71 protein-coding genes, 1 pseudogene and 1 other annotated feature (2 of these 73 cut by a window edge) are annotated in these 55,562 nt (G+C 43.7%); of the genes and pseudogenes, 69 read left to right on the top strand and 3 right to left on the bottom strand.

Translation table 11 applies throughout. From position 1 onward, the window contains the following. From clpC to pssA, 4 genes are all read left to right on the top strand, one after another. Positions 1–2,400 carry the 3' portion of an ATP-dependent protease ATP-binding subunit ClpC gene (gene clpC, locus ACSQ8P_RS33615; RefSeq protein WP_436239107.1) on the top strand. 45 nt of this gene lie to the left of the window's left edge, so 2,400 of the gene's 2,445 nt are visible here — the last part of the coding sequence; the start codon falls outside the window, past its left edge; it ends in the stop codon at positions 2,398–2,400. A gap of 240 nt (positions 2,401–2,640) precedes the next feature. Continuing rightward, the gene (radA, locus tag ACSQ8P_RS33610) at positions 2,641–4,008 is read left to right on the top strand and encodes a DNA repair protein RadA (protein WP_436239106.1); all 1,368 of its coding nucleotides are present in this window, start codon (positions 2,641–2,643) and stop codon (positions 4,006–4,008) included. Between the two features lie 39 nt (positions 4,009–4,047). Continuing rightward, a complete protein-coding gene (gene disA, locus ACSQ8P_RS33605) occupies positions 4,048–5,127 on the top strand; it encodes a DNA integrity scanning diadenylate cyclase DisA (RefSeq protein ID WP_082595602.1) in 1,080 nt (359 codons plus the stop codon). 85 nt (positions 5,128–5,212) lie between these two features. Continuing rightward, positions 5,213–5,971, top strand: coding sequence for a CDP-diacylglycerol--serine O-phosphatidyltransferase (pssA, locus tag ACSQ8P_RS33600; protein ID WP_436239105.1), 759 nt, complete (start codon positions 5,213–5,215; stop codon positions 5,969–5,971). A gap of 79 nt (positions 5,972–6,050) precedes the next feature. Here pssA and ACSQ8P_RS33595 read toward each other — a convergent pair whose 3' ends face one another. Next, positions 6,051–6,446, bottom strand: coding sequence for a DUF1573 domain-containing protein (locus tag ACSQ8P_RS33595; protein ID WP_065858819.1), 396 nt, complete (start codon positions 6,444–6,446; stop codon positions 6,051–6,053). A 153-nt stretch (positions 6,447–6,599) separates the two neighbouring features. On the opposite strand from ACSQ8P_RS33595, the gene ACSQ8P_RS33590 reads away from it, so the two are divergent. The 63 genes and pseudogenes from ACSQ8P_RS33590 to ACSQ8P_RS33280 all read left to right on the top strand — a co-directional run bounded on the left by ACSQ8P_RS33590 (position 6,600) and on the right by ACSQ8P_RS33280 (position 52,966). Beyond that, entirely contained in the window at positions 6,600–7,667 is a 1,068-nt protein-coding gene (locus ACSQ8P_RS33590) for a PIN/TRAM domain-containing protein (protein WP_436239104.1), read from the top strand. A gap of 52 nt (positions 7,668–7,719) precedes the next feature. Then, positions 7,720–8,475, top strand: a complete 756-nt coding sequence (gene ispD, locus ACSQ8P_RS33585) for a 2-C-methyl-D-erythritol 4-phosphate cytidylyltransferase (protein ID WP_436239103.1) — start codon at positions 7,720–7,722, stop codon at positions 8,473–8,475. After that, the gene (gene ispF, locus ACSQ8P_RS33580; protein ID WP_436239102.1) at positions 8,472–8,957 is read left to right on the top strand and encodes a 2-C-methyl-D-erythritol 2,4-cyclodiphosphate synthase; all 486 of its coding nucleotides are present in this window, start codon (positions 8,472–8,474) and stop codon (positions 8,955–8,957) included. Before ispD ends, ispF begins: the two co-directional genes overlap by 4 nt. Positions 8,958–8,993: 36 nt before the next feature. Further along, positions 8,994–10,448 (top strand): glutamate--tRNA ligase, encoded by a 1,455-nt coding sequence (gene gltX, locus ACSQ8P_RS33575; protein ID WP_436239101.1) that lies wholly within the window; start codon positions 8,994–8,996, stop codon positions 10,446–10,448. 344 nt (positions 10,449–10,792) lie between these two features. Beyond that, a complete protein-coding gene (gene cysE, locus ACSQ8P_RS33570) occupies positions 10,793–11,449 on the top strand; it encodes a serine O-acetyltransferase (RefSeq protein WP_436239100.1) in 657 nt (218 codons plus the stop codon). Further along, positions 11,446–12,846 (top strand): cysteine--tRNA ligase, encoded by a 1,401-nt coding sequence (gene cysS, locus ACSQ8P_RS33565; RefSeq protein WP_436239099.1) that lies wholly within the window; start codon positions 11,446–11,448, stop codon positions 12,844–12,846. Before cysE ends, cysS begins: the two co-directional genes overlap by 4 nt. After that, positions 12,843–13,277, top strand: coding sequence for a Mini-ribonuclease 3 (locus ACSQ8P_RS33560; protein WP_436239098.1), 435 nt, complete (start codon positions 12,843–12,845; stop codon positions 13,275–13,277). Before cysS ends, ACSQ8P_RS33560 begins: the two co-directional genes overlap by 4 nt. Before the next feature lie 35 nt (positions 13,278–13,312). Further along, positions 13,313–14,053 (top strand): 23S rRNA (guanosine(2251)-2'-O)-methyltransferase RlmB, encoded by a 741-nt coding sequence (gene rlmB, locus ACSQ8P_RS33555; RefSeq protein WP_056618335.1) that lies wholly within the window; start codon positions 13,313–13,315, stop codon positions 14,051–14,053. A gap of 5 nt (positions 14,054–14,058) precedes the next feature. Further along, positions 14,059–14,571, top strand: a complete 513-nt coding sequence (locus ACSQ8P_RS33550; RefSeq protein WP_436239097.1) for an NYN domain-containing protein — start codon at positions 14,059–14,061, stop codon at positions 14,569–14,571. Between the two features lie 119 nt (positions 14,572–14,690). Then, positions 14,691–15,335 carry an RNA polymerase sporulation sigma factor SigH gene (gene sigH, locus ACSQ8P_RS33545; RefSeq protein WP_028557511.1) on the top strand — a complete coding sequence of 215 codons (645 nt, stop codon included), beginning with the start codon at positions 14,691–14,693 and terminating at the stop codon, positions 15,333–15,335. Positions 15,336–15,558: 223 nt separating this feature from the next. Further along, a complete protein-coding gene (rpmG, locus tag ACSQ8P_RS33540) occupies positions 15,559–15,708 on the top strand; it encodes a 50S ribosomal protein L33 (protein WP_079418041.1) in 150 nt (49 codons plus the stop codon). Positions 15,709–15,727: 19 nt separating this feature from the next. Then, positions 15,728–15,940 carry a preprotein translocase subunit SecE gene (gene secE, locus ACSQ8P_RS33535; RefSeq protein ID WP_047683213.1) on the top strand — a complete coding sequence of 71 codons (213 nt, stop codon included), beginning with the start codon at positions 15,728–15,730 and terminating at the stop codon, positions 15,938–15,940. A 24-nt stretch (positions 15,941–15,964) separates the two neighbouring features. Further along, positions 15,965–16,498 carry a transcription termination/antitermination protein NusG gene (gene nusG, locus ACSQ8P_RS33530; protein WP_028557509.1) on the top strand — a complete coding sequence of 178 codons (534 nt, stop codon included), beginning with the start codon at positions 15,965–15,967 and terminating at the stop codon, positions 16,496–16,498. A 135-nt stretch (positions 16,499–16,633) separates the two neighbouring features. Further along, positions 16,634–17,059, top strand: a complete 426-nt coding sequence (gene rplK / locus ACSQ8P_RS33525; protein ID WP_028557508.1) for a 50S ribosomal protein L11 — start codon at positions 16,634–16,636, stop codon at positions 17,057–17,059. A 116-nt stretch (positions 17,060–17,175) separates the two neighbouring features. After that, positions 17,176–17,868, top strand: a complete 693-nt coding sequence (gene rplA, locus ACSQ8P_RS33520) for a 50S ribosomal protein L1 (protein ID WP_028557507.1) — start codon at positions 17,176–17,178, stop codon at positions 17,866–17,868. 54 nt (positions 17,869–17,922) lie between these two features. Next, positions 17,923–18,076 (top strand) — a sequence feature (ribosomal protein L10 leader region). A gap of 68 nt (positions 18,077–18,144) precedes the next feature. Next, positions 18,145–18,654, top strand: coding sequence for a 50S ribosomal protein L10 (rplJ, locus tag ACSQ8P_RS33515; RefSeq protein ID WP_436239096.1), 510 nt, complete (start codon positions 18,145–18,147; stop codon positions 18,652–18,654). 65 nt (positions 18,655–18,719) lie between these two features. Further along, on the top strand, positions 18,720–19,085 hold the full coding sequence (rplL, locus tag ACSQ8P_RS33510; protein ID WP_057313458.1) for a 50S ribosomal protein L7/L12: 366 nt from the start codon (positions 18,720–18,722) through the stop codon (positions 19,083–19,085). A 192-nt stretch (positions 19,086–19,277) separates the two neighbouring features. After that, complete coding sequence (locus ACSQ8P_RS33505; RefSeq protein ID WP_436239095.1) at positions 19,278–19,874, top strand: class I SAM-dependent methyltransferase; 597 nt, start codon at positions 19,278–19,280, stop codon at positions 19,872–19,874. Between the two features lie 356 nt (positions 19,875–20,230). Next, the gene (rpoB, locus tag ACSQ8P_RS33500) at positions 20,231–23,770 is read left to right on the top strand and encodes a DNA-directed RNA polymerase subunit beta (RefSeq protein WP_436239094.1); all 3,540 of its coding nucleotides are present in this window, start codon (positions 20,231–20,233) and stop codon (positions 23,768–23,770) included. Between the two features lie 69 nt (positions 23,771–23,839). Then, positions 23,840–27,460, top strand: a complete 3,621-nt coding sequence (rpoC, locus tag ACSQ8P_RS33495; protein WP_436239093.1) for a DNA-directed RNA polymerase subunit beta' — start codon at positions 23,840–23,842, stop codon at positions 27,458–27,460. A gap of 182 nt (positions 27,461–27,642) precedes the next feature. Then, on the top strand, positions 27,643–27,894 hold the full coding sequence (locus ACSQ8P_RS33490; protein WP_056618306.1) for a ribosomal L7Ae/L30e/S12e/Gadd45 family protein: 252 nt from the start codon (positions 27,643–27,645) through the stop codon (positions 27,892–27,894). A 162-nt stretch (positions 27,895–28,056) separates the two neighbouring features. Then, entirely contained in the window at positions 28,057–28,476 is a 420-nt protein-coding gene (gene rpsL, locus ACSQ8P_RS33485; protein ID WP_028557500.1) for a 30S ribosomal protein S12, read from the top strand. Positions 28,477–28,520: 44 nt separating this feature from the next. Then, the gene (gene rpsG / locus ACSQ8P_RS33480; protein ID WP_028557499.1) at positions 28,521–28,991 is read left to right on the top strand and encodes a 30S ribosomal protein S7; all 471 of its coding nucleotides are present in this window, start codon (positions 28,521–28,523) and stop codon (positions 28,989–28,991) included. Between the two features lie 39 nt (positions 28,992–29,030). Further along, entirely contained in the window at positions 29,031–31,106 is a 2,076-nt protein-coding gene (gene fusA / locus ACSQ8P_RS33475) for an elongation factor G (RefSeq protein ID WP_056618302.1), read from the top strand. Between the two features lie 39 nt (positions 31,107–31,145). Beyond that, the gene (gene tuf / locus ACSQ8P_RS33470) at positions 31,146–32,336 is read left to right on the top strand and encodes an elongation factor Tu (protein WP_028557497.1); all 1,191 of its coding nucleotides are present in this window, start codon (positions 31,146–31,148) and stop codon (positions 32,334–32,336) included. Positions 32,337–32,748: 412 nt separating this feature from the next. Beyond that, positions 32,749–33,057: a 30S ribosomal protein S10 gene (rpsJ, locus tag ACSQ8P_RS33465; RefSeq protein WP_028557496.1), complete on the top strand. Its 309-nt coding sequence runs from the start codon at positions 32,749–32,751 to the stop codon at positions 33,055–33,057. A 43-nt stretch (positions 33,058–33,100) separates the two neighbouring features. Continuing rightward, positions 33,101–33,724, top strand: coding sequence for a 50S ribosomal protein L3 (gene rplC / locus ACSQ8P_RS33460; RefSeq protein ID WP_056618299.1), 624 nt, complete (start codon positions 33,101–33,103; stop codon positions 33,722–33,724). A 16-nt stretch (positions 33,725–33,740) separates the two neighbouring features. Next, positions 33,741–34,367: a 50S ribosomal protein L4 gene (gene rplD, locus ACSQ8P_RS33455; RefSeq protein ID WP_056618294.1), complete on the top strand. Its 627-nt coding sequence runs from the start codon at positions 33,741–33,743 to the stop codon at positions 34,365–34,367. Then, complete coding sequence (gene rplW, locus ACSQ8P_RS33450; protein WP_056618288.1) at positions 34,364–34,654, top strand: 50S ribosomal protein L23; 291 nt, start codon at positions 34,364–34,366, stop codon at positions 34,652–34,654. Before rplD ends, rplW begins: the two co-directional genes overlap by 4 nt. A gap of 29 nt (positions 34,655–34,683) precedes the next feature. After that, the gene (gene rplB, locus ACSQ8P_RS33445) at positions 34,684–35,514 is read left to right on the top strand and encodes a 50S ribosomal protein L2 (RefSeq protein ID WP_056618285.1); all 831 of its coding nucleotides are present in this window, start codon (positions 34,684–34,686) and stop codon (positions 35,512–35,514) included. 48 nt (positions 35,515–35,562) lie between these two features. After that, a complete protein-coding gene (gene rpsS / locus ACSQ8P_RS33440; RefSeq protein WP_028557491.1) occupies positions 35,563–35,841 on the top strand; it encodes a 30S ribosomal protein S19 in 279 nt (92 codons plus the stop codon). Positions 35,842–35,870: 29 nt separating this feature from the next. Then, the gene (gene rplV / locus ACSQ8P_RS33435; protein ID WP_028557490.1) at positions 35,871–36,203 is read left to right on the top strand and encodes a 50S ribosomal protein L22; all 333 of its coding nucleotides are present in this window, start codon (positions 35,871–35,873) and stop codon (positions 36,201–36,203) included. A 13-nt stretch (positions 36,204–36,216) separates the two neighbouring features. After that, positions 36,217–36,879, top strand: coding sequence for a 30S ribosomal protein S3 (rpsC, locus tag ACSQ8P_RS33430; RefSeq protein WP_028557489.1), 663 nt, complete (start codon positions 36,217–36,219; stop codon positions 36,877–36,879). Positions 36,880–36,882: 3 nt separating this feature from the next. Next, positions 36,883–37,317, top strand: coding sequence for a 50S ribosomal protein L16 (gene rplP / locus ACSQ8P_RS33425; RefSeq protein WP_028557488.1), 435 nt, complete (start codon positions 36,883–36,885; stop codon positions 37,315–37,317). After that, a complete protein-coding gene (gene rpmC / locus ACSQ8P_RS33420; RefSeq protein ID WP_028557487.1) occupies positions 37,307–37,504 on the top strand; it encodes a 50S ribosomal protein L29 in 198 nt (65 codons plus the stop codon). Before rplP ends, rpmC begins: the two co-directional genes overlap by 11 nt. 27 nt (positions 37,505–37,531) lie before the next feature. Then, positions 37,532–37,795, top strand: coding sequence for a 30S ribosomal protein S17 (gene rpsQ, locus ACSQ8P_RS33415; RefSeq protein WP_436239092.1), 264 nt, complete (start codon positions 37,532–37,534; stop codon positions 37,793–37,795). A gap of 35 nt (positions 37,796–37,830) precedes the next feature. Then, entirely contained in the window at positions 37,831–38,199 is a 369-nt protein-coding gene (gene rplN / locus ACSQ8P_RS33410; protein WP_028557485.1) for a 50S ribosomal protein L14, read from the top strand. A 55-nt stretch (positions 38,200–38,254) separates the two neighbouring features. Further along, positions 38,255–38,608, top strand: coding sequence for a 50S ribosomal protein L24 (gene rplX / locus ACSQ8P_RS33405; RefSeq protein WP_081787661.1), 354 nt, complete (start codon positions 38,255–38,257; stop codon positions 38,606–38,608). 33 nt (positions 38,609–38,641) lie between these two features. Then, positions 38,642–39,184: a 50S ribosomal protein L5 gene (rplE, locus tag ACSQ8P_RS33400; protein WP_057313451.1), complete on the top strand. Its 543-nt coding sequence runs from the start codon at positions 38,642–38,644 to the stop codon at positions 39,182–39,184. 36 nt (positions 39,185–39,220) lie between these two features. Then, entirely contained in the window at positions 39,221–39,406 is a 186-nt protein-coding gene (locus tag ACSQ8P_RS33395; protein ID WP_029196455.1) for a type Z 30S ribosomal protein S14, read from the top strand. 33 nt (positions 39,407–39,439) lie between these two features. Continuing rightward, on the top strand, positions 39,440–39,838 hold the full coding sequence (gene rpsH, locus ACSQ8P_RS33390; protein WP_028557481.1) for a 30S ribosomal protein S8: 399 nt from the start codon (positions 39,440–39,442) through the stop codon (positions 39,836–39,838). Between the two features lie 29 nt (positions 39,839–39,867). Then, positions 39,868–40,410, top strand: a complete 543-nt coding sequence (rplF, locus tag ACSQ8P_RS33385; RefSeq protein WP_436239091.1) for a 50S ribosomal protein L6 — start codon at positions 39,868–39,870, stop codon at positions 40,408–40,410. 101 nt (positions 40,411–40,511) lie between these two features. Then, entirely contained in the window at positions 40,512–40,880 is a 369-nt protein-coding gene (gene rplR, locus ACSQ8P_RS33380; RefSeq protein ID WP_056618280.1) for a 50S ribosomal protein L18, read from the top strand. A 27-nt stretch (positions 40,881–40,907) separates the two neighbouring features. Further along, positions 40,908–41,405 carry a 30S ribosomal protein S5 gene (gene rpsE / locus ACSQ8P_RS33375; protein ID WP_056618277.1) on the top strand — a complete coding sequence of 166 codons (498 nt, stop codon included), beginning with the start codon at positions 40,908–40,910 and terminating at the stop codon, positions 41,403–41,405. 11 nt (positions 41,406–41,416) lie between these two features. Then, positions 41,417–41,605 carry a 50S ribosomal protein L30 gene (rpmD, locus tag ACSQ8P_RS33370; RefSeq protein WP_056618272.1) on the top strand — a complete coding sequence of 63 codons (189 nt, stop codon included), beginning with the start codon at positions 41,417–41,419 and terminating at the stop codon, positions 41,603–41,605. Between the two features lie 36 nt (positions 41,606–41,641). Next, a complete protein-coding gene (rplO, locus tag ACSQ8P_RS33365; RefSeq protein WP_056618269.1) occupies positions 41,642–42,082 on the top strand; it encodes a 50S ribosomal protein L15 in 441 nt (146 codons plus the stop codon). Beyond that, positions 42,082–43,386 carry a preprotein translocase subunit SecY gene (secY, locus tag ACSQ8P_RS33360; RefSeq protein WP_436239090.1) on the top strand — a complete coding sequence of 435 codons (1,305 nt, stop codon included), beginning with the start codon at positions 42,082–42,084 and terminating at the stop codon, positions 43,384–43,386. Before rplO ends, secY begins: the two co-directional genes overlap by 1 nt. A gap of 86 nt (positions 43,387–43,472) precedes the next feature. Beyond that, a complete protein-coding gene (locus ACSQ8P_RS33355; RefSeq protein ID WP_436239089.1) occupies positions 43,473–44,123 on the top strand; it encodes an adenylate kinase in 651 nt (216 codons plus the stop codon). Then, positions 44,123–44,875 carry a type I methionyl aminopeptidase gene (gene map, locus ACSQ8P_RS33350; protein ID WP_436239088.1) on the top strand — a complete coding sequence of 251 codons (753 nt, stop codon included), beginning with the start codon at positions 44,123–44,125 and terminating at the stop codon, positions 44,873–44,875. The genes ACSQ8P_RS33355 and map overlap by 1 nt, the downstream gene beginning before the upstream one ends. 9 nt (positions 44,876–44,884) lie before the next feature. Continuing rightward, a complete protein-coding gene (locus ACSQ8P_RS33345) occupies positions 44,885–45,190 on the top strand; it encodes a KOW domain-containing RNA-binding protein (protein ID WP_274318823.1) in 306 nt (101 codons plus the stop codon). Between the two features lie 2 nt (positions 45,191–45,192). Next, positions 45,193–45,411, top strand: a complete 219-nt coding sequence (gene infA / locus ACSQ8P_RS33340; protein WP_009676800.1) for a translation initiation factor IF-1 — start codon at positions 45,193–45,195, stop codon at positions 45,409–45,411. Positions 45,412–45,514: 103 nt separating this feature from the next. Further along, positions 45,515–45,628 carry a 50S ribosomal protein L36 gene (gene rpmJ, locus ACSQ8P_RS33335; protein WP_003333770.1) on the top strand — a complete coding sequence of 38 codons (114 nt, stop codon included), beginning with the start codon at positions 45,515–45,517 and terminating at the stop codon, positions 45,626–45,628. A 19-nt stretch (positions 45,629–45,647) separates the two neighbouring features. Next, positions 45,648–46,016, top strand: coding sequence for a 30S ribosomal protein S13 (gene rpsM, locus ACSQ8P_RS33330; RefSeq protein WP_028557471.1), 369 nt, complete (start codon positions 45,648–45,650; stop codon positions 46,014–46,016). 18 nt (positions 46,017–46,034) lie between these two features. Then, positions 46,035–46,430 carry a 30S ribosomal protein S11 gene (gene rpsK / locus ACSQ8P_RS33325; protein WP_028557470.1) on the top strand — a complete coding sequence of 132 codons (396 nt, stop codon included), beginning with the start codon at positions 46,035–46,037 and terminating at the stop codon, positions 46,428–46,430. Between the two features lie 125 nt (positions 46,431–46,555). Then, a complete protein-coding gene (locus tag ACSQ8P_RS33320) occupies positions 46,556–47,500 on the top strand; it encodes a DNA-directed RNA polymerase subunit alpha (protein WP_056618255.1) in 945 nt (314 codons plus the stop codon). Between the two features lie 24 nt (positions 47,501–47,524). Next, positions 47,525–47,890, top strand: coding sequence for a 50S ribosomal protein L17 (gene rplQ / locus ACSQ8P_RS33315; RefSeq protein ID WP_057304263.1), 366 nt, complete (start codon positions 47,525–47,527; stop codon positions 47,888–47,890). Positions 47,891–48,030: 140 nt separating this feature from the next. Continuing rightward, entirely contained in the window at positions 48,031–48,792 is a 762-nt protein-coding gene (gene truA / locus ACSQ8P_RS33310) for a tRNA pseudouridine(38-40) synthase TruA (protein ID WP_436239087.1), read from the top strand. A gap of 174 nt (positions 48,793–48,966) precedes the next feature. Next, positions 48,967–49,404 (top strand): 50S ribosomal protein L13, encoded by a 438-nt coding sequence (rplM, locus tag ACSQ8P_RS33305; RefSeq protein ID WP_029196440.1) that lies wholly within the window; start codon positions 48,967–48,969, stop codon positions 49,402–49,404. An 18-nt stretch (positions 49,405–49,422) separates the two neighbouring features. Further along, positions 49,423–49,815, top strand: a complete 393-nt coding sequence (gene rpsI / locus ACSQ8P_RS33300) for a 30S ribosomal protein S9 (RefSeq protein ID WP_028557465.1) — start codon at positions 49,423–49,425, stop codon at positions 49,813–49,815. 216 nt (positions 49,816–50,031) lie between these two features. Further along, a complete protein-coding gene (locus ACSQ8P_RS33295) occupies positions 50,032–50,724 on the top strand; it encodes a phosphoadenylyl-sulfate reductase (RefSeq protein WP_436239086.1) in 693 nt (230 codons plus the stop codon). Between the two features lie 97 nt (positions 50,725–50,821). Continuing rightward, positions 50,822–50,953, top strand: a pseudogene (sat, locus tag ACSQ8P_RS33290) (sulfate adenylyltransferase); the annotation flags it as partial. Between the two features lie 108 nt (positions 50,954–51,061). Further along, positions 51,062–51,823, top strand: coding sequence for an N-acetylmuramoyl-L-alanine amidase CwlD (cwlD, locus tag ACSQ8P_RS33285; protein ID WP_436239085.1), 762 nt, complete (start codon positions 51,062–51,064; stop codon positions 51,821–51,823). A 54-nt stretch (positions 51,824–51,877) separates the two neighbouring features. After that, the gene (locus ACSQ8P_RS33280) at positions 51,878–52,966 is read left to right on the top strand and encodes a P-loop NTPase (protein WP_436239084.1); all 1,089 of its coding nucleotides are present in this window, start codon (positions 51,878–51,880) and stop codon (positions 52,964–52,966) included. Positions 52,967–53,016: 50 nt separating this feature from the next. Here ACSQ8P_RS33280 and gerD read toward each other — a convergent pair whose 3' ends face one another. Then, complete coding sequence (gene gerD, locus ACSQ8P_RS33275) at positions 53,017–53,790, bottom strand: spore germination lipoprotein GerD (protein ID WP_436239083.1); 774 nt, start codon at positions 53,788–53,790, stop codon at positions 53,017–53,019. 139 nt (positions 53,791–53,929) lie between these two features. Here gerD and ACSQ8P_RS33270 point away from each other — a divergent pair, with 139 nt between their 5' ends. Next, a complete protein-coding gene (locus tag ACSQ8P_RS33270) occupies positions 53,930–54,526 on the top strand; it encodes a KinB-signaling pathway activation protein (protein WP_436239082.1) in 597 nt (198 codons plus the stop codon). Between the two features lie 38 nt (positions 54,527–54,564). Here ACSQ8P_RS33270 and pdaB read toward each other — a convergent pair whose 3' ends face one another. Beyond that, on the bottom strand, positions 54,565–55,347 hold the full coding sequence (gene pdaB, locus ACSQ8P_RS33265) for a polysaccharide deacetylase family sporulation protein PdaB (protein WP_436239081.1): 783 nt from the start codon (positions 55,345–55,347) through the stop codon (positions 54,565–54,567). Between the two features lie 114 nt (positions 55,348–55,461). On the opposite strand from pdaB, the gene ACSQ8P_RS33260 reads away from it, so the two are divergent. Continuing rightward, positions 55,462–55,562 carry the start of a stage II sporulation protein M gene (locus tag ACSQ8P_RS33260; protein WP_436239080.1) on the top strand. Its footprint extends 511 nt past the window's final position, so the window shows 101 of its 612 coding nt (coding positions 1–101); it begins with the start codon at positions 55,462–55,464; its stop codon lies beyond the right edge, outside the window.

Below are 55,562 nucleotides of genomic sequence, written 5' to 3'. Positions count from 1 at the left end.
CTTGCTCAAGAGGAGGCTGTTCGATTAGGACATAACAATATTGGAACAGAGCACATTTTACTAGGACTTATTCGTGAAGGTGAAGGCATTGCTGCTAAAGCACTCGTTGCGCTCGGCTTAGGTCTTGAGAAAATTCAAGATGAAGTTGAATCTCTAATTGGCAGAGGGCAAGAACAGCCGACCAACATCGCGTATACACCTAGAGCTAAGAAAGTGATCGAACTTTCAATGGATGAAGCAAGAAAATTAGGTCACACGTATGTGGGGACTGAACATATTTTGCTCGGACTTATCCGTGAGGGTGAGGGTGTAGCTGCAAGAGTTCTTAATAATCTTGGGGTTTCCTTGAATAAGGCACGCCAGCAAGTTCTTCAACTGCTAGGCAGCAGCGAAACGGTGTCACCTAGTCATGGTACCAATCCAAATGTGAACACGCCTACATTGGATGGTCTGGCAAGAGATCTGACTGCGTATGCCAAAGAAGGGCATTTGGACCCAGTTATCGGCCGTAGCAAAGAGATTGAGCGTGTGATTCAAGTATTGAGTCGCAGAACCAAAAACAATCCTGTACTAATCGGCGAACCAGGGGTTGGTAAAACAGCCATTGCAGAAGGCCTTGCACAGAAAATCATTAACAATGAAATTCCGGAAACGTTGAAAGATAAACGCGTTATGACGCTTGATATGGGTTCTGTTGTTGCAGGAACGAAGTATCGCGGTGAATTCGAAGATCGTCTCAAAAAAATCATGGATGAAATTCGTCAAGCTGGCAATATCGTATTGTTCATTGATGAGCTTCACACCTTGATTGGTGCTGGCGGAGCAGAAGGTGCTATTGATGCTTCTAACATCCTGAAGCCGGCACTTGCTAGGGGAGAGCTTCAATGTATTGGTGCTACAACGCTAGATGAGTACCGCAAATACATCGAGAAAGATGCTGCACTTGAGCGTCGTTTCCAGCCGATTACGGTAGACCAACCATCACCTGAAGAAGCCGTGCAAATCCTTTATGGTTTGCGTGATCGCTATGAAGCGCATCACCGTGTGAAAATCACAGATGCCGCGATTCAAGAGGCTGTAAAGCTGTCGGATCGTTACATCACAGATCGTTTCTTACCGGATAAAGCGATCGACTTGATCGATGAAGCGAGCTCCAAGGTTAGATTGCGTTCGTACACAACACCGCCTTCCTTGAAGCAGCTTGAAAGTAAGCTCGAGAACATCCGTAAAGAGAAAGATGCTGCGGTTCAAAGCCAAGAGTTTGAGAAAGCAGCAGGACTTCGTGATACGGAGCAAAAGCTTCGCGAAGAACTAGACTCCACGAAGAATGAGTGGAAGGAAAAGCAAGGTCGTTTGGATACGGAAGTTACACCAGATGATATTGCACAAATCGTAGCGAGCTGGACGGGAATCCCGGTTAGCAAGCTTGCTGAAGAAGAAACAGATCGCTTGCTCAAGATGGAAGATATCCTTCATGAGCGCGTCATTGGACAAGAAGAAGCAGTGAAAGCTGTGAGTCGTGCGATCCGCCGCGCAAGAGCAGGTCTGAAAGATCCGAAGCGTCCGATGGGCTCCTTCATTTTCTTAGGACCAACAGGTGTTGGTAAAACCGAGCTTGCACGCGCACTAGCAGAATCCCTCTTCGGTGATGATAATGCGGTTGTTCGTATCGATATGTCCGAGTACATGGAGAAGCATTCGACTTCCCGTTTGGTAGGGGCGCCTCCAGGGTATGTGGGTTATGAAGAAGGTGGTCAGCTGACGGAGAAAGTTCGCCGTAAACCTTATTCTGTCGTCCTCCTCGATGAAATTGAGAAGGCACATCCAGAAGTATTCAACATTCTGTTGCAAGTTTTAGAGGATGGTCGTTTAACGGATTCCAAAGGTCGTACCGTTGATTTCCGTAATACACTAATCATTATGACTTCCAACGTCGGCGCGGACATGATTAAGAAAAACTCCTCGCTTGGCTTCACAGCTGCACTTGATGCTGGAAGAGACTATACGAATATGAAAGATAAAGTCATGGGCGAGTTGAAGAAAAGCTTCCGTCCTGAGTTCCTTAACCGGATCGATGAAATCATCGTATTCCACTCTTTGGATGAAGCACACATTGCACAAATCGTTAGCTTAATGGCTGATGATCTGCGCAAGCGTCTGAAAGAGCAAGAGGTTGATTTCTTGTTAACGGATAAAGCGAAGATGTTCCTGGCCAAGGAAGGATTTGATCCAACCTATGGTGCGCGTCCATTACGCAGAGCGATCCAGAAGCATATCGAAGATCGCTTATCGGAAGAATTGCTGAGAGGCAATATTTCCAAAGGTGATTCACTCACGATTGATGAGAATGAAGGCGAACTGGTTGTCCTTAAGGGCGAAGGCGTCACATTAGCGAAATAAGAGAAAGTGAAGAAGCATTTCACTTCATCCGATGAGGGTGGAGTGAAATGCTTTTTAATTTCAAATAATATGTTTCACATTATACAACGGCAATATTTCTGAATAATCGCTTCCTGTCCTATGAGGACGGTGTAGTCGTTTATTTTGTTTCAGCACTTTCATGAGAAACATAAAAATGGTAAACTTTATTGGTAAGGATAACCAAAAAGGGTATCCCCATGTTAAGGAGTAATTTCTTCTATGAGTAAACAAAAAACCAAATTTAGCTGTCAAGAATGCGGCTATGATTCACCGAAATGGATGGGCAAATGCCCAGGTTGTCAGTCATGGAATACGATGGTGGAAGAAATTGAAACAGTCGTTCGTACGCAGGGTATGACATCTTCTATCCCCAAAACGAAAGAAAAAGCGATCCCCATCATACATATAGAAAGCAGCTCTGAACCCAGAGTTGTCACGAGCAACAAAGAATTAAATAGGGTCCTAGGTGGAGGTATTGTCCCTGGGTCACTCATCCTCGTTGGTGGAGATCCGGGTATCGGGAAATCAACCTTGCTTTTGCAAACGTCCTTCGAGCTCACACAAGCCCAGCAAAAAGTCCTTTATATATCTGGAGAAGAGTCCATTAAGCAGACCAAGCTTCGTGCCGATCGCTTAAACGCGTCATCTCCGCTGCTATACGTTTTATGTGAGACGAACCTCGAACTTATCGAGGAAGCTATACAAGAGACGAATCCTGACTTTCTCGTCATTGACTCGATCCAAACGGTATTTCACCCGGCGATTACTTCGGCACCCGGAACCGTATCGCAGGTTCGAGAATGCACAGGCCATTTTATGAGAATAGCTAAGGGTAAGGGAATTGCAACGGTCCTAGTCGGGCATGTGACGAAGGAAGGGGCAATAGCGGGGCCTAGAATGCTGGAGCATATGGTCGATTGTGTGCTCTACTTTGAAGGGGAGCGACATCATTCCTATCGTGTGTTAAGAGCGGTGAAGAATCGTTTTGGTTCAACAAATGAAATCGGTATTTTTGAAATGCAAGAGGTTGGTCTCGTAGAAGTTAACAATCCATCAGAGTTGTTTCTATCGGAAAGGCCGCTAGGCGTGGCTGGATCAGCCGTTGTTGCTAGTATGGAGGGGACGCGTCCTGTCTTGGTGGAGATTCAAGCACTCGTCTCCTCGACGAATTTCCCTTCGCCGAGAAGGATGGCAACGGGTGTTGATCATAATCGCCTTTCTTTAATTATTGCGGTATTAGAGAAACGGATGGGTATGTTTTTACAAAATCAAGATGCTTATCTCAACGTAGCTGGTGGGATCAAGCTTGATGAGCCTGCCGTGGATCTGGCAATTGCGATTAGTATTGCATCCAGTTTCCGGGATCAACCGACGCAACCATTTGATGCTGTGTTCGGTGAAATCGGTTTAACAGGTGAAGTCCGCGGCGTATCTCGGATTGATCAACGTGTGAAGGAAGCAGAGAAGCTTGGTTTCCGTAGAATTATTATGCCTGAGAAAAGTTTAAAGGGGTGGACACATCCGAAAGGGATGGAGATTATTGGGGTAAACACGGTGGCAGAGGCATTGAAAGCCGCGCTTGGTTAGCGTGAGTTCTGCAAGCTATAAGCCTTCAGGAGGAAAATGATGAGTAAAGAAGAGATGAAACGAGATGTGATGAGCCAATTGCTCCAACTGGTAGCACCTGGTACGCCATTTCGTGATGGTTTGGAGAATGTCTTACGCGCCAAAACAGGTGGACTGATCGTTGTAGGTTTCAGTTCCGAGGTAACTGAAATCGTGGATGGCGGATTCTCCATAAATTGCGACTTTTCGCCTAACTATTTATATGAGCTTGCCAAAATGGATGGTGCTATTATCCTCAGCGAAGACATCAAGCGTATCCTTTATGCGAACACGCAATTGATTCCGGATTCCTCCATTTCCTCGTCTGAAACGGGGATTAGACACCGAACAGCGGAGCGTGTGGCGAAGCAAACAAATAAATTAGTTGTTTCCATTTCACAGCGGCGGAATGTCATTACGCTTTATCAAGGTAATTTAAGGTATGCGCTGAAGGATATCGGCGTCATCCTGACCAAAGCGAATCAAGCGATCCAAACGTTGGAGCGATACAAGGTTGTTTTGGATCAGTCATTAACGAATCTGAGTGCATCGGAGTTTGAGGAACTAGTCACTCTGCATGATATTACCAATGTCATTGCAAGATTTGAAATGGTCTTACGCATCAAAGCAGAAATTAATCGTTATATTAACGAACTTGGCAATGAGGGACGCTTAATTAGCATGCAATTAGAAGAACTTGTAGGGAATGCGGAACTTGAGGCGCGTTTGCTCGTAAAAGATTATGTAAGAGAATTATCTGAGGAAAGAGTCAAAGAGATGCAGGCTGGTTTGAAGCGTCTGTCATCGGATGAGCTGCTAGAGCCCCAGCAAATTATTCGCTTGCTAGGGTATTCTCATACCAATTCGATTGCTGAAGAGCCGGTTTCCCCACGTGGCTTCCGTATTTTAGGCAAAATTCCGCGGTTACCATCCATCATTATTGGTAATCTAGTTGAGAAGTTTGGCTACTTGCCGCACATGATGATGGCGACGATCGAGGAATTGGATGAAGTTGACGGAATCGGAGAAGTGAGAGCCCGCGCCATTAAGGAAGGTCTCAAAAGAATTCAGGAACAAGTGTTCATTGACAGACATATTTAAAGTGGATACAATCATAAAGTATCATTGTTAAGGTTTCATGTAGTCAAGTTTAGGGTATAGTAAATCCAGAGGTGGACAAAAACATATGTTAACAAAATCAATTCCCAGTCTCTTTACAGTAGGGAACTTATTCCTAGGCGTACTATCGATTATCCTAGCCTTTAGTGGAGAACATGGCATCGCTGCCGTGCTTGTCATTGTCGCTATGCTATTGGATGGACTCGATGGACGTGTTGCGAGAGCGTTGAACGCTCAAAGTGAGTTCGGTAAAGAATTAGACTCCTTATCCGATGTGATCTCTTTCGGTGTCGCTCCTGCTTTCATCATGTATGTAGTTGCATTTAACGATCCTACCGTCATTAGCCCAGCTTTTGCTTGGATTGTAACGGCGATCTTCCCGATCTGTGGAGCGCTGCGGTTAGCTAGATTCAATGTTGTTGCCGGTACGCCTGGCTATTTCATCGGTTTACCGATTCCAGCAGCAGGCGGTGTTCTTTGTACGTTAGCTCTTTTCGTGAACGATATTAACGTCTATGTACTTCTTGTAAGTACAGTTCTATTGTCATACTTAATGGTCAGCACAGTGAAATATCCGAATTTCAAAAAGGCGGGTATTCCAAAAGCTGCGATTTGGATTACACCAATTATCGTTGCAGCAGCTATCTTGATTGCAATCAAATGGCCAGAATCCATTTCCAAAATGATTTTCGTACCACTTCTGATGTATGCTCTTTATGGCTTAAAAAAAAACGTTGATGGATACTTCATCCGTCTCCGTAATCTTCGCAGAAAGAACAAAAGACGTGGCGTGGACGACACAAATTCAGTGAACTCTGACGTGTAAGCACATTGTTCGAAAATAAAAAGCATTTATTTTCTCCTGATCTTCAGGAAGAAAATAAATGCTTTTTTTGTTTTCATCATCATGACATGTTGAATAGGCCCAGTGTTGTACATTTCTTTGATTCATTCTCAACGACTTGCTCCAAATTAATATCAAGAATGTTGCTTAGCGCAGACATGTAGAAGAGATTCCTTCCTAGTTCGCTACTAACGACCTCAATGCATTGTTCACATAAGTGGCCAGATACATGGGTGCGAAGAACATCCTTAGCCTCATCCAAGGTCATCTCTGGATGATACTCTTGCTTGGCTGCATGGACCTGGATACATCCACATTCAGTAATGGATTTCACCACGGAGCGGTTGGCAGCTGCGCCTGACTGTTGAAATTTGGATAAGACATCAAGCAGACTGCGGTGACGGAGTAACAATTCAGACACTTGATCTTGAAACTGCTTTAAAGTCAAGGAGCTCATTCCATCCACCTCTGGTAGGTTGGTAACTTCCATTTCATTATAATGGATGCCCTCTAATATTTCAATTTTCCGACTAAAGAAGTGATTAACGTTGCATAAATTGGAACATAATTGTAATAAGGCTCAAAAAAAGTTGATGCAGGAGGTGAATCTGTGATGAAGAAATGGGTACAAATCATTTTAGCCATCATGGGTGGCAGTTTAGGTTATAGGTGGAGCGATTCGTTCCTACAAGCGACGGATGTGACAAGTCATGCAGGACAAGTATTTTGGATTAATAGCTTATGTGCAGTAGGGATGTTTTTGATTTCAGCGTGGGTAGCTAACATTGGCATGAACTTGCTGATGAGAGGTGAGCGCAATGTCACGGATATTCCCGTGTCGGACTTGCTTTCAGGTACACTAGGACTCGTGATTGGGCTATTGGTTTCAGTCATGTTATTTCCCGTGCTTGAGCAAGCCAAATGGGCAGGGCCATTCTTACCTTTCCTCGTTTCGGCTGTATTGGGCGTTATGGGCTTCCGTATCGGTTACAGCAAGCGGGAAGAACTTGTGCAGGTCATTGCGAAGAGCCGATCTGGCGGTCCTGAGAAGCAGACACATCGTCCGTACGAGGAACATAAGATTTTGGACACGAGTGTCATCATCGATGGTCGGATCGCAGATATTTGCAAGACGGGATTTATCGAGGGGACCCTGGTTATTCCGGAGTTCGTACTAGAGGAATTGCAGCATATTGCAGACTCATCAGATCTACTGAAGCGAAACCGTGGACGTCGCGGACTGGACATTTTGAACAAAATCCAAAAAGAACTTGAAGTGAAGGTCCTCATTTATGAAGGCGACTTCGAAGAAATTGCCGAAGTGGACAGCAAGCTGGTGCGCTTAGCCAAAGTGCTTCAAGGGAAAGTAATTACGAACGATTTTAACCTAAATAAAGTATGTGAACTACAAGGTGTGTCTGTGCTTAATATCAACGATCTTGCGAATGCGGTGAAGCCAGTTGTCCTACCGGGAGAAGAAATTATTGTTCAAGTCATTAAAGACGGCAAGGAACATGGACAAGGTGTAGCTTATCTCGATGATGGTACGATGATCGTTGTCGAAGGCGGACGTGATTTCATCGGTATGACGCTGGAAGTGATGGTAACGAGTGTGCTTCAGACGTCGGCGGGGCGAATGATTTTTGCCAAACCAAAACTATTGGAAAAAGCACAGTAAAACCAGTATGATAAGGAGATGTAACATAGCTCTTTCAAGTTGACTTGGGCTTATGATTACGAAGAAAGCTTTCGTTTGGAAGCGCCAAGTTGGAGGACTTATGGGGAAGCTAGGAGTTATCATCGTAGCAGCGGGCAAAGGTTCACGCATGGGTACAGCAGAAAGCAAACAATACCTGCAACTGGGACAGAAGCCAATTCTGGTACATACCTTGCAATTATTTCAAAACATACATGAAGTGGATGAAATTATTCTCGTTGTTGGTGCAGATGATGTGAATCGCTGTAACGGCTATGTCACGAGCTATGCACTTACGAAGGTAACTTGTGTGCTGGCAGGTGGCGTGGAGCGGCAGGATTCCGTTAGACGAGGTCTCCATGCCTTGCAAGAGGGCACGCAATGGGTGCTTGTGCATGACGGTGTTCGCCCTTTCGTAAGAAAAGAACATATGTTCGAGTGTCTGTCAAAGGCGCAAGAAATAGGAGCAGCGGTCTTAGCCGTTCCCGTCAAAGATACAATTAAAGTTGTGGATGCAGCAGATAAACGCATTCAATCGACACCGGATAGACGAAGCTTGTGGGCCATCCAAACGCCGCAGGCTTTTCGTCTTTCTCTCTTACAGGAGGCGCACGAAAAGGCCCAGCAGGATAAGTTCATGGGGACAGATGACGCGAGTCTAGTTGAGCGTTTAGGCGCAGCGGTACACGTGGTAGAAGGGGACTATTATAATATCAAAATAACGACCCCAGAAGATTTACCTTGGGCAGAATGGATTTTACATAACATAAGGGGAGAGGCATGGGAATGATACGTGTAGGAAATGGATTCGATGTTCATCAATTGGTAGAGGGTCGTAAGTGCATCATTGGAGGCGTAACGATTCCTTATGAAAAAGGGTTGCTAGGGCACTCCGATGCGGACGTCCTGTTGCACGCGATTAGTGACGCGATCTTAGGCGCACTTGGTCTTGGCGATATCGGAAAGCATTTCCCAGATACGGCTGCCGAGTACAAAGATGCGGATAGCTTAGTCTTATTGAAGCGGGTATGGCAATTAGCGAAGGAGAAGGGCTACAAATTGGGGAATGCAGATTCCACGATTATCGCTCAGAAGCCGAAGATGCTGCCTTACATCTCACAGATGGTTGAAATCATCGCAGCGGCACTAGAAGCGGAGCCCGATCAAGTCAACGTGAAAGCCACGACAACGGAACAGCTTGGATTCACGGGGCGAGGCGAGGGAATCGCGGCACAATCGGTTGTTTGTTTAATTCGCGATGTGATAAAATAGCAGATATTCATGCATGGAAGAAAAGGGGATACAACGATGAGTAAGCCTTTACGCGTGCGTTATGCACCTAGTCCGACTGGACATTTACATATTGGCGGTGCCCGTACGGCACTATTTGATTATCTATTAGCACGTAAGAACGGCGGCGCATTTGTTGTGCGCTTTGAAGATACGGATCAAACGCGCCATAAGGAGTCTGGTATCGAAGACCAGTTGAATGGTCTGAGATGGCTTGGCCTAGAATGGGATGAAAGTGTGGATATCGGAGGCCCTTACGGTCCTTACCGTCAGATGGAGAGACTTGATATCTACAAGACTTACCTCGATAAGCTGTTACAGAGCGGTCACGCCTATGGCTGTTATTGTTCTGAAGCGGATCTAGAGCAAGAACGCGCTGAGCAAGAGGCTAGCGGGGAAATGGGCGGCTACTCCGGCAAATGCCGTAACTTGACGCCTGAACAAATCACTGCATACCAAGCGGAAGGCCGTGTGCCTTCAACGCGTTTCCGTGTGCCAGCGGATCGCATCATTGCCATCGAAGACAAGGTTCGCGAGCATGTGGAATTCGATTCCAATGGGATTGGTGATTTCATTATTGCGCGCCCAGATGGGATCCCAACATATAACTTTGCCGTTATTGTGGATGATCATTTGATGAAAATCAACTTGGTTATTCGTGGGGAAGAACATCTATCCAATACGCCAAGACAAATCCTAATGTACGAAGCGCTGGATATGCCGATTCCGGAATTTGCCCATTTGGCATTGATTTTGAATCCTGATCGTAAGAAGATGAGTAAACGTGATGAGTCGATCATCCAGTTTATCGAGCAGTACAAAGAGCTTGGTTACTTACCAGAAGCGGTGCTGAACTTTATCGCGCTGCTAGGTTGGTCACCTGGCGGAGAAGAAGAGATGTTCACGAAGGAAGAATTGATCGCGCAGTTTGATCTGGATCGTGTATCCAAGAGCCCGGCTGTGTTTGATATGGATAAATTGAACTGGATGAACAACGCTTATTTGAAAAAGGCTCCGCTTTCCCGCGTTGTGGAGTTGTGCTTGCCACATTTGCGTAAAGCTGGGTATATCCAAGGTGACTTGGATACAGCTGCACAAGCGTGGGTAGAGGCACTAGTTGGCCTCAATCAAGAGAGAATGCGCTTCGCGGCTGAGATCGTGGAATTATCTAGCATTTTCTTCAAAGAAGAACTGGTCATCGACGAAGAAGCATCGGCCGTATTGAAAGAAGAACATGTCCCTGTCGTGTTGACGAGCTTCTTAGCTCAAGTCCAGCAAGCAGAAGCTTTCACGGTTGAAGCGATGCCGGCGCTGCTAAAGGCGGTACAGAAGGAAACAGGCTTCAAAGGGAAGCAGCTGTTCATGTCTGTTCGCTCCGCGTTGACAGGTCAAGTCCATGGACCGGATCTGAATGTATCTCTATTCCTGCTTGGGAAAGAAAAAGTTGTTTCACGTCTTAAGAGCTTATTGTAAAGCGAGTTCCTTTTCGCTATACTTAACTCAATGAAATATGAAATGCCATGATCAGGAGAGTATGGTTAAGTGAGGATTTGTCAGAGAGGATAATCAAGGCCGTGAGGCTTTGGCTGTGAGTTATCCAATCCTTGTAATCAGAAATGCACCTGGGAGCAGCCGCGCCGAATACTCACCGTGAGTAGGGTAGGCGCAGCCGAAACACCCACGTTACGGGTTTGAGTTGGGAGACTTCCGAGTCACCAAGCAGAGTGGAACCGCGATAACCCCGCCTCTGCAGCCTTAGGGCTGCAGGGGCTTTTTTTATTTTTTACCAACATCATTCTAGGCAAGAAGGTGAGCATATGTGGTCAACGATCAAATCTGATATATCCGCCGTATTCGATAACGACCCTGCAGCGCGCAGTTGGTTTGAGGTTGTTTTTACGTATTCGGGACTTCATGCGATTTGGTCGCATCGGATTGGACATTGGTTTTATACAAGAAGGATGTATACTCTGGCACGTATCGTTTCTCAAATAAGCCGGTTTATGACAGGCATCGAAATCCATCCAGGAGCAACGATCGGCAGAAGGTTGTTTATTGATCACGGGATGGGAGTTGTCATCGGGGAAACCTGCGAGATCGGTGACGATGTCATCTTGTATCAAGGAGTAACTTTAGGTGGAACGGGGAAAGAGAAAGGTAAGAGACATCCAACAATTGGCAATAATGTAGTTATTGGTTCCGGTGCCAAAATCCTCGGATCCTTCCTCGTAGGTGAAAACTCACGTATTGGCTCTAATGCGGTTGTGATTCAGGAGGTTCCTTCCAACAGCACAGTCGTCACGATTCCCGCCAAACTGGTGAAGCGAGATGGTGTCCGTGTAAATAGATTAGATCATGGCAATTTGCCCGATCCGATCGTCGATATTTTCCAAGAATTACAGAATCAAATTAATGAGTTGAAATTCCAACTGGAAGAAGAACGGAAGCAGAATGGAGAATTGAGGAGAACATGACACTCAAAGTATACAATACCTTAACGCGCAAGAAGGAAGAGTTTATTCCGATTGAGCCAGGCAAAGTAAAGATGTACGTATGTGGTCCAACCGTATATAACTATATTCATATTGGCAACGGACGTCCTGTTATATTTTTCGACGTGGTTCGCCGTTATTTGGAAACGCAGCAGTATGAAGTAACCTACATTACGAACTTTACCGATGTGGATGATAAAATGATTCGCAAAGCCGAGGAGATGGCGGTTTCCGTGCCAGAACTTGCCGAAACGTTCATCGCGGCTTTCTTAGAAGATATCCAATCTCTAGGTGTTCATGAAGCCACGCTGAATCCGCGTGTAACAGAGAATATTCAAGAAATCATCGAATTCATTGCTGCGCTTGTAGAGAAGGATTTCGCATACGAAGCTCGTGGCGATGTGTATTATAGAACGTCGAAATTCACGGATTACGGCAAACTTTCTAAACAAAATTTGGAAGAGCTGCAGCACGGAATTCGTGTTGAGGTGGATGAGCGTAAAGAGAATCCTCAGGACTTTGTCCTATGGAAAGCGGCGAAACCAGGTGAGATTTATTGGGATAGCCCTTGGGGTCAAGGCCGCCCAGGCTGGCATATTGAGTGCTCCGCGATGGTGCGCAAATATTTGGGTGAAACGATTGATATTCACGGAGGCGGGCAAGATTTAACGTTCCCTCACCATGAATGTGAGATTGCTCAAACCGAGGCGGTAACCGGTCATCCAATGGCCAATTATTGGTTGCATAATGCTTTTCTAAATATTGATAATGAAAAAATGTCGAAATCACTCGGAAATGGTATTTTAATTCGAGATCTAGTTAAACAAATTAAACCGCAAGTATTCCGTTTCTTTATGCTATCCGCGCATTATCGGAATCCGCTTAATTTCAGTGATGAGAGTTTGAAGCAAGCGGCGAATGCGTTGGAACGGATTCAGAATGCTTACGATAATATGAAGCATCGACTTGCTACAGCATCTGCTACTGGCGATGTTGAAGCGGGAATTGCAGATAAACTGCAGGAGATTTCGAAACAATTTGTGGATAAAATGAATGATGATTTCAATACGCCGGATGCGATTACCGCGGTGTTCGATCTTGTTGCGGAAGCTAATTTGTACTTGCAACAGGAGCGGGTGCATGCGGACGCAGTGAAGCTATACATGGAGCAGTTAGAAGCATTCGATAAAACGCTTGGCATTCTTTCGCAACAAGCAGATGAATTGCTGGATGAAGAGATCGAGCAGCTGATCATTGAGCGTACGGAGTCGCGGAAATCGAAGAATTGGGCACGCGCGGATGAAATCCGTGATTTGCTGACGGAGAAAGGGATATTCCTTGAGGATACACCGCAAGGGATACGCTGGCGCCGTAAATGACTGAAATGAACATTGATGCTGCTAACTTGTTTTCGTTCCCGCCATCGAAAAGCCCGCATTTATTAAATCCGCTAGTGCTGGCGTATATTGGGGATGCGGTGTATGAAGTTTACATCCGGCAATATGTCATCTCAGGGGCTAATCATCGCCCGAACCACTTGCACAAGGCTTCAACAGGTTTTGTGTCTGCCAAAGCGCAGTCCAAATTATTGACGGCCTTGATGCCTACATTAACGGAAGAAGAAGTAGACATCGTAAAGCGGGGGCGTAATGCCAAGTCAGGAACGACAGCCAAAAACGCGGATGTGCTGGAATACCGGCACAGTACCGCGTTTGAGTGCTTAATCGGATATTTATATTACAAACAATCCTTTGAGCGATTGAAAGAGATATTAGACTTCGCAATCACGTTTAATGATAAACAGAAATAGACAAGCATTTGCAAGTACTTTTAGGAGGAATTAGGATGGATGAAGACATTATCGGCGGGAAGCACTCCGTATTGGAGGCGCTTCGTGCAGGACGGACGATTAATAAAATATGGATTGCCGAAGGTGCTCAGAAGCAATTCGCAGGACCGATTGTGGCAGAAGCCAAGAATCTAGGTATCATTGTCCAATTTACGGACAAGCGTAAGCTGGATCAAATGGCAGAGGGGCTCCAACATCAAGGCGTCGTTGCACAAGTTGCAGCGTATGCCTACGTGGAAGTTGAGGATATCTTAGCCAAGGCGAAGGCGCTGGGGCAAGAACCGTTCATTTTGATACTAGACGAAATTGAAGATCCGCATAACCTTGGGTCCATTCTGCGTACAGCCGATTGTACGGGGGTTCATGGTGTGATTATACCGAAACGCCGCTCCGTAGGGCTAACAGCAACAGTTTCCAAAACCTCGGCGGGCGCAGTAGAGTATGTGCCGGTTGCACGTGTGACGAATATTTCGCAAACGATTGAGCAACTAAAGGAACAAGGTGTATGGGTTGCAGGTACGGATGTTACTGCTGCTCAAGATGTCTATAAAGCCAACTTTACGATTCCGATTGCTCTAGTTATTGGAAACGAAGGTAAAGGTGTGGGGCGACTCATTAAAGAAAGATGCGACTTCTTAGTCAAGCTGCCGATGGCCGGGCATGTTAATTCGTTGAATGCCTCCGTTGCCGCGGGTGTATTGATGTATGAAGTGGTCAGACAGCGCAATAAGAGCTAAATGGGATGGAACAGATCCTAATTGTAGATGGCTACAACATTATCGGCGCCTGGCCCGAGTTAAGTAAATTAAAGGATACCGATCTTGAAGGTGCGCGTGACGGTCTGATTCATATGCTTGCGGAATTTCAATCTTTTTCGGGTATGAAAGTCTATCTTGTCTTCGATGCCTACATGGTACCTGGACTGGGCAAGAAATATGTGCAGAATAAACTGGCTGTGCTCTATACCAAAGAAAAGGAAACCGCAGATGAGCGAATCGAACGATTGGTTACGAATCTGATGGGAAGGCGTAAGGAAATATTCGTAGCGACATCGGATATGATTGAGCAGCATGTCATATTTGGCAAGGGAGCGCTCCGCATGCCCGCGAAAGAATTGCTAGTGAAAATTAAACAGAATCGTAAAGATGTTCGTGAACGCATTGTACCAGAGACGACAACCAAACGAAATCCGTTCGGAGGCAAGCTGAGTGACGAGATGAAAGCGAAGTTAGAACGATGGCGAAGAGGGGAGTAAATCCTCCAAATGCTAGAAATGGTGGGGTTCCCCGTTGACGGTGTGAGATTTCATCATGTATACTTAACCTAACTTTTATAGTGAAATCTGGGTAGTCTTGCAGGCCGGAGGGATTGTTGGTGAGTGTCGACCTCAAAGAACTGAGAATGTATGATTATGACCTCAAGCCAGATGAAGACATTGTCGAAGCAGTCCGTGAAGGCAGTAGCGAAGCTTTGGAATATCTTATCAACAAATATAAGAATTTCGTACGTGCCAAAGCACGTTCTTATTTTTTGATAGGTGCAGACCGAGAAGATATTGTGCAGGAAGGCATGATAGGTTTATATAAATCTATCCGCGACTTCCGAGGAGACAAGCTTGCTTCATTCAAAGCCTTTGCTGAACTGTGTATCACGCGGCAGATCATCACGGCGATTAAAACAGCAACTCGTCAAAAGCATATTCCTCTTAATTCCTACGTGTCACTGGATAAGCCCATCTATGATGAAGATTCTGATCGTACGCTGCTTGATGTCATTAGCGGTTCCAGGGTCACGGACCCTGAAGAGCTTGTAATTAATCAAGAAGAGTTTACGGGACTTGAAGATAAAATGGGAGAGATTTTAAGTGACTTAGAGCGTAGAGTGCTTATGCTCTATCTCGATGGCAGATCCTATCAAGAAATTGCTGTGGATCTCGATCGCCATGTGAAGTCAATTGACAATGCTCTCCAACGTGTTAAGCGCAAGCTTGAGCGGTATTTAGAAGTCAGAGATTTGTAGAAATGCCCGTGCCGCATGAGCTGTACGGGTGTTTTTCTTTGTTAGTATGTTTAGTAACCCTCGGGAGAGCCTATACTGGTGATACTCTTGCATTTGTGAGACTTCTACCTTGACACTCGGGGGACAGTTGTGATAAAGTGTTTCAGGTAGCCCTAAAAGTCGCTTTCTTTTTGATGCGCTTAGAAGGGCTTTAATTAGAAAGTGTCTGTAGGAGGTGTACATCATGCGGGTCATCATCACATTAGCGTGCACAAATTGCAAACAAAGAAACTATGCATCCACTAAAAATAAGCGCAACAATCCCGACCGTATTGAGTTGAAGAAATATTGCAAATTTTGCAATGAACATACTGCTCATCGCGAGACTAGGTAGTTCTTTGGAGGTGTAGTTTGTGGCGTTCTTGGCTAGAATGAGACAAAGCTTCGGATCCACTTTTTCCTTCTTCACCGACAGTTGGTCAGAACTCAAAAAGGTCAAGTGGCCAAGTCGCAAAGAGATGACTACTTATACGCTTGTCGTTATAGGTACAGTAACTTTTGTTGCTATTTATTTTTTTGTGCTGGATCTAGGAATTTCTGAGTTGCTGCGCCTTGTTTTTAAATAAACAGGACTATAGGTGAATTTATTCATGGAAAAAAGATGGTACGTCGTACATACCTATTCAGGGTATGAGAACAAAGTGAAAGCCAACTTAGAGAAGCGCGTTGAGTCTATGGAAATGACGGACAAGATCTTCCGTGTGCTTGTGCCTATGGAAGAAGAACTGGTAAACAAAGACGGCAAGAAAAAAGTCGTTATGCGTAAAGTTTATCCAGGGTATGTCCTCGTGGAAATGATTCAAACAGACGACTCTTGGTACGTAGTACGTAATACGCCAGGAGTAACTGGATTCGTAGGTTCTACAGGATCTGGCTCTAAACCAACTGCATTATTACCTGAGGAAGTTGAATCGATTCTGAAGCATATGGGAATGGAAGAACCGAAGGAAGTAATTGACTTCGAACTGAAAGAAACCGTACGCGTCAAGGTGGGTCCATTTGCAAACTTTGTTGGCTCTGTCGAAGAGATTATTGCCGATAAGGGTAAACTGAAGGTACATGTCAACATGTTTGGAAGAGAAACGCCGCTTGAGCTCGATTTCGACCAAGTGGAGAAACTCTAGGAACATGACAACCAAAAGGCTCTACCAGGTCTATTCCTTGGGATAGACCTACGTTAGTGGGATCGCATTAGTTTCCTGAATAGCGAGGCTTTGATTCGTCGAAGACTCCTATATTACTGCAAGGAGGTGTCTATCATGGCAAAAAAGGTTATTAAAATCGTGAAGCTACAAGTTCAAGCTGCGAAAGCAAATCCAGCACCACCGATCGGTCCAGCATTGGGTCAAGCAGGTGTGAACATCATGGCTTTCTGTAAAGAGTTTAACGCTCGTACTGCTGATCAAGTTGGTCTAATCATTCCAGTTGAAATCACAGTTTTCGAAGACCGTTCCTTTACATTCATCACTAAAACGCCTCCGGCTGCAGTACTTCTTCGCGTCGTTGCTGGTATCGAAAAAGGATCAGGTGAACCGAACAAGAAGAAAGTTGCAACTGTGAAACGCGCTAAAGTTCGCGAAATCGCTGAACAAAAAATGCCTGACCTAAATGCTGCATCCGTTGAGGCTGCAATGCGTATGGTTGAAGGTACTGCTCGCAGCATGGGAATCGTCATCGAAGATTAATTCCGCAAGGAATGCGACTGTGTAAGCTCGAAGCCTACAGAAGTGTTTTCTACGAAGACATGGAGGTCGCTCGGTGGGAGGATTATCCGCTAATACCACTAAGGAGGATAAATATTATGCCTAAACACGGTAAAAAATACCGCGAAGTAGCTCAGCTTGTAAATGCTGAAACTTTGTACGATCCGTCAGAAGCAATTGAGCTTGTTAAGAAAACAGCTCCTGCTAAATTCGATGAAACTGTAGATGTTGCAGTTCGTCTGGGTGTAGACCCAAGAAAACAAGATCAGGCTGTTCGTGGTGTCGTTGTACTTCCACACGGTACTGGTAAAACAAAACGCGTTCTCGTATTTGCAAAAGGCGAGAAAGCAAAAGAGGCTGAAGCAGCTGGTGCAGATTTTGTTGGTGATGCAGACATGATCAACAAAATTCAACAAGGTTGGTTCGAGTTCGATGTTTGCGTAGCTACTCCGGACATGATGAGCGAAGTTGGTAAACTGGGTCGTATCCTCGGGGGTAAAGGTCTTATGCCGAACCCAAAAGCAGGAACAGTTACTTTCGACGTTACCAAAGCTGTTCAAGAGATCAAAGCTGGTAAAATCGAATACCGTCTTGATAAAGCAGGTCAAATCCATGCTCCACTTGGTAAAGTATCTTTCGATGCAGACAAGTTGAACGAAAACTTCAAAGCATTGGTTGATGCACTTGTTCGTGCGAAACCAGCAGCGGCTAAAGGTGTTTACCTTAAGAACATTGCTGTATCGTCCACAATGGGTCCAAGCGTACGTGTGAACCTGTCATCCTTTAGATAAGTAAAAGCTTCCAGTTGACTTCGGTTACTGGGCATGATACTCTATCAAAGGTCCTAAAAATGAATATGCAAACCGTAGACAGTAGGTGCTGAATAGCTTAATTTCCTACCGAGGTGTTATGATATATATAACGATTTCTTTGTACATCAGGGAAAAAGTGAACACATCATGCCTTCGTAGCGTCTACGAAGGCATTTCTTATTCATAGATAAGAAATGCTAATGCTCCTACTGTTTGCGATCTTGAAAGATAAATGCATAAGAAGTGAGGTGTACTATGGCAAACGCGAAAATTCTTGCAGAGAAAGAACAAGCTGTGGCTGAAGTAACTGAGAAGTTTAAAGCTAGCACTTGTACAATCGTAGCAGATTACCGTGGTTTGAACGTAGCTCAAGTAACTCAGCTGCGCAAAAGCTTACGTGAAGCTGGTATCGAATTTACAGTTCTCAAGAACTCCCTAGCGAGACGCGCAACGGCTAACGCTGAACTGACTGGGTTGGATGAGTTCCTAACGGGACCAACAGCTATTGCTTTCAGCAAAGACGATGTAATCTCTCCAGCTAAAATCTTGACTGAATTTGCGAAAAAGAACGATAAACTTAGCGTGAAAGCTGGCGTGGTCGAAGGCCGCGTAGTTGGATCCGCTGAAATCAAAGCACTTGCAGAACTTCCATCCAGAGATGGTCTTCTCTCCATGTTGCTTAGCGTTCTTCAAGCTCCAGTTCGTAACTTTGCTCTTGCTGTTAAAGCAGTTGCAGAGAAAAAAGAAGCTGAAGGTCAAGCTTAATTTCAATGTACTAAATGTTTTACAAACAAAAAAACTAATTTATTAATGATAATGGAGGTTTAACCATGAGCACAAATGCAACGATCCTAGAAGCAATCAAAGGCATGACAATCTTGGAATTGAACGACCTGGTTAAAGCAATTGAAGAAGAGTTTGGCGTAACAGCAGCAGCTCCAGTAGCAGCAGGCGGCGGCGCAGCAGTAGCAGTTGAAGAAGCTCAAACTGAGTTTGATGTTATCTTGACAAGCGCTGGCGCATCCAAAATCAACGTAATCAAAGTAGTTCGCGAAATCACAGGTCTTGGCCTGAAAGAAGCGAAAGACCTTGTTGACGGAGCTCCAAAAGCAGTTAAAGAAAAAGTTAGCCAAGAAGAAGCAGACGCTGTTAAAGCTAAGCTTACTGAAGCTGGCGCTTCCGTAGAAGTTAAGTAATTTCTTTTTCTTAGGAAACCTCTTGAAGCTTGACTTCAAGGGGTTTTTTTCAACATATAAGTATGTATAGTTTCACAGGATATGAACGGCGCGTTGCCGTTTGTTGTGCCTAAGTTTGTACCCTTAGGAAAGCCTTAGAAACGCACGTGGTTATTTGTTTTTCCTATAGGTAGAAAAGGAGGGAATTCAAACGTGTCAGAGCATTACTACACACAAAGGCCGACCGTAAAGAGTGATGTCCATACAACGCAGGAAATACTTCGTGGTAAGACATTTACTTTTCTAACGGATGCGGGTGTGTTTTCGAAAAAAGGTGTCGATTATGGAAGTAAGCATTTAATAGAAACGATGGAACTATCGGAAGATGATAGTGTTCTCGATGTGGGCTGTGGCTATGGGCCGATGGGACTAAGTGCAGCGGTGATGTGTCCGAAAGGGCATGTGACAATGGTCGACATCAATGAAAGAGCAGTCGAACTTTCGGTGGAGAATGCGCGGCGAAATGGTATTACCAATGTCACCATTCTACAGAGTGATCTGTTAGAACAGGTGAAAGATAAGCAGTTTGACGCTGTTCTGACCAATCCGCCAATTCGTGCGGGGAAAGAAACGGTTCATAAAATTTTTGTGGATGCTTACGATTGTTTGAAAGATGGAGGTTCCCTGTGGGTTGTTATCCAGAAGAAGCAAGGAGCGCCATCGGCAGTGAAGAAGCTGGAAACCATGTATAGCGAAGTGGTGGAGGTTTCGAAGGACAAAGGTTACCGTATTCTTAAAGCAACGAAGTAAGTCTCTTGCGAATATACGTGGGAATTTGTTTGACTTGACATTTCAAATGTGATATTATTAAAAAATGTCAGTATTAAGATGGGACACATGTCTTTAGTTAGTAAAAATGTCAAGTCTTTTTTTCAGCCGTTATGCATAAAATTCGAACCTGTAACGTATAATGTTTGAATTTTGGGAAATTCTAACAGGATGGGAAGAAAATCTTGATAAAGTTATTGAATACAGAAAAAAACCTTCATCCATACAGTCGCTTAATTCGGACGGGCTCCACTAACGGAGGCGTCCTGAGTGTACGTCGGTCGAAGTTTTTCTTCTTTCTTTTTATTTATTGAGTAGAGTTGAGGGGTGAATGAAAGTTGGCGGGACATCTTGTTCAATTTGGACGACGTAAACGCAGGACTTATGCACGAATTAATGAGGTTCTGGGCATTCCAAACCTGATTGAAATCCAGCAAAAATCGTATGAGTGGTTTTTGGAAGAGGGACTTCGTGAGATGTTTCAGGATATCTCCCCGATTCAGGATTTTACAGGGAACCTAGTACTGGAGTTCATTGACTATAGCTTAGGCGATCCTAAGTATTCCGTTGATGAGTCCAAAGAACGCGACGTAACGTATGCGGCGCCGTTAAGAGTCAAAGTCCGTTTGATTAATAAGGAAACCGGTGAGGTCAAGGAACAAGAAGTGTTCATGGGGGATTTCCCTATTATGACTGATACGGGAACGTTCATTATTAACGGTGCGGAGCGTGTAATCGTCTCCCAGCTCGTTCGTTCTCCCAGTGTTTATTATAGCACGAAAGTGGATAAAAACGGCAAAAAAACTTACACAGCTACAGTGATTCCTAACCGTGGAGCATGGCTGGAACTTGAGACAGATGCGAAAGATATCATCTATGTTCGTATTGATCGCACGCGTAAAATTCCTGTTACCGTATTGCTTCGTTCATTAGGATTTGGTACGGATGCTGAGATTCTAGATTTGCTTGGCGATAACGAATATATTCGTAACACGCTAGATAAAGATAACACGGATTCTACGGAAAAAGCGTTAATCGAAATCTACGAGCGTCTTCGTCCAGGTGAGCCGCCTACGCTTGATAATGCAAGAAGCTTGATCGTTGCTCGTTTCTTTGATCCGAAGCGTTATGATTTGGCAAACGTAGGTCGCTACAAAATCAATAAAAAATTACACATCAAAAACCGCTTGTTCAATCAACGTTTGGCTGAAACTTTGATAGATTCCGAAACGGGAGAAATCATTGCTGAAGCTGGACAGTTATTGGATCGTCGTGTGCTAGATGAAATCCTACCTTTTATTGAAAAAGGTGCAGGATATAAAGAGTTTACGATTCCTAAAGGTGTAACTGGCGCGGATACAATCCCGGTTCAGTGCATTAATGTTTACTCGCCAACAGAAGAAGGCAAGGTAGTTAAGGTTATTTCTAACGGTGTTATTGATAAAGCCGTCAAAAACATCACGCCTGCCGATATCATCTCTTCCATTAACTACTTTATTAACTTACTGCATGGTATTGGAAATACGGATGATATTGACCATCTTGGTAACCGTCGACTTCGTTCTGTAGGTGAATTGCTTCAAAATCAATTCCGTATCGGTCTTTCCCGTATGGAACGTGTTGTTCGTGAGCGTATGTCGATTCAAGACGCTAACGTGATTACGCCGCAAGCGTTGATCAACATTCGTCCTGTTATCGCATCAATCAAAGAGTTCTTTGGTAGCTCCCAACTTTCTCAGTTTATGGACCAAACGAATCCGCTTGCTGAATTGACGCATAAGAGACGTCTGTCTGCACTCGGACCCGGCGGTTTGACGAGAGAGCGCGCAGGGATGGAAGTTCGTGACGTGCATCACTCTCACTATGGCCGTATGTGTCCAATTGAGACGCCTGAGGGACCGAATATTGGTCTGATCAACTCCTTGTCTACATTCGCTCGTATTAACGAGTATGGCTTCATTGAAGCTCCATACCGTTGGGTAGATCCGAAGACAGGTTTGGTTACTGACCAAATTGCTTACCTGACTGCAGATGAAGAGGATAACTATGTTATCGCGCAAGCGAATGCGAAATTGACGGAAGAAAACAAATTCGTCGAAGATGCGATTATCGTTCGTTACAAAGATGACAACTTAACACTTCCGGTTGAACGTGTCGACTACATGGACGTTTCTCCGAAACAGGTTGTTTCTGTCGCAACAGCGTTAATTCCGTTCCTTGAAAACGATGACTCCAACCGTGCGTTAATGGGTTCCAACATGCAGCGTCAAGCAGTTCCACTTCTTATCCCTAAAGCTCCGCTAGTAGGTACAGGAATGGAGCACAAGGTTGCAAAGGACTCAGGAGTATGTATTGTCTCCAAATTTGATGGAATTATTGAGAAGGCTGCTGCGAATGAAATTTGGTTACGTCGCCAAGAAATGGTTGATGGCAAGCTAGTCAGCGGCAACATCGTGAAATATAAGCTTCACAAATTTATGCGTTCTAACCAAGGTACGTGCATTAATCAACGTCCGATTGTTAAAAAAGGTCAATTGATTAAAGCTGGCGATATTCTTGCTGATGGACCATCTACAGAACAAGGCGAATTGGCGCTTGGGCGTAACGTAGTCGTAGCTTTCATGACTTGGGAAGGTTACAACTATGAGGATGCGATCTTGCTAAGCCAAAAGCTTGTTAAAGAAGATGTGTACACCTCCATTCATATCGAGGAATACGAGTCTGAAGCTCGTGATACGAAGCTTGGACCTGAAGAAATTACTCGCGATATCCCGAACGTAGGGGAAGACGCACTTAAGAATCTTGATGAGCGCGGAATCATCCGTGTCGGTGCAGAAATTGGCGCTGGCGATATCCTCGTTGGTAAAGTAACACCGAAGGGTGTGACAGAGCTGACGGCGGAAGAAAGATTGCTACACGCGATCTTCGGTGAGAAGGCTCGTGAGGTTCGTGACACGTCCCTACGCGTACCGCATGGTACAGATGGTATCGTTGTTGATGTGAAAGTATTTACGCGTGAGAACGGCGATGAGCTGCCTCCAGGTGTAAACCAACTCGTTCGTGTCTATATTGCTCAAAAACGGAAAATTTCCGAAGGCGACAAAATGGCGGGACGTCATGGTAACAAAGGGGTAGTTGCACGTATTCTCCCTGAAGAAGATATGCCTTTCCTTCCGGATGGTACACCGGTTGAAGTCGTTCTGAATCCACTAGGGGTTCCTTCCCGGATGAACATCGGTCAAGTACTTGAAGTTCACTTAGGTATGGCTTCCAAGTATTTAGGTATTCACGCTGCAACACCAGTATTCGATGGAGCGCGTGAGTATGACGTATTTGATGCCATGGAAGAAGCAGGTATGCAACGTAGCGGTAAAACGATTCTGTATGATGGTCGTACAGGTGAGTCCTTCGAACGTGAAGTAACCGTTGGCGTTATGTACATGATCAAATTGGCACACATGGTTGACGATAAAATCCATGCCCGTTCCACAGGACCTTACTCCCTTGTTACTCAACAGCCGCTGGGTGGTAAAGCGCAGTTCGGTGGACAACGTTTCGGGGAGATGGAAGTATGGGCACTCGAGGCTTATGGAGCTGCTTATACATTGCAAGAAATTCTTACCGTTAAGTCAGATGACGTTGTGGGCCGTGTGAAAACGTACGAATCCATTGTCAAAGGCGAGAACGTTCCAGAACCAGGCGTTCCGGAATCCTTCAAAGTTTTGATCAAAGAGCTTCAAAGTTTAGGTATGGATGTTAAGATCCTGTCTGGCGACGAAGAAGAGATCGAAATGCGTGAAGCTGATGACGACGACGAAGTGACAAGCGATAAATTAAACCTAAACATCGAGGGCTCCGAGCTTGGGGTCAACGAATAGTAACATAGCTTTAGAACGAGAACGATTCACTGTAAAGTGGGTTTAAATTTCTTAAAGGAGGGTTGCTCCTTGATGGACGTTAACAACTTCGAGTTTATGAAAATCGGCTTGGCATCACCCGATAAAATTCGCTCTTGGTCCCGTGGGGAAGTAAAGAAGCCGGAAACGATTAACTACAGAACCTTAAAACCTGAGAAAGAAGGTCTTTTCTGTGAAAAGATCTTCGGACCTACGAAAGATTGGGAATGTCATTGCGGTAAGTACAAACGCGTTCGTTATAAAGGCGTGGTTTGTGACCGTTGTGGCGTTGAAGTAACCCGTCAAAAAGTACGTCGTGAACGCATGGGGCACATTGAACTTGCTGCTCCTGTTTCACACATTTGGTACTTCAAAGGGATTCCTAGCCGTATGGGTCTTGCACTAGATATGTCTCCAAGATCCTTGGAAGAAATTATCTACTTCGCATCGTACGTAGTAACGGATCCAGGTGATACACCACTTGAGAAGAAGCAACTATTGTCTGAGAAAGAATACCGTAGCTATCGTGAGAAATACGGCTATGCTTTCCAAGCAGGCATGGGTGCGGAAGCTGTCAAAAAGCTGCTTATCGATATTGATATCGAACGCGAAGTAGACACACTCAAAGAAGAACTCAAAACTGCACAAGGTCAACGTCGTAATCGTGCGATTAAGCGTTTGGAAGTTATGGAAGCATTCCGTAACTCGAAGAACTTGCCTGGTTGGATGGTACTGGATGTACTGCCAGTTATCCCGCCTGAGCTTCGCCCGATGGTACAACTTGATGGTGGTCGTTTTGCGACATCCGATTTGAATGATCTCTATCGCCGTGTTATTAACCGTAACAACCGTCTGAAGAGATTGCTCGACCTAGGCGCACCGGATATCATTGTTCAAAATGAGAAACGGATGCTTCAAGAAGCGGTTGATGCATTGATCGATAACGGTCGTCGCGGCCGTCCAGTAACAGGTCCGGGTAACCGTCCTTTGAAATCCCTCAGCCATATGCTGAAAGGTAAACAAGGTCGTTTCCGTCAGAACTTGCTCGGTAAACGTGTTGACTACTCTGGTCGTTCCGTTATCGTAGTAGGACCTAACCTGAAGATGTACCAATGTGGTCTTCCGAAGGAAATGGCACTTGAATTGTTCAAGCCTTTCGTTATGAAAGAGCTTGTGAATAAAGGTTTGGCTCATAACATCAAGAGTGCGAAACGTAAAGTTGAGCGCGTAAGTCCAGATGTTTGGGATGTTCTTGAAGAAGTCATTAAGGAGCACCCGGTTCTTCTGAACCGTGCACCGACGTTGCATAGATTGGGTATTCAAGCTTTTGAACCGATTCTGGTTGAAGGCCGCGCTATTAAACTTCACCCGCTTGTATGTACAGCTTACAACGCTGACTTCGACGGTGACCAAATGGCCGTTCACGTTCCATTGTCCTCAGAAGCGCAAGCTGAAGCTCGTTTGCTCATGTTGGCATCGGGGAACATTTTGAATCCGAAAGACGGTAAGCCGGTTGTTACACCTTCACAGGATATGGTTCTGGGAAGTTTCTACTTAACAACGGATAACAAATTCGCTAAAGGTGCTGGTTCTATCATTAGAACCGTTCATGAAGCAGTTTCTTCCTACCAATCGGGTAAAATGGCACTGCACGCACGTGTAGCTATCCCTGCTAAAGCATTGAACAAAACAAGTTTCACAGAGAAACAACAAAACGCTATGTTGATTACTACGATTGGTAAAATCATTATGAATGAAATCTATCCTGCTGATTTCCCATTCATCAATGAGCCGACCAAAACCAACCTCTTGAATGGTATTCCAGATGCCCACTTCGTATTTGAAAAAGGTGCAGATCTGAAAGCAATCATGTTGGAACGTGATGAGAACAAAGCGGTAGGTAAAGAGTATTTAGGATCGATTATTGCTGAGTGTTTCCGTAAGTACCACACAACGCAAACTTCGATGATTCTTGATAAAATTAAAGAGCTTGGATTCACGTATTCAACGAAAGCAGGTATTACCGTAGCTGTCTCTGACGTTGTAGTTCCAACTGAAAAAGTAGCAATCCTGAAGGAATGTGAAGAGAAAGTACGCGTAGTTACGAACCAGTACCGTCGTGGTTTGATTACAGATGAAGAGCGTTATGACCGCGTCATTGCGATCTGGAGTAAAGCGAAGGATGAAATCACTGAGATTTTGATGAAATCCCTAGATAAATACAACTCTATCTCCATGATGGTTGAATCCAAAGCACGGGGTAACAAATCACAGATTACACAGCTTGGCGGTATGCGTGGTTTGATGGCGAATCCATCCGGTAAAATTATGGAGTTGCCGATTAAATCGAACTTCCGTGAAGGTTTGACAATCTTAGAATACTTTATTTCCACGCACGGAGCGCGTAAAGGTCTTGCCGATACAGCACTTCGTACAGCGGATTCCGGTTACTTGACTCGTCGTCTCGTTGACGTAGCACAAGATGTTATCGTTCGTGAAGACGATTGTGGAACAGATAAAGGCTTTATGGTTAGCAAAATTCAAGACGGTAAAGAGGTTATTGAGGATCTCTACGATCGTATTGAAGGGCGCTACGCCTATGAAACGCTTCGTCATCCACAAACAGGTGAAGTGATTGTACAACGTAATGAGCTTATTGAATCTGGTATTGCAGATCGTATTATTGAAGCAGGTATCGAGAAACTTCAAATTCGTTCTGTACTTAGCTGCCGCACCAATCATGGTGTTTGTAAGAAATGTTATGGTCGTAACTTGGCTACTGGTCAATTCGTTGAGGTTGGTGAGGCAGTTGGTATTATTGCCGCTCAATCCATTGGTGAGCCAGGAACACAGTTGACGATGCGTACGTTCCATACCGGTGGTGTTGCCGGAGACGATATCACACAAGGTTTGCCGCGTATTCAAGAGCTCTTTGAAGCACGTAATCCGAAAGGTCAAGCGATCATTTCCGAAATCGACGGTGTCGTTAAGGAAATTCGTGAAGCTAAGGATCGTCGTGAAATTGAAGTTCAAGGTGAAGCGGAATCCAAAGTGTATGCAGTTCCTTACGGATCTCGTGTACGTGTTTCGTTGAATCAACAAGTTGAAGCTGGTGACGAGTTGACGGACGGATCTATCGATCCGAAAGAAATGCTCCGTATCAAAGGTATTCGCGGCGTTCAGAACTATATTCTTCAAGAAGTACAACGTGTATATCGTAACCAAGGGGTAGAAATTAACGATAAACATATTGAAGTTATGGTTCGTCAAATGCTACGTAAAATCCGCATCGTAGATGCTGGTGATACAACGCTTCTACCTGGTTCATTTGTTGATATTCATGAGTATGAAGCAGCTAATAAGGTTGCTTTGTTCGCTGGCAATGAGCCTGCGGTTGCTCGTCCAATCTTGCTTGGTATCACAAAAGCTTCCCTTGAAACGGATTCCTTCTTATCAGCAGCGTCTTTCCAAGAGACTACACGTGTCTTGACTGATGCAGCGATTAAGGGGAAAGTCGACCAATTGTTAGGTTTGAAAGAGAATGTTATCATCGGTAAACTGATCCCTGCGGGAACTGGTATGCCAAGATACCGTAACATTCGAATCACGAACCCGAACGAGGTTGTCGTTTTGGATGAAGATTTGGAAAAAGAAACAGTTGCTGTTGAGTAATTGAATATAGAGAAAGAGGTAGCCACTTGATTAGGGGTGCGCTATCTCTTTTTATTTACACAAACGGTTCACGGTTATTGTAGAATTACTTAAACTAGCCCTTGACACTCTCTAATCAAAATGCTAATATATCGTAGTGTGCCTAAGTCGATATTCTTTCCTTTCTTTGAAGGGGGTGCCTAATGTCTTATGAAATAGTCAAACAGGCGAAGAATAGATGTGTAGGCACAAAGAAAGTTACAAAAACAGTCGAGCAAGGTAAAGCGATAGAAGTTTTTGTTTCTAAAGATGCAGATCCGCGATTGACGATAAATCTGGTAGCTCTCTGTACGCAGATGGGTGTGCCTGTAACCTACGTAGATTCTATGAAGATGCTAGGTAAAGCATGTGGAATTGAAGTTGGAGCTGCGGTAGCAGCTGTTGTAAATGAATAAGTGCTAAAGGTGTTTTTGTTAGTGGAAGAAGATTGTGTAAGTTCTCGTGACTTTGACAGCTCTCCATAACAAAGACTTTCTCTTTGCTCATTTATGACTCGCCTGGATCTGTGGGCTTGCAAGAAGCACATCATGTTATGAATGTAGGGAGGAGGTGGCGATATGCCAACAATTAACCAACTAGTACGTAAAGGTCGTCAAGCGAAGGTGGATAAGTCCAAATCACCAGCTTTGCAAAAAGGTTTTAACGCTTTGAAAAGAGAAGCAACGGATTTGAGCGCTCCTCAAAAACGTGGTGTCTGCACGCGTGTAGGTACTATGACTCCTAAGAAGCCTAACTCCGCACTTCGTAAATACGCACGTGTTCGTTTAACGAACCGCGTAGAGGTGACAGCTTATATCCCAGGTATCGGTCACAACCTGCAAGAACACAGTGTTGTATTGATCCGTGGTGGTAGAATTAAAGATCTTCCAGGGGTACGTTATCACATCGTGCGTGGAGCTCTAGATACTTCCGGTGTTAACAACCGTAAGCAATCCCGTTCCAAATACGGTACGAAACGTCCGAAAGTTAAAAAATAAGAGATAATAATCAGGGATGATTCTTATAAGAAAGGGGGATAACTATGCCTCGTAAAGGTCCAGTTACTCGCAGAGACGTATTGCCAGATCCTATTTATAATAGCAAACTAGTTACTCGTCTTATCAATCGTATTATGGTTGATGGAAAAAGAGGGGTAGCACAAACGATTCTATACAACGCTTTTAACCTCGTGAAAGATCGTACAGGTAAAGAGCCGATGGAAGTGTTTGAAGCTGCTATCAAAAACATTATGCCAGTACTAGAAGTTAAAGCTCGCCGTGTTGGTGGAGCAAACTATCAAGTGCCTATCGAAGTTAGACCTGACCGTCGTTCGACATTAGGTTTGCGTTGGTTGGTTAACTATTCCCGTCTTCGCGGTGAGAAGACGATGGAAGAAAGATTGGCTTATGAAATTATCGATGCTAGCAATAGCACTGGTTCTTCCGTTAAGAAACGTGAAGATACACACAAAATGGCTGAAGCTAACAAAGCTTTCGCTCACTACCGTTGGTAGAATTCAAATACAATTAACAGAAAGGAGACATAACGACCTATGGCTAGAGAGTTCTCCTTAAAAAACACACGTAATATCGGGATCATGGCTCATATCGATGCTGGTAAAACGACTACAACAGAGCGTATCTTGTACTACACTGGTAAAGTTCACAAAATCGGAGAAGTGCACGAAGGTGCAGCAACGATGGACTGGATGGAGCAGGAGCAAGAGCGCGGAATCACGATTACGTCCGCCGCTACAACTGCGCAATGGGAAGGTCACCGCATCAATATTATTGATACCCCAGGGCACGTTGACTTTACCGTTGAGGTAGAGCGTTCCCTTCGTGTGTTAGATGGAGCAGTTGGTGTATTTAGCGCGAAAGAGGGCGTTGAACCTCAATCCGAAACAGTTTGGAGACAAGCTGATAAATACAACGTTCCACGTATTGCTTACGTAAACAAAATGGACATCATCGGTGCAGACTTCCTGCAAGTTGTTGAGTCCATGCGTCAAAAACTTGGTGCAAATGCTGTAGCTATTCAACTTCCAATCGGTGCTGAAAGTGATTTCAAAGGAATCATCGATTTGGTTGATGAAGTTGCGTATATGTACAAAGACGATCTTGGTAAGGACATCGAGAAAATCGAAATTCCTGCTGAGTTCAAAGATCAAGTTGCAGAACTTCGTTTGGAACTAATCGAGAAAGTTGCTGAGCTTGATGAAGAGCTTACAATGAAATATCTCGAAGGCGAAGAAATCACTGTTGACGAGATCAAAGCAGCTCTACGTAAAGGTGTCTGCGAAGTGAAAATCTTCCCAGTTATCGTAGGGTCTTCTTACAGAAACAAAGGTGTTCAATTGATGTTGGATGCGGTAATTAATTACCTGCCATCACCACTTGATGTACCTGATATTAAAGGTGTACTTGACGATGGTACTGAAGTGGTTCGTAAGTCTGCTGATGATCAACCTTTCTCAGCGCTTGCATTCAAAATCATGACAGATCCTTTCGTTGGTCGTCTTACGTTCTTCCGTGTTTACTCTGGTACCTTGAACTCCGGTTCCTATGTCTCTAACGCGACAAAAGGCAAACGTGAGCGCGTTGGTCGTATCCTGCAAATGCATGCGAACAGCCGTCAAGAGATCAGCATTGTTTACGCTGGTGACATCGCCGCTGCCGTTGGGTTGAAAGATACAACGACTGGTGATACACTTTGTGATGAGAAAAATCCAGTAATTCTTGAGAAAATGGTCTTCCCTGAACCGGTAATCCAGCTTGCTGTTGAACCGAAGACGAAAGCCGATCAAGATAAAATGGGTATCGCATTGCAAAAACTTGCTGAAGAAGATCCGACTTTCCGTGCTTCCACAGACGAAGAAACAGGACAAACGATCATCGCAGGTATGGGTGAGCTTCACCTTGAGATCTTAGTTGACCGTATGCTTCGTGAGTTCAAAGTAGAAACCAATGTAGGTAAACCGCAAGTTGCTTATCGTGAAACATTCCGCGCGGCAGCTAAAGTTGAAGGTAAATTCGTTCGTCAATCCGGTGGTCGTGGTCAATACGGACATTGTTGGGTTGAGTTTGAACCTCAAGAAGCTGGCACAGGTTTCATTTTCGAAAGCAAAGTAGTGGGCGGATCTATTCCAAGAGAGTACATCGCACCTATTCAAGCTGGTATCGAAGAGTCCATGAAAAACGGTGTAATCGCAGGATTCCCGCTTGTGGATATCAAAGCTACTGTTGTTGATGGATCTTATCATGATGTTGACTCCAATGAAATGGCGTTCAAAATCGCGGGTTCCATGGCGCTTAAAGCTGCAAAAGAAAAATGTAAACCGGTTCTTCTTGAGCCAATCATGAAGGTTGAAGTTACTGTACCAGAAGAGTACATGGGCGATGTTATGGGTGACCTTAACTCCCGTCGTGGACGTATCGAAGGTATGGATAACCGTCATGGCGCGCAAATCATCCGTGCTAAGGTGCCTTTGTCCGAAATGTTTGGATATTCCACAACACTTCGTTCAAGAACACAAGGCCGTGGTGTTTACTCCATGGAACTTTCACATTATGAAGAAGTACCTAAGTCAATTGCAGAAGAAATTATTGCAAAAGGCAAAGGCGCTTAATATAAAACTAATAGTCACTCTAAGGAGGAATCGTTTAAAATGGCAAAGGCTAAATTTGAACGTAATAAACCGCATGTTAACATCGGTACTATCGGTCACGTTGACCATGGTAAAACAACTTTGACAGCTGCTATCACTACAGTATTGTCCAAAAGATACGGTGGAGCTGCAGTAGCATTCGACCAAATCGATAAAGCACCAGAAGAGCGCGAGCGCGGTATCACAATCTCCACAGCTCACGTTGAGTACGAAACACCTAACCGTCACTACGCACACGTAGACTGCCCAGGACATGCTGACTATGTTAAAAACATGATCACTGGTGCTGCTCAAATGGACGGCGCTATCCTAGTTGTTTCCGCAGCTGATGGCCCTATGCCACAAACGCGTGAGCACATTCTTCTTTCCCGTCAAGTAGGCGTACCATACATCGTGGTATTCCTTAACAAATGTGACATGGTTGAAGACGAAGAGTTGCTTGAATTGGTTGAGATGGAAGTTCGCGACCTTCTTAACGAATATGAGTTCCCAGGCGATGATACTCCAATCATCCGTGGAGCAGCTCGTGAAGCTCTTCAAAACCCAGATGGTCCTTGGGCTGACAAAATCATCGAGTTGTTCGAGCAAGTTGATACTTACATCCCAACTCCTGAGCGTCAAACAGACAAACCTTTCCTTATGCCAGTTGAGGATGTATTCTCAATCACTGGTCGTGGAACAGTTGCAACTGGTCGTGTTGAGCGTGGTACAGTTAAAGTACAAGAAGAAGTTGAAATCGTTGGTATCGCTGAAGAAACTCGTAAATGCATCGTAACTGGTGTAGAGATGTTCCGTAAATTGCTTGATTCCGCTCAAGCTGGTGACAACATTGGAGCATTGCTTCGTGGTGTTGATCGTAAAGATATCGAGCGTGGACAAGTTCTTGCGAAACCAGGTTCAGTTAAACCACACACAAACTTCACAGCACAAATCTACGTTCTAACTAAAGAAGAGGGTGGCCGTCATAAGCCTTTCTTCACTGGTTACCGTCCACAGTTCTACTTCCGTACAACTGACGTAACGGGTATCATCTCCCTTCCAGAAGGTACTGAGATGGTTATGCCAGGTGATAACATCACAGTTACTGTAGAACTAATCAACCCAATCGCAATCGAAGAAGGAACACGCTTCGCGATTCGTGAAGGCGGACGTACAGTTGGTGCGGGCGCGGTTGCTACAATTCAAAAATAATCTCTCTTTGAGAGATAGAAACATCCATCGATTTATCGGTGGATGTTTTTTCGTTTATAGGATAACCGCGGCTAAGATAATGAAGCTCTACTGCTAAGATCGAATGGAAACAGAATGCAGTGGTTTTAATAATAATCTTTTATTATAATGTAGAAACGGATTCAGAAAACGACAGCGGATTGTTACTTATATAGAAGAGAAAATCACGTGTAAATAAATATGTGTGTTTGCCTAAAATTTCACTTGCTTTTCGTTTTATAATTTTATATAATATTAAACGTTGGTCTGTGACGTTGCGATGATGCGAAAGGTTGCCGACACACCAGGCCCCTTTGCCATGGGGATGGCTGTTGGAGAATTTTCGCGGAGTATGTCCGATAATAAATTGGGCGATAGAAGGAGGGACTTTTAAATGGCAAAGCAAAAAATTCGTATCCGTTTGAAGGCTTATGATCACAGAATTATTGATCAATCAGCTGAGAAAATCGTGGAAACTGCCAAGCGTTCCGGTGCAGGTGTATCCGGTCCGATTCCGCTTCCGACAGAGAAGCAAATCATCACGATTCTTCGTGCGGTGCACAAGTACAAGGATTCGCGTGAGCAATTCGAAATGCGTACGCATAAGCGTCTAATCGATATTGTGAATCCAACACCACAAACAGTTGATGCTCTAATGCGTCTAGACTTACCGTCTGGCGTTGACATCGAGATCAAACTGTAAAACAACTATAGAGTTAACAATGGAAGGAAATGAGGTGTCAACGATGAAAGGTATCTTAGGGAAAAAACTTGGGATGACACAGTTGTTTACTCCGGAGGGTAATGTTGTTCCGGTAACTGTCATTCAAGCAGGACCATGTGTGGTACTGCAAAAGAAAGATGTGGATAACGATGGTTATGAGTCGATCCAAATCGGTTTTGATGATGTAAAAGCTAGCCGTATCATTAAACCAGAGCTTGGCCATGCGAAAAAAGCAGGGGCAACGCCTAAGCGCTACGTTAAAGAAATTCGTGGCATTCAGTTGGGTGACTATGAAGTAGGTCAAGAACTGAAGGCAGATCTGTTCGCAGAGGGCGAATTCGTTGATGTAACGGGTACTTCCAAAGGTAAAGGTTTCCAAGGTAACATCAAAAGACATAACCAATCCACTGGGCCAATGGCACACGGATCACGTTATCACCGCGGACCAGGTTCGATGGGTTCCATTCAAGCAAACCGCGTTCCTAAAGGTAAAAAATTGCCAGGACATATGGGTAACGAAACGGTAACATTGCAAAATCTTCAAATTATTAAAGTAGATGCTGAGCGTAATGTATTGCTAGTTAAAGGTTCCATTCCGGGTCCTAAAAACAGCTACGTTAGCGTGAAGTCTGCTGTGAAAAAGTAAGAAAGGAGGAAGACAGATGCCAAAAGTAGCTTTATATAATGTAACAGGTGCTCAGGTAGGAGAAATTGAACTGTCTGACGTTGTTTTCGGAATTGAGCCTCACGTTCATGCGATTCACGAAGCTGTTCTTTTACAACAAGCAGCTGTGCGTCAAGGAACTCACAAAACAAAAGGTCGTTCAGAAGTTCGCGGCGGTGGTCGTAAACCTTGGAAACAAAAAGGTACAGGTCGTGCGCGTCAAGGTAGTATTCGTGCTCCACAGTGGAAAGGCGGCGGTACCGTATTCGGACCAACTCCTCGTAGCTATGGTTTCAAATTGCCAAGAAAAGTTCGTCGCTTAGCGATCAAATCCGCTTTGTCCTCGAAACTTATCGATAACAACTTGATCGTTCTGGATCAACTTCAATTGAATGCTCCGAAAACGAAAGAATTCGTTGCTATTTTGAACAACCTGAAAGTAGATACAAAAGTACTAGTTGTAGGCGTACCTAACGACTCCAATGTAGCGTTATCTGCTCGTAATATCCCAGGTGTGAAATTTGTTGCTGCTGATGGAGTTAACGTTCTTGATGTCATGCTTTATGACAAATTGATCTTAACACAAGAGGCTGTACAGAAAGTTGAGGAGGTGCTTGCACAATGAAAAATCCACGCGACATTATCAAGCGCCCGATCATCACTGAGCGTACAAGCGACCTAATGGCTAACAAAAAGTATGTTTTCGAAGTGGATCTTCGCGCTAACAAAACAGAAATTAAACAAGCTATCGAAGCAATCTTCAAAGTGAAAGTTACAAATGTAAACACACTCAGAATGCCAGCTAAGCCTAAACGTTATGGCAAACACTCTGGTTACACTTCCATCTGGAAGAAAGCTATCGTGTCCCTAAGCGCTGAAAGCAAAGAATTGGAATTCTTCGAAACGGTATAACCCATTTCTTGAAGTAAGGAGGAAACAGAGTGCCAATTAAAAAATACAAACCAACCTCACCAGCTCGTCGTGCGATGTCGGTTTCTACTTTTGAAGAAATCACAACATCAACACCCGAGAAATCATTGCTTGCTCCTTTGTTCAAGCATGCTGGTCGTAACAACCAAGGTAAAATTACGGTTCGTCACCACGGTGGTGGACACAAACGTAAATACCGTATTATCGATTTCAAACGTACTAAAGATGGAATACCAGGACGCGTTGCTACAGTTGAGTACGATCCTAACCGTTCCGCGAACATCGCATTGATTCATTATGCTGATGGCGAGAAAAAATACATCATCGCTCCTAAAGGTCTTAAAGTGGACGATCGTATCGTATCTGGACCACAAGCAGATATCAAAGTAGGTAATGCTCTTCCATTGGAAAACATTCCAGTTGGTACAGTTATCCACAACATTGAGTTGAAACCTGGTAAAGGTGCACAATTAGTGCGCGCAGCTGGTACTGAAGCTCAATTGCTTGGTAAAGAAGAATCATACGTTACAATTCGCCTTTCATCCGGTGAAGTTCGTAAAGTACTAAAAGTTTGCCGCGCAACAATCGGTTCTGTTGGTAACGAAGATCACGAGCTAGTGAAAATCGGTAAAGCAGGACGTAATCGTTGGAAAGGCAATCGTCCTCAAGTTCGTGGGGTTGTTATGAACCCGAATGATCACCCACACGGTGGTGGTGAAGGACGCGCACCAATCGGACGTAAATCACCTATGTCTCCATGGGGTAAACCGACGCTTGGTTTCAAAACTCGTAAAAAAGGTAAAGCATCCGATAAATACATTGTACGTCGTCGTACGAAGTAATCTAGGATATAGACATTCTCTTGAGGTTCAAGGAAGGGAGGAACACCCATGGGTCGCAGCTTAAAGAAGGGTCCATTTATCGATGGTCACTTACTGAAAAAAGTAGAAGACTTAAACACTTCTGGCAAGAAATTAGTTGTCAAAACGTGGTCCCGTCGTTCTACAATTTACCCGCAATTCGTTGGTCACACTTTCGGAGTATATGACGGAAGAAAACACGTGCCAGTATATGTAACGGAAGATATGGTTGGGCATAAGCTTGGTGAATTTGCTCCAACACGTACGTATAAAGGTCACGATGACGATAAGAAAACCGGAAAACGTTAATTCATTTTTAACCGAGAGGAGGTACTACCATGCAAGCTAAAGCAATATTGAACCACGCTCGGATTGCTCCTCGTAAAGCAAAGCTAGTTGTTGACTTGATTCGGGGAAAAGCGGTAGGTGAAGCGATCGCAATTTTGCGTCATACACCAAAAGCAGCTTCTCCAATTCTGGAGAAACTATTGAATTCCGCAATTGCCAATGCAGAGCATAACTATTCATTAGATCCAAACAAACTTGTTGTTTCCGAGACTTTCGTAAATCAAGGGCCAACAATGAAAAGATTCCAACAACGTGCAATGGGCCGCGCTAGCGCGATCAAAAAACGTACCAGCCACATCACAATCGTGGTATCTGAAAAATAAGGAGGGGTAACGTGTGGGTCAGAAAGTACACCCGATAGGTTTTAGAATTGGTGTCATTCGTGATTGGGAGTCCAAATGGTTCGCAGAAAAAGATTTCGGAACTCTGCTGCTTGAAGACGTCAAAATCCGCGAATACTTAAAGAATAAACTTAAAGATTCTGCAGTTTCCCATATCGATATCGAGCGCGCGGCTAACCGTGTTAACGTAACGATTCATACTGCTAAACCAGGAATGGTAATTGGTAAAGGCGGAGCTGAAGTTGAAGTTATTCGTAACTACATCGCAGCTATGTCGAACAAAAAAGTTCATATCAACATTTCTGAAATCAAACACCCTGATCTTGATGCTATCCTAGTAGCTGAAGCAGTTGCACTTCAATTAGAGCGTCGCGTTTCTTTCCGTCGTGCTATGAAGCAAGCAATGCAAAGAACTATGAGATCCGGAGCAAAAGGTATCAAAGTTGCAACTAGCGGACGTCTTGGCGGTGCTGAGATTGCTCGTACGGAAGGATATAGCGAAGGAACTGTTCCACTTCATACACTTCGTGCGGATATCGACTATGGTACGGCTGAGGCAGCCACTACTTATGGACGTATTGGTGTAAAAGTATGGATTTATCGTGGAGAAGTGCTTCCGACAGCTAAGAAAAAGGCTCAGCCGGAAGGAGGAAATTAAATCATGTTAGTACCTAAACGTGTAAAACACCGTAAAGAACACCGCGGTAACATGAAAGGTCGCGCTAAAGGCGGAACGGAAGTTGCTTTTGGCGAATATGGTCTGCAAGCGGTAGAACCGGCTTGGGTTTCCAACCGTCAAATCGAAGCAGCACGTATTGCCATGACACGTTACATCAAACGTGGTGGTAAAGTATGGATTAAAATTTTCCCAGCAAAACCAGTTACACAAAAGCCGCTTGAAGTTCGTATGGGTAGTGGTAAAGGTAGCGTGGAAAAATGGGTTGCCGTAGTAAAACCGGGCAAAATTTTGTTTGAACTTGCGGGTGTAAGCGAAGAGGTTGCTCGTGAAGCAATGCGTCTTGCGGCTCACAAGCTTCCAATCAAAACGAAGTTCGTGAAAAGAGAAGAAGTAGGCGGTGAAGCAAATGAAGGGTAGTGAATTCCGGAACTTAACCACTGCTGAAATCGAGCAAAAAGTTAATGGTTTTAAAGAAGAACTCTTTAACCTCCGTTTTCAACTAGCTACTGGTCAATTGGACAACCCGACTCAGATTCGTGATTTGCGTAAAGAGATCGCTCGTGCCAAGACTATTTTGCGTGAAAGAGAACTGGGTATTGGGTAACCAAATCTAGAAGGGAGTGTTCCTTAGATGGCTGAACGTAACGATCGTAAAGTTCTGATCGGTAAAGTTGTCAGCGATAAAATGGATAAAACCATTGTTGTTGCTGTTGAAACTTACAAAAAACATGAACTCTACCATAAAAGAATTAAATCTACAAAAAAATTCAAAGCACATGATGAAAACAACCAAGCTAAGATTGGTGACACTGTGAAAATCAGTGAAACTAGACCGTTGTCCAAAGATAAAAGTTGGAGATTGGTTGAAATTCTTGAAGTGGCAGTTGTTATCTAATATTCTAGATATGAACCCCGAAAGGAGGGAATACGATGATTCAACCATTTACTCGTTTGGCTGTCGCTGACAACTCAGGTGCGAAACAATTAATGTGTATCCGCGTTTTGGGTGGTACTGGTCGTCGCGTTGGTCACATTGGTGATTTGATCGTATGTTCAGTAAAAGAAGCAACACCAGGTGGCGTTGTCAAAAAAGGTGACGTTGTTAAAGCAGTTATCGTTCGTACGAAGAGCGGTGCTCGCCGTAAAGACGGTTCATATATCTCATTTGATGAGAATGCAGCTGTTATCGTGAAAGAAGATAAAAGCCCACGTGGTACTCGTATCTTCGGACCAGTTGCTCGCGAACTTCGCGATAGAGACTTCATGAAGATCGTATCCTTGGCTCCAGAAGTTATCTAAGACGTGTTACGATGTTGTTTTCCATTGTGGAGAACCCCAGGAGGTGTAGAAGCTAATGCCAAGACTTAAAAAGAGACTAGAATCTCATAACAATAAATTGCACGTGAAAAAAGACGATACTGTTTTCGTTATCACTGGCAAAGACAAAGGTAAGAAAGGCCGCGTTATCGCTGCTTACCCTCGTCAAAATCGTGTTCTTGTTGAAGGTGTAAACATGGTTAAGAAACATGCGAAACCATCCCAACTTAACCCACAAGGCGGTATCTTGAATCAAGAAGCTGCGATCCACGTTTCTAACGTGATGCTGATTGATCCTAAGAGCGGCAAACCTACTCGCGTAGGATACAAAGTATTGGATAACGGAACGAAAGTTCGTATCGCGAAAAAATCCGGCGAAGTTATCGACTAATACACACATGTATGGAAAGGAGGAAACTAAGTCATGACAGTAAGATTGAAAGATCGTTACTTGAACGAGATTACACCAGCTTTAATTCAAAAGTTCAACTACACGACAGTTATGCAAGTACCGAAAATTGAGAAAGTTGTAATCAACATGGGTGTTGGTGAGGCTGTTTCAAACTCCAAAGTACTTGATACTGCAGTAGAAGATCTTCAAAAGATCTCTGGTCAAAAACCAGTTGTAACTAAATCCAAAAAAGCGATCGCAGGTTTCAAACTTCGCGAAAACATGCCGATTGGTGCGAAAGTAACTCTTCGCGGCGAGCGTATGTACCACTTCTTGGACAAATTATTTAACGTATCACTTCCACGTGTACGTGACTTCCGCGGTATTTCCAACAAAGCATTTGATGGTCGCGGTAACTACACGCTTGGTTTGAAAGAACAACTCATTTTCCCTGAAATTGAGTATGATAAAATCGATAAAGTTCGTGGTATGGATATTGTTATCGTAACGACGGCTAAGTCCGACGAGGAAGCTCGCGAGCTTTTAACACAACTCGGAGCGCCTTTCGTAAAATAGGTTACCAGTCGTACCTATCAGGAGGTGTTATATTAAGTGGCAAAAACTTCGATGAAAGTCAAACAACAACGTACCCCGAAGTTTAAAGTGCAAGCATACACACGTTGTGAGCGCTGCGGACGTCCGCATTCAGTGCTTCGCAAGTTCAAAATTTGTCGGATTTGTTTCCGCGAATTAGCACACAAAGGTCAGATTCCAGGCGTGAAAAAAGCAAGCTGGTAATCACCCTATTTTCGGGAAGGAGGTTTACACAAAATGGTCATGTCAGATCCAATTGCAGATATGCTAACACGCATTCGTAATGCGAACATCGTACGTCATGAGACAGTTGAAATCCCAGCTTCTAAAGTGAAGAGGGAAATTGCTGAAATCCTTAAAAAAGAAGGATTTATCCGTGATGCTGAGTACGTTCAAGATAGCAAACAAGGTATCATTCGTTTGTTCCTGAAATATGGTTCAAACAATGAGCGTGTTATCTCTGGTTTGAAAAGAATTTCGAAACCAGGTCTACGCGTTTATACAAAATCACAAGAAGTCCCTCGTGTTCTGGGCGGTTTAGGGATTGCCATCATCTCCACGTCTCAAGGAGTTATGACGGATAAAGATGCTCGTCAATCCAAAGCTGGCGGAGAGGTTATCTGCTACGTTTGGTAATACAATTGTAATTGAATGGAGGTGCAAACATGTCTCGTATTGGTCGTAAGCCAATCACCATTCCAAGTGGTGTAAATGTAACACTAGACAATACTCAAATCACGGTTAACGGTCCTAAAGGATCCTTGTCCCGTGAACTTCATAAAGATATGAAAATCAGTGTTCTAGAAAACGAGATTTCTGTTGAGCGTCCTTCCGATAACAAGCTCCACCGTTCCCTGCATGGTACAACACGTAGTGTTGTTGCCAACATGGTAAGTGGTGTTACGGAAGGGTTCACGAAATCTTTGGATCTAGTAGGCGTAGGTTACCGTGCAAACAAAAGCGGTGACAAATTGGTTCTTAACGTTGGGTACTCCCATCCAGTTGAAATCAATCCTGAAAACGGCATTGAGTTCGATGTTCCAACGAACACGAAAATCATCGTTAAAGGTATTGATAAAGAGCTAGTTGGCGCAATGGCAGCGAAAGTTCGTTCCGTACGTGAACCAGAGCCGTATAAAGGTAAAGGTATCAAGTATGAAGGCGAACGCATTCTTCGTAAAGAAGGTAAAGCTGGTAAGAAGAAATAAGATCGAAAGATCGCGGGTAATAGCTAAGAGTTTTCTGATGAAAACTTGCTACGTAAGCATAAGCCTCGCATCATAAGATGATGAAAGGAGTGTAAGTATAGATGATTACTAAAAGCGATAAAAATAAAGCTCGTCTGAAAAGACACCTTCGTGTTCGTAAGAAAATTGAAGGAACAACTCTTCGCCCACGTTTGAACATCTTCCGTTCTTCCAAACATATGTATGCTCAATTAATCGATGATACAACTGGTGTAACAATCGTTGCAGCTTCGACTCAAGATAAAGAGCTTAAAAGTGAAATTGGTAACGGTGGTAACGTTGAAGCTGCTCGTAAAGTTGGCGCATTAATCGCAGCACGTGCGAAAGAAAAAGGTTTAGACAAAGTGGTTTTTGACCGCGGTGGATACCTTTATCATGGACGTGTTCAAGCATTAGCTGACGCAGCTCGTGAAGCTGGTCTTGAATTCTAGAAATACATTAATAAGGAGGTAAAAGACTTGCGTGTAGATCCTAATACTTTAGAGCTAACAGAAAAAGTCGTAAATATTAATCGCGTAGCTAAAGTAGTAAAAGGCGGACGTCGTTTCAGCTTCAGCGCACTTGTTGTCGTTGGCGATGGCAATGGCTGGGTTGGTGCAGGAATCGGTAAAGCTTCCGAAGTTCCAGATGCAATCCGTAAAGGCATTGAAGATGCGAAAAAGAACTTGATTCATGTTCCTATCGTAGGCACTTCGATTCCTCACCTTGTTACTGGTAAATTTGGCGCGGGACGCGTTCTATTGAAACCAGCATCCCAAGGTACAGGAGTTATCGCAGGCGGACCAGTTCGTGCAGTACTTGAACTTGCTGGTGTAGGCGATATCTTGACAAAATCCCTAGGTTCATCGAACTCCATGAACATGGTTAACGCTACGCTTGAAGGCTTAAGCCGCTTGAAAAAAGCGGAAGAAGTTGCAAAGCTTCGTGGTAAAACTGTTCAAGAGCTATTAGGTTAGGAGGGGTATACATGGCTAAACAATTACAAGTTACCCTAAAACGCAGCTTGATCGGCCGCCCTGAAACGCAACGCATTACTGTGAAAACACTTGGTCTTCGCAAGATTAACCAAACTGTTCTTCACCAAGATAATGCTGCAATCAGAGGTATGGTTAACCAAGTAAGCCATTTGGTAGAAGTTAAAGAAATCGAAGCATAGAAATACGAATTTAAGATCTAGAGGAGGTGTGCAACGATGAAGTTACATGAGCTAAGTTCTGCTACTGGCGCTCGTAAATCACCTAAGCGTGTTGGACGTGGAACAAGTAGTGGTATGGGTAAAACATCAACTCGCGGACACAAAGGTCAAAACGCACGTTCCGGTGGAGGCGTTCGTCCAGGATTTGAGGGTGGACAAAACCCATTGTACCGTCGTTTACCTAAACGTGGATTCACGAACCGTTTCCGTACGGAGTACGCGATCGTTAATCTTGAAGACTTGAACAATTTCGCAGCTGGTACTGAAGTTACTCCAGAAGTATTAATGGAGACTGGTATTGTTAAAGCTCCTAAAGACGGTATTAAGATTTTAGGAAACGGTGAAATCACAGTAAAATTAACCGTTAAAGCGAATAAGTTCTCTCAATCAGCGATTGAGAAAATCCAAGCTGCCGGCGGTCAAACCGAGGTGATTTAATGTTCAATACCATAGCCAACATCTTCAAAGTAGAAGATTTACGCAGAAGGATTCTCTTCACGCTTATCTTGCTAATCGTCTACCGTTTGGGTGCCTTTATTCCGGTTCCAAACATTAATACAGATGTTCTGAAACTTCAAGATCAAGCGAATCAGAGCGATGTCTTTGGTTTGCTTAACACGTTCTCCGGCGGTGCGCTCTTCCAATTCTCCATCTTCGCGATGGGAATTATGCCTTATATCACGGCTTCGATCATTGTTCAGCTTTTGTCCATGGATGTAATCCCGCGCTTCGCGCAGTGGGCAAAAGAAGGAGATGTCGGAAGAAAGAAAATGACGCAGGTGACTCGTTACGGTACGATTGTTCTAGGGTTGATTCAAGCTTTCGGACTATCAATTGGCTTTAACCGCCTATACAGTGGTTTGGTCATTGATGCTGGGTTTACAACTTTCGCATTAATCGCTATCGTGTTGACAGCTGGTACAGCTTTCTTGATGTGGCTAGGTGAGCAAATCACGGAATACGGGATTGGTAACGGTATTTCCATTATCATCTTTGCTGGTATCGTTTCTGCGATTCCAACAAGCATACAACAAATTTACAAATCACTCTTTGCAACCGATGGAGCCCTGTTCCTGAACATTGTGAAACTGATCATTATTGCTTTAGTTGTTATCCTGATTATTGCTGGCGTTATATTCGTACAACAAGGTGTTCGTAAGATACCTGTACAATATGCGAAGCGAGTAGTTGGTCGTAAAATGTATGGTGGGCAAACAACACACATTCCACTTAAAGTGAATGCTGCTGGTGTTATCCCTGTAATCTTCGCATTATCACTTTTGATGTTTCCTCCAACCATTGCAAGTTACTGGAGAGGGAATGTAGTCGCAGAATGGATTATTAACAACTTGAGTATTAACCAAACTGCACCATTAGCGATTGTACTGTATGTACTGTTGATTATCGGTTTCACCTACTTCTACACCTTCGTACAAATTAATCCAGTTCAAATGGCTGATCAGATGAAAAAGAATGGCGGATACATACCAGGTATCAGACCAGGTAAAACGACGTCGACTTATCTGACACGCGTAATGACTAGAATTACTCTTTCTGGAGCTTTGTTCCTTTCAGCAATATCTATTCTTCCAATGTTATTTGGAGGACTTGCTGGATTGCCTAGTTCGGTTCAAATAGGTGGTACATCTTTGCTTATCGTAGTAGGCGTTGGTCTTGAGACAATGAAGCAAATCGAGAGCCAATTGATTAAGCGTCATTACAAAGGGTTCATCAATAAATAGCTAATAGGTACTGATGGGGCAAGTTCTGCGACATCGGCACCTATTGTGCTGTTCGTAATGCCGAGTGCGATGGGGAGGTTTTAATTGTGAACGTAATATTTATGGGGCCTCCTGGTGCAGGCAAAGGTACGCAAGCAGAGAAAATCGTTTCTGAGTTTCAGATTCCTCATATTTCAACTGGCGATGCATTTCGCGCAGCAATGAGCCAAGGTACACCAATGGGTATCGAAGCTAAAGGATATGTAGATAAGGGGCTTCTTGTTCCTGATGAAATTACGAACGGTATTGTGAGAGAGCGTCTTGCCCAACCGGATTGCGATAAAGGATTTTTGCTGGATGGGTTTCCTAGAACGGTAGCTCAAGCTGATGCATTGTCTGAAATCGTTGATTCACTTGGTAAGAAGATTGAGGTCGTAATCAATCTAGCTGTTGATCGCAGTTATCTGTTAGCACGACTAACTGGCCGAAGAATTTGTAAATCCTGTGGTTCTACGTATCATGTCATCTTCAACCCACCTCTGCAAGAAGGCGTATGCGATAAATGTTCCGGTGAGTTGTACCAACGATCTGATGATACGGAAGAGAAAGTCGGAACACGTTTGGATGAATACATCAACAAAACGGCTCCGCTTCTGGATTACTACCAAAAGAGGGAATTATTGCGTGAGGTTAACGGGGAACAAGACATTCATGCGGTAACCGAACAAATTAGCTCACTGCTACGAGGTCTAGCGTAATGATCATTTGTAAGTCCGAGGTTGAACTAGACCTAATGCGAGAAGCTGGTCGTATCGTAGCCGAAACGCACCGCTTATTGGCAAGGGCGATTCGTCCGAACATTACAACGAAAGAACTTGATCAGATCGCAGAGGAATTCATTCGCAGTCAGGGAGCAATTCCATCTTTCAAAGGTTACAATGGTTTTCCTGGGAGCATTTGTGCTTCAGTCAACGAAGAATTAGTTCATGGTATTCCTGGTCCAAGAAAGCTAGTTGAGGGCGACATTATCAGTATTGATATTGGTGCTCAATATAAAGGTTATCATGGAGATTCTGCTTGGACATATCCTGTCGGTGAAATTTCTGAAACAGCTCAGCGCTTGTTGACTGTGACAGAAGAGTCACTCTATCGAGGCATTGCAGAAGCTAAACCGGATGCTAGACTCTACACGTTGTCGCATGCAATCCAAACTTGTATTGAAGACGCAGGCTTCTCCGTGGTTATAGAGTATGTCGGTCATGGTATTGGAACGGATCTTCACGAAGAACCACAAATTCCGAACTATGGTATACCTGACAAAGGTCCTCGACTCAAACCAGGCATGGTCCTAGCCATTGAACCCATGGTGGTTGTTGGCGAAAGATTTGTCCAAACACTCGAAGACGATTGGACTGTAGTCACTTCAGATCGTACGCTATGTGCTCATTTCGAACATACGGTTGCCATAACGGCAGCTGGTTATGAAATACTAACTTTGCCTAGATCGTAGGTGAACTGAGTGGATAGTAAGATTCCGCAAGTGGGTCAAATCGTAAAGGTGCTTCGCGGTAGAGATCCCGGAGAATATGCGGTCGTGATTGGTATTGAAGATCATCGTTTTGTCTGGCTTGCCGACGGCGATCATCGTAAATTCGATCAACCGAAGAAGAAGAACCTGAATCATCTTCATTTACAAGAAACGATTAGCAGTGAAGTAGCGTCAAGCATTAGGGAAACTGGTCGTGTGACTAATGGGAAATTGCGCTTTGCAATCGCCAAATTCGTTGAACTTATGCAAGTTGAAGCACAAGAGAAAGGAGAATGACTGTGGCCAAAGAAGATGTAATTGAAGTAGAAGGTACAGTGATTGAACCTCTTCCGAATGCAATGTTTAAAGTTGAATTGGAAAATGGTCATAAAATCCTAGCCCATGTTTCAGGAAAGATCAGAATGCATTTTATTCGCATTTTGCCTGGAGATAAGGTTACCGTAGAATTATCGCCTTATGATTTGACGAGAGGCCGTATAACCTACCGTTTCAAATAAATGTTCGGCTTAGAAGTAATACTCTCTCAAGGCGTATGCTTACGAAGCAAGTTTTCTAACGAAAACGCAACATGGTTGCTTACGATAAAAAGGAGGGCTTAAAATGAAAGTAAGACCGTCAGTAAAACCGATTTGTGAAAAATGTAAAGTTATTCGCCGTAAAGGTAATGTAATGGTAATTTGTGAAAACCCTAAGCACAAACAAAAACAAGGTTAAAAGGAGGTGCATTCTGTAGATGGCACGTTTAGCTGGAGTTGACTTACCTCGTGACAAACGAGTTGTAATCGCGTTGACTTACATTTTCGGTATCGGCACTACAACTGCTCAGAAAATCATTGCTTCCACAGGTATCGATGCGAGTACTCGCGTTCGTGACTTGACTGAAGATGAAGTGAGCAAAATCCGTGATGTAATTGACAAAACCCTTAAAGTAGAAGGCGATCTTCGCCGTGAAATTTCCCTAAACATCAAACGTCTAATCGAAATCGGATCCTACCGTGGTCTTCGTCACCGCCGTGGTCTTCCTGTTCGTGGTCAACGTACTAAAACTAATGCTCGTACACGTAAAGGTCCTCGTCGTACAGTAGCTAATAAGAAGAAATAATAAAGGGGGTTAGAGCTAATGGCAAAACCTAAAAAAGTCGTCCGTACGAAACGTCGTGACCGGAAAAATATTGAGAGCGGTGTAGCACACATCCGTTCAACATTTAACAACACGATCGTAACGATCACGGATCCGCATGGTAACGCAATTTCTTGGGCAAGTTCAGGAAACCTTGGATTCAAAGGTTCCCGTAAAAGCACTCCTTTCGCAGCACAAATGGCAGCTGAAAAAGCAGCTAAAGCAGCAATGGAGCACGGCTTGAAAACTGTTGAAGTTATGGTTAAAGGTCCAGGCGCTGGCCGCGAAGCAGCAATCCGCTCTTTGCAAGCAGCAGGTCTTGAAGTAAACCTGATTAAAGACGTGACGCCGGTTCCTCATAATGGCTGCCGTCCTCCAAAACGTCGTCGCGTATAATTCAGGATCACTTTGTAGTATAATTATTCCAAAATCGTGAATAATGGTTTGAAGGATAGGCATACTATGAAATTTTCAACGAAGTATCCAGAGGGAACCGACGTATTGAATGGAGGGTACATTTCATGATCGAAATCGAAAAGCCAAAAATAGAAACTGTAGCATTAAGTGAAGATGGCGCTTATGGTAGATTTATCATTGAGCCGTTGGAGCGTGGCTACGGTACAACCTTAGGAAACTCACTACGTCGTATCTTACTGTCCTCTTTACCGGGGGCAGCAGTAACCTCTGTCCAAATCGATGGCGTTTTGCACGAATTTTCAACGATTCCTGGCGTGCTTGAGGATGTTACGGAAATTATCCTCAATCTTAAAGGATTATCGTTGAAGATTCACTCCGATGAGGAGAAAGTGCTAGAAATTGATGCAGAAGGAGAAGGTAATATTACAGCGGCTGATATCCGCGGTGATAGTGATGTTGAAATCCTTAACCCGGATCTACACATCGCTACCTTGTCTCCAGATGCACGTCTTCACATGAGGATTCATGCGGGCAGAGGGCGCGGTTACGTCCAATCAGACAAAAATAAGCATGAAGAGCAACCAATTGGTGTAATACCAATTGATTCGATCTACACGCCTATTACTCGGGTAAACTACGCTATTGAGAATACTCGCGTCGGCCAAGTGACTAACTATGATAAGTTGACCCTCGAAGTGTGGACCGATGGAAGTATTCGTCCAGAAGAAGCAGTAAGCTTGGGCGCTAAAATCTTAACTGAACATTTGCTCTTGTTCGTCGGTTTGACGGATGAAGCAAAAGACGCTGAGATCATGGTTGAAAAAGAAGAAGATAAGAAAGAAAAAGTTCTTGAGATGACGATCGAAGAACTAGACCTTTCCGTTCGCTCTTACAACTGTCTCAAACGTGCAGGGATTAATACCGTACAAGAGCTGATTACCAAAACAGAAGAAGACATGATGAAAGTTCGGAACTTAGGTCGCAAATCCCTTGAAGAAGTTCAAGAGAAGCTCGAAGAGCTGGGTCTGGGTCTACGTACCGAGGAATAATCTTGTCAGAAGGAGGTTAACTCAATGAACTACAGAAAATTGAACCGCGATTCCAGTAATCGTAAAGCATTATTTCGTGATCTGGTAACGGATCTGTTCATACATGAGCGCATTCAAACAACAGAAGCAAAAGCTAAAGAAATTCGTTCAATCGCTGAGAAGTTAATTACTCTTGCGAAACGCGGAGATCTTCACGCACGCCGTCAGGTTGCTGCTTTTGTTCGTAGAGAAGCTGCTAACGAAAATCAAGATGCGATTCAAAAACTATTCTCTGATTTGGCTACTCGTTACTCCGAGCGTCCAGGCGGATACACGCGTATCCTTAAACTGGGACCACGCCGCGGTGACGCAGCACCAATGGTTTACCTAGAGCTAGTAGATCGCGCATAGAAGACGGATGGGAAAGGGTGGACGGAATCACTAGATTCTGGTGAAGCCCTTTTTTTGCAGTCTTGGATCGCATTCTAGTGCTATGAGTTGCGTAAGCAACTCATGCTAGGTAGAAAGGATGACTCATGGAGGAACAAGCCTTGAGAAATCTACGTTTTACCATAAGCTATGATGGTTCATCTTATTCTGGCTTCCAGATACAGCCTAGATCCGACACGGTGCAATACCGTTTAGAACAGGCAGTGTTCTTGTTGACAGGTGAGACGGTGAAAGTCATATCATCAGGGCGTACAGATGCCGGTGTTCATGCGAAAGCGCAAGTTATTAATTTTACAACGAGTTCTAAGATTCCAGTAGAACGTTGGTGTTTAGCTCTAAATGCTAGACTACCCAGGGACATCGTTGCACATACTGCAGAAGAAGTTCTCCCTACTTTTCACTCTCGCAAAGCCGCGAAACGTAAAACCTATTGTTATACAATTCGTTCGGCGCGCTTCCCTGATGTCTTTCACCGCAACTTCGAGTATCATCACCCCACGCATTTAAATGTGGAAGCCATGAGAGAGGCGCTCCCTTGTTTGCTAGGTGAGCATGATTTTACTTCGTTTTGCACAGTGAGAACGGATAAGGAAATCAAAGTGAGAACCTTATATGAGGTACGTATGGAGACGGAATCGGATCAGTTGTTGGCGACAGGTAAAGTAGAACGTATCCGGTTAATCATAACGGGGAATGGTTTTCTTTATAACATGGTCAGGATCATCGTAGGGACGTTAATACAGATCGGTGAGGGTAAGAGACCACCTAGCGATATGCAACGTGTTCTCGAGGCCAGAGATCGCTCTCAAGCGGGTCCTACAGCTGAAGCCATGGGATTAACCTTATGGAAAGTCGACTATTAAAAAGTTGTCATCACTACTTGATTATTAAGACGTTATCGTGTAAAATATAACTTGGCGTTTCGTGATCGGCTACCCCACAGCCCCTGATCACAAATGGCCATAACTATCCATCGCTTATGAATAAATGACAACTATAACTTATGTATTTCAGATATATTTTTAGGAGGATTAAGCATGCGCACCACATATATGGCTAAGCCAAATGAAGTAGAGCGTAAATGGTACATTGTTGACGCTGCAGGCCAAACACTTGGCCGTCTTGCAAGTGAAGTTGCTAGCATTATCCGCGGTAAGCACAAACCGGAGTTCACTCCACACGTAGATACTGGTGATTTCGTTGTTGTTATCAATGCTTCCCAAATTAAGCTTACTGGTAAGAAAATGCAAAACAAAATGTACTACCGTCACTCTTTGTACCAAGGTGGTTTGAAAGTGACTTCCGCTCAGGATCTACTTAACAGTAAGCCTGATCGTATGATCGAATTCGCAGTTCATGGTATGCTTCCTAAGAACCGTCTAGGCGACAGCTTGAAAACTAAGCTTAAAGTCTACGGTGGAGCAGAGCATCCGCACCAAGCACAACTACCAGAAGTCTGGAATCTTCGCGGTTAATATAAGGAGGAACGTTTCGTGGCACAAGTTCAATATTATGGAACGGGTCGTCGTAAACATTCGGTAGCGCGTGTTCGCTTAATACCGGGTGAAGGACGCATCATCATCAATAAACGTGATCTAGATGAGTATTTCGGTCTAGAAACATTGAAGCTAATCGTTAAACAACCACTTGCTCTAACTGAAACTATCGGTCAATACGATGTTCTAGTTCTTGCAAATGGCGGCGGAATCAGCGGACAAGCTGGCGCAATTCGTCACGGTATCTCCCGTGCATTGTTGAAAGCTGATCCGGAATACCGTGGATCCTTGAAAAAAGCTGGATTCCTAACACGTGATTCCCGTATGAAAGAGCGTAAAAAGTACGGATTGAAAGCAGCACGTCGTGCTCCTCAATTCTCCAAACGTTAAGATATTGTGCCTTTGGCACGCAAGAAAAACCTTTTCGGCTCATGGCTGGATAGGTTTTTCTTTTTTTTTATGCTTTCAATGTTCTAATTTTAGTCCTGAAGAAGAAGTTAATACCAAAATGATAAAAAGTCATTGACACCCTGTGGAAGTCAGATATAATAAAATATAAATCATACAATAACAGTCGGGATTATCGACTATTGGAGGAATCGTACGATGAATCTATTTGAAAAAGAAGCATTTGTAACGAAAGCTGCGGAAGAATTCGAAAATCAATCGCCTGAAGCCATATTGAAACTTGCAGTTGAGACGTTCGGAAGTTTGACCCTAGCTTGTAGTTTTGGAGCTGAAGATGTTGTGCTTGTTGACATGCTTCAAAAGATTAATCCTAACGTTGATATTTTTTACTTGGATACAAATGTCCATTTCGACGAAACGTATGAAACGAAAGATCGTCTTGAGAAGCACTATGGTACGAAATTCATTCAAGTTTTACCTAAACTTACGCTCGAAGAGCAAGCGGAGAAATTTGGCGATGAGCTTTGGAAAAGCGATGCGAACCAATGCTGCAACATTCGTAAAGTTGATCCACTTACAGATATTCTTAAAAATTACGATGCGTGGATTACTGGTATTCGCCGCGATCAAGCACCTACTCGTGCTAACGCAAAAAAAGTGGAGTATGATGTTAAATTTGGCTTGATCAAATTCAATCCTTTAGCTAATTGGACATCGGAAGATGTTTGGCAATATATTCGTGATAATGACGTTATTTATAATCCACTTCATGATCGTAATTACCCAAGTATTGGTTGCACGCATTGCACACGTCAAGTTGCAGAAGGTGAAGATCCACGCGCAGGACGTTGGGCAAGTATTGAGAAAACGGAATGTGGTTTACACAAGTAAATGGTGACTCTTCAGTTCTAGAATAGAATTATGGAGATACTTGAAAAAGGTTGGAAGACTGTCGTTGGTTTCCAAACACGTAATTCGGTTTTCTTAGGTGTATCACCCAGCTGGAATGCATTATGCAGGGCCTCGTGAAGCGATTCTACATTCGATTGTATGTAGAAACTATGGTTGCACGTATTTCTTCGTAGGACGCGATCACGGGGGCGTAAGTGACTACTATGGGTTATGAAGTTTAAGAGAACCTGAATATCAAGTGTTTGTTTGGTATATTTGTCCACCCTGTCCCATATAGATGTTACAGAGTCTATAGGGGAACAGAGGTGGATTTTTTATGCGTAAAAGGAAGAAGAGGTTGGTGGTATGGCTGACCTTTCACAGTAGTCTGAAGCTAATGCTTTCAGCCATGCTGGTTGCATTGGTTGTTTTTATTTATGCGTACGAGCTTCCTACAACGAAGACCTGGTCAGATTGGACGCTCCCTTTATCGGGTAAGACAATTGCGCTAGACGCGGGTCACGGGGGACCAGATGGTGGGGCGGAAAGCAAGGATGGCATCATCGAGAAAGATATCAATTTAGCCATTACCTTAAGGCTACGCGATTATTTGCAACAAGCCGGTGCGGTCGTTGTTTTAACGAGAGAAACGGATACGGATCTAGCGGAGTCTGGCACAAAAGGTTATAGCAAACGTAAGACGCAGGATCTCCACAACCGCGCAGACTTGATTCAGAACAATAATGCGGATATGTTTTTGAGTATCCATTTGAACAGTATTCCTTCTGATAAATGGAGAGGCGCACAAACGTTCTATTATTTAAATAATCCCGATAATCCTAACCTAGCGGCACTCATTCAGGCCGAACTTAGGCGTAATTTAGAAAATACCGATCGTGTCGCTAAGTTGGCTGATAAGACCGTGTATCTTTTAAAAACGTTGAAAATCCCAAGCGCACTCGTTGAGGTAGGCTTTCTATCAAATCCAGAAGAGGCTAAGTTGTTAGCGGATGAGAACTATCAGAAGATGTTGGCAGCTTCTGTGTATCAAGGGATTTTGAGATATTATGCAGGTGAAAAAGTGGGTTCTTCTTCATAATGTGTTATAATAAAAGCCGCGAAGACAATGTCCCAATAAAGGTGTGATGTGGCTATGGTACATAAAGATCAAATTCTTGAAGCGTTGAATACGCTAATAGAACCTCAGTTCAATAAAAGTGTAGTGGAATTAAATTTGATTCGTGATGTAATGGTGAAGGAAGATACGGTATCCTTAAGCTTGATCGTAGTAACCGAGGATGAAGGATACAAGGTGCAAGCTAAAGCATTCATTCAACAATCTTTAGCAAATATAGGGGTTCCTCAAGTTCATATCCGGTTTAGATTGATGACGGACCATGAGCGGAGTCGTTTGGAAGGATCCTCACAGCAGCCGGATACAGATACGCAGAAGCCAGTTCAACCTCCGATCCAGCAGCCCATTCTTGGACAATCCTCTACGGTTGAGTTTATCGCCGTTGCTAGTGGCAAAGGTGGCGTTGGTAAATCAACTGTCACTGTTAATCTAGCAGTCGCATTGGCTCGTAATGGGAAAAAGGTAGGGATCATTGATGCGGATATTTATGGATTTAGTATTCCGGATATGATGGGGATTGAAGAACAGCCGCAGCTCGTAGAAAACGTGATTATTCCTGTTGAGAAATTTGGGGTAAAAGTGATATCGATGGGGTTCTTTGTCCAAGACAATGCACCTGTTGTATGGCGTGGACCAATGCTAGGGAAAATGTTACGCAACTTCTTCAATGAAGTAAATTGGGGAGATGTGGAATACATTCTCCTAGACCTTCCGCCAGGTACAGGCGATGTCGCACTAGATGTGCATCAGCTCATTCCGCAAAGTAAAGAGATCATTGTTACGACACCGCATGCTACAGCGGCATTTGTAGCGGCTAGAGCTGGTGCGATGGCCATTCAAACGAATCATGAAATCTTGGGTATCGTTGAGAATATGTCCTACTATGAAAGTAAGGATGGCAGCATTGATCACATTTTTGGTAAAGGTGGAGGTGCAAAGCTTGCTGAAGATCTTCACAGTGAGTTATTAGCGCAAATCCCATTAGGAGCTCCTGATAACCATATATCTGAAAAGGATTACTCGCCATCTGTGTATAAAGCAGAATCCAAAGCAGGGCAAATTTATTTGGAAATAGCGGATCGGTTGATTGCGAAGCTAGATAAATAATTTAAAAAGGAAGAGGAAGCAGATGTGATCTGCCAACTCTTCCTTTTCGTTTAAGAATCAGAACCTCCATCTTTCTTCTCATCACCTTGTTTATCGGAGTCTCCTGAAGATTCATCCTTCTGCTTTTCATCCCCGCCTTCTTCTTTTTTATCTCCTTCTTTCGCTTTATCTTGACTTTTCTCTGTGCTCTTAGCGGAAGGCATTTGATCAGGTTTGCTTTGTTGCGCGATCGCAGACTTAAGTAATTCAACCATTTGTGCTCTGAAAAGCGGGCTTTGGATGGATTCTTCCATGACTGTCATCATTTGTTGGCGATATGGTGCTGTTTTCATAACATCTAGAACCATCTTCTCATAATCTGGATTTTTCATAACATCAATTAGTGATTTTTGGTAGGTAGGGTCCTTGAGCAATTCTTTGAACATCTGTTTGGTTTCTTTTTGGATCGCCGTGGCAAAATCACCTGCGAACTTAGGATCCTTCATCATATCAGTCAAAAACATATTATTTTCCTTAGCAGTCAGTACATCCTTGACAGCCATTTGAAGCTGAAGGGACTCATTGGCGGATAAAAGCTTAATTTGTGATTGACCTGCAACGCTATTGGCGCCAACATCTCCATTCATGATACTTCGATTTGCAGCACTTATTGCTTTCTTACCATCATCTGATTTCAGAATATCGAGGATCATCGTCTTTTGTTCTTTATACGTGTTGGCTTGTGATTGGCCTTGAGAAGAGTTATCTGTACCACAAGAAGCGAGAAGAAAAGCCAATGAAATAGCCGGTAGGACCTGAAGCTTTCTAAGTCTTGTTTTTAACATAACTACATGCTCCCTTCCCTTAACTTTAATGGTCTTAGTATGTGTGGTTAGGGTCAGAATATTAGGGGACATTATTGGCTTTTTATCGCAAAGGTTGGTACAATTAACAATTAGAGTTGATGTGTGGAGGTAATTAAACGTGACATTGCGTAAATGGTTTCACTTATTTTGGACAACATTACTATTAGGGATTGTAGTTTCTACTGGGGTTGGACTTATCCTTCAATTTTCAGACAAAGAATTTTCTGTAATGGGCTTATCGGCGGTTGGATTTAATTTGATCAATATGATTCTCGGTGGAGCTACTATAAGTGTATTGAGTCAAATGGGCTTCTTCGCATATTTAATTGTTAGGTTCATTGCAGTTGGTATTATACGATCCAAAACAGTGTGGGACTTATTACAGCTTGCCGTTGTTATTGTTGTTTTATTCGACCTTGTCTACTTGAGGAAAACGAATTTTAACAGCTCAGAATCGCTGCTTGGATATTTCATCTTGCCTGTTTGCTTATTAGTGATTTCTTTAGCAGTAAGTTATTGGAAGGTGAAAATGACGAATCGGAATGCATTCATTCCTACATTATTCTTCATGACAGCAGTTACTGTGCTTGAGGCTGTACCAGCATTGAAATTGGATAATGCGGCATCAAGTCTATTTATGTTGGCACCTTTATTCGTCTGTAATGCATGGCAAATTCTTACCCTACATAAAATATTGGATAACAAAAAGAGCTAATTTAAATTAGCTCTTTTTTTCAAATCTATTCATACATATTAATGAATTTGTTTCATAGCTTGATCCTCGACAGGGGTTGTCTCCACCTGGGTTTGCTTAATGAGCTCACTTACGTTAACGAACTGGTAACCCTTTTCTCGTAGTTGTTGGATGATGGCTGGCAAAGCCTCATGTGTTTGTTGGGAGGAGTCGCTCGCATGGAGAAGGACGATATCGCCGGGGTGCGCCTTGCTTACTACACGGTTTACAAGGGTGTCGACGCCTTTATTAAGCCAATCCTGAGAGTCGGTATCCCATTGGATGACAGAATAGCCAAGATCATCGGCAATGCGTAACACGCGTTTGTCAAAGTCGCCATTAGGAAGACGGATGAGGTTGGGCTCCTTACCAATTAATTCTGTTAAAATACTATGTGCAGTAGAAATTTCGTTTCTTATTTCCTCTTCGCTCAGGCTACTGTAATTGTCAAATTTATTCCCGTGACTGCCAATTTCGAAGCCGTAGCTTTTGATATGTGAGACAATGTCGGGATGACTCTTACTCCAAGGTGAAGATAAGAAGAAAGTAGCATCCTTAACGCCATTGTCCTTTAAGATTTTCAAGATCGGTTCAGCCCGGTTATCCCCCCAGGAGATGTCAAAGGTAAGAGCGATAACCTTCTTTTCAGTCTGTACGCTGTAAATAGCCGAAGGTTCGGAGTTCATGAAGACAGATACGTTACTTTGTTCGGAATATACAATGGCCGCGGAGAAGATGATGGCAAGAGCAATGAATAAATATTGCTTAAATTTGCGTGCGTTGATTACAAAAAAATAGTTCATAAACAGCTTGTACCTCCTTTATGTCAAGCTATAGATAAGCTTGTATAACCTTTAGTAAATAATGTATGCTCGTACACAAGGTACTTATGCTTCCGAAATTGGAGGAATTACAAAATGAATTTTCCAGCATTGCTTAGACATTTTAAAGAAATGAAGCATTACTTTATTGTAGTTGTTCTCGTATTTGGATTTAGCTTTTATATGGGGTGGGCAAA

Source organism: Paenibacillus sp. LjRoot153 (assembly GCF_964253085.1).
In the GTDB taxonomy this organism is placed as follows: Bacteria; Bacillota; Bacilli; order Paenibacillales; family NBRC-103111; genus Paenibacillus_E.
The sequence above is the reverse complement of the archived record's forward strand: the minus strand, read 5'-3'. Positions and strand labels throughout refer to the sequence as shown.

Excerpts from the sequence above, each read along its gene's own strand:
- rpmJ (WP_003333770.1), top strand. The coding sequence starts at position 45,515 with ATGAAAGTAAGACCGTCAGTAAAACCGATTTGTGAAAAATGTAAAGTT.
- rplR (WP_056618280.1), top strand. The coding sequence starts at position 40,512 with ATGATTACTAAAAGCGATAAAAATAAAGCTCGTCTGAAAAGACACCTT.
- rpsL (WP_028557500.1), top strand. The coding sequence starts at position 28,057 with ATGCCAACAATTAACCAACTAGTACGTAAAGGTCGTCAAGCGAAGGTG.
- rplA (WP_028557507.1), top strand. The coding sequence starts at position 17,176 with ATGCCTAAACACGGTAAAAAATACCGCGAAGTAGCTCAGCTTGTAAAT.
- rpsK (WP_028557470.1), top strand. The coding sequence starts at position 46,035 with ATGGCAAAACCTAAAAAAGTCGTCCGTACGAAACGTCGTGACCGGAAA.
- rplO (WP_056618269.1), top strand. The coding sequence starts at position 41,642 with ATGAAGTTACATGAGCTAAGTTCTGCTACTGGCGCTCGTAAATCACCT.
- rpsH (WP_028557481.1), top strand. The coding sequence starts at position 39,440 with ATGGTCATGTCAGATCCAATTGCAGATATGCTAACACGCATTCGTAAT.
- pdaB (WP_436239081.1), bottom strand. The coding sequence starts at position 55,347 with ATGAACTATTTTTTTGTAATCAACGCACGCAAATTTAAGCAATATTTA.
- rpsG (WP_028557499.1), top strand. The coding sequence starts at position 28,521 with ATGCCTCGTAAAGGTCCAGTTACTCGCAGAGACGTATTGCCAGATCCT.
- ACSQ8P_RS33560 (WP_436239098.1), top strand. The coding sequence starts at position 12,843 with ATGACTGAAATGAACATTGATGCTGCTAACTTGTTTTCGTTCCCGCCA.
- rplK (WP_028557508.1), top strand. The coding sequence starts at position 16,634 with ATGGCAAAAAAGGTTATTAAAATCGTGAAGCTACAAGTTCAAGCTGCG.
- gerD (WP_436239083.1), bottom strand. The coding sequence starts at position 53,790 with ATGTTAAAAACAAGACTTAGAAAGCTTCAGGTCCTACCGGCTATTTCA.
- radA (WP_436239106.1), top strand. The coding sequence starts at position 2,641 with ATGAGTAAACAAAAAACCAAATTTAGCTGTCAAGAATGCGGCTATGAT.
- rpsJ (WP_028557496.1), top strand. The coding sequence starts at position 32,749 with ATGGCAAAGCAAAAAATTCGTATCCGTTTGAAGGCTTATGATCACAGA.
- ACSQ8P_RS33295 (WP_436239086.1), top strand. The coding sequence starts at position 50,032 with ATGAATCTATTTGAAAAAGAAGCATTTGTAACGAAAGCTGCGGAAGAA.
- rplV (WP_028557490.1), top strand. The coding sequence starts at position 35,871 with ATGCAAGCTAAAGCAATATTGAACCACGCTCGGATTGCTCCTCGTAAA.
- rplJ (WP_436239096.1), top strand. The coding sequence starts at position 18,145 with ATGGCAAACGCGAAAATTCTTGCAGAGAAAGAACAAGCTGTGGCTGAA.
- ACSQ8P_RS33320 (WP_056618255.1), top strand. The coding sequence starts at position 46,556 with ATGATCGAAATCGAAAAGCCAAAAATAGAAACTGTAGCATTAAGTGAA.
- gltX (WP_436239101.1), top strand. The coding sequence starts at position 8,994 with ATGAGTAAGCCTTTACGCGTGCGTTATGCACCTAGTCCGACTGGACAT.
- disA (WP_082595602.1), top strand. The coding sequence starts at position 4,048 with ATGAGTAAAGAAGAGATGAAACGAGATGTGATGAGCCAATTGCTCCAA.
- map (WP_436239088.1), top strand. The coding sequence starts at position 44,123 with ATGATCATTTGTAAGTCCGAGGTTGAACTAGACCTAATGCGAGAAGCT.
- rpmD (WP_056618272.1), top strand. The coding sequence starts at position 41,417 with ATGGCTAAACAATTACAAGTTACCCTAAAACGCAGCTTGATCGGCCGC.
- rplP (WP_028557488.1), top strand. The coding sequence starts at position 36,883 with ATGTTAGTACCTAAACGTGTAAAACACCGTAAAGAACACCGCGGTAAC.
- fusA (WP_056618302.1), top strand. The coding sequence starts at position 29,031 with ATGGCTAGAGAGTTCTCCTTAAAAAACACACGTAATATCGGGATCATG.
- ACSQ8P_RS33490 (WP_056618306.1), top strand. The coding sequence starts at position 27,643 with ATGTCTTATGAAATAGTCAAACAGGCGAAGAATAGATGTGTAGGCACA.
- rplE (WP_057313451.1), top strand. The coding sequence starts at position 38,642 with ATGACAGTAAGATTGAAAGATCGTTACTTGAACGAGATTACACCAGCT.
- ispF (WP_436239102.1), top strand. The coding sequence starts at position 8,472 with ATGATACGTGTAGGAAATGGATTCGATGTTCATCAATTGGTAGAGGGT.
- rplD (WP_056618294.1), top strand. The coding sequence starts at position 33,741 with ATGCCAAAAGTAGCTTTATATAATGTAACAGGTGCTCAGGTAGGAGAA.
- cysE (WP_436239100.1), top strand. The coding sequence starts at position 10,793 with ATGTGGTCAACGATCAAATCTGATATATCCGCCGTATTCGATAACGAC.
- rplC (WP_056618299.1), top strand. The coding sequence starts at position 33,101 with ATGAAAGGTATCTTAGGGAAAAAACTTGGGATGACACAGTTGTTTACT.
- ispD (WP_436239103.1), top strand. The coding sequence starts at position 7,720 with ATGATTACGAAGAAAGCTTTCGTTTGGAAGCGCCAAGTTGGAGGACTT.
- rplQ (WP_057304263.1), top strand. The coding sequence starts at position 47,525 with ATGAACTACAGAAAATTGAACCGCGATTCCAGTAATCGTAAAGCATTA.
- tuf (WP_028557497.1), top strand. The coding sequence starts at position 31,146 with ATGGCAAAGGCTAAATTTGAACGTAATAAACCGCATGTTAACATCGGT.
- ACSQ8P_RS33595 (WP_065858819.1), bottom strand. The coding sequence starts at position 6,446 with ATGAGCTCCTTGACTTTAAAGCAGTTTCAAGATCAAGTGTCTGAATTG.
- rplL (WP_057313458.1), top strand. The coding sequence starts at position 18,720 with ATGAGCACAAATGCAACGATCCTAGAAGCAATCAAAGGCATGACAATC.
- rpmG (WP_079418041.1), top strand. The coding sequence starts at position 15,559 with ATGCGGGTCATCATCACATTAGCGTGCACAAATTGCAAACAAAGAAAC.
- rplN (WP_028557485.1), top strand. The coding sequence starts at position 37,831 with ATGATTCAACCATTTACTCGTTTGGCTGTCGCTGACAACTCAGGTGCG.
- rplW (WP_056618288.1), top strand. The coding sequence starts at position 34,364 with ATGAAAAATCCACGCGACATTATCAAGCGCCCGATCATCACTGAGCGT.
- rpmC (WP_028557487.1), top strand. The coding sequence starts at position 37,307 with ATGAAGGGTAGTGAATTCCGGAACTTAACCACTGCTGAAATCGAGCAA.
- nusG (WP_028557509.1), top strand. The coding sequence starts at position 15,965 with ATGGAAAAAAGATGGTACGTCGTACATACCTATTCAGGGTATGAGAAC.
- ACSQ8P_RS33280 (WP_436239084.1), top strand. The coding sequence starts at position 51,878 with ATGGTACATAAAGATCAAATTCTTGAAGCGTTGAATACGCTAATAGAA.
- rpsM (WP_028557471.1), top strand. The coding sequence starts at position 45,648 with ATGGCACGTTTAGCTGGAGTTGACTTACCTCGTGACAAACGAGTTGTA.
- pssA (WP_436239105.1), top strand. The coding sequence starts at position 5,213 with ATGTTAACAAAATCAATTCCCAGTCTCTTTACAGTAGGGAACTTATTC.
- rlmB (WP_056618335.1), top strand. The coding sequence starts at position 13,313 with ATGGATGAAGACATTATCGGCGGGAAGCACTCCGTATTGGAGGCGCTT.
- cysS (WP_436239099.1), top strand. The coding sequence starts at position 11,446 with ATGACACTCAAAGTATACAATACCTTAACGCGCAAGAAGGAAGAGTTT.
- rpsQ (WP_436239092.1), top strand. The coding sequence starts at position 37,532 with ATGGCTGAACGTAACGATCGTAAAGTTCTGATCGGTAAAGTTGTCAGC.
- rplX (WP_081787661.1), top strand. The coding sequence starts at position 38,255 with ATGCCAAGACTTAAAAAGAGACTAGAATCTCATAACAATAAATTGCAC.
- ACSQ8P_RS33550 (WP_436239097.1), top strand. The coding sequence starts at position 14,059 with ATGGAACAGATCCTAATTGTAGATGGCTACAACATTATCGGCGCCTGG.
- rpsS (WP_028557491.1), top strand. The coding sequence starts at position 35,563 with ATGGGTCGCAGCTTAAAGAAGGGTCCATTTATCGATGGTCACTTACTG.
- rplF (WP_436239091.1), top strand. The coding sequence starts at position 39,868 with ATGTCTCGTATTGGTCGTAAGCCAATCACCATTCCAAGTGGTGTAAAT.
- rplM (WP_029196440.1), top strand. The coding sequence starts at position 48,967 with ATGCGCACCACATATATGGCTAAGCCAAATGAAGTAGAGCGTAAATGG.
- cwlD (WP_436239085.1), top strand. The coding sequence starts at position 51,062 with ATGCGTAAAAGGAAGAAGAGGTTGGTGGTATGGCTGACCTTTCACAGT.
- secY (WP_436239090.1), top strand. The coding sequence starts at position 42,082 with ATGTTCAATACCATAGCCAACATCTTCAAAGTAGAAGATTTACGCAGA.